At 69.1% G+C, this 57,671-nt stretch carries 50 protein-coding genes and 2 pseudogenes (2 of these 52 cut by a window edge); 18 read left to right on the forward strand and 34 right to left on the reverse strand.

Annotated elements, in window-relative coordinates; translation table 11 throughout:
• Positions 1-794, forward strand: the 3' portion of a protein-coding gene (locus ACOJV9_RS04400) for a sensor histidine kinase (RefSeq protein WP_420183965.1). The gene continues 832 nt to the left of window position 1, outside the view; only the last 794 of its 1,626 coding nucleotides appear in the window; the start codon falls outside the window, past its left edge; its stop codon occupies positions 792-794.
• A complete protein-coding gene (locus ACOJV9_RS04405) occupies positions 791-1,459 on the forward strand; it encodes a response regulator transcription factor (RefSeq protein WP_420183966.1) in 669 nt (222 codons plus the stop codon). The genes ACOJV9_RS04400 and ACOJV9_RS04405 overlap by 4 nt, the downstream gene beginning before the upstream one ends.
• A gap of 26 nt (positions 1,460-1,485) precedes the next feature.
• Here ACOJV9_RS04405 and ACOJV9_RS04410 read toward each other — a convergent pair whose 3' ends face one another.
• The 7 genes from ACOJV9_RS04410 to ACOJV9_RS04440 form a co-directional block, all read right to left on the reverse strand.
• Positions 1,486-2,418 (reverse strand): carbon-nitrogen hydrolase family protein, encoded by a 933-nt coding sequence (locus ACOJV9_RS04410; RefSeq protein ID WP_420183967.1) that lies wholly within the window; start codon positions 2,416-2,418, stop codon positions 1,486-1,488.
• Complete coding sequence (locus tag ACOJV9_RS04415; RefSeq protein ID WP_420183968.1) at positions 2,418-3,077, reverse strand: SRPBCC family protein; 660 nt, start codon at positions 3,075-3,077, stop codon at positions 2,418-2,420. The genes ACOJV9_RS04410 and ACOJV9_RS04415 overlap by 1 nt, the downstream gene beginning before the upstream one ends.
• On the reverse strand, positions 3,074-5,491 hold the full coding sequence (gene cutA, locus ACOJV9_RS04420; protein ID WP_420183969.1) for an aerobic carbon-monoxide dehydrogenase large subunit: 2,418 nt from the start codon (positions 5,489-5,491) through the stop codon (positions 3,074-3,076). Before cutA ends, ACOJV9_RS04415 begins: the two co-directional genes overlap by 4 nt.
• Entirely contained in the window at positions 5,488-6,018 is a 531-nt protein-coding gene (locus ACOJV9_RS04425) for a (2Fe-2S)-binding protein (RefSeq protein WP_420183970.1), read from the reverse strand. Before ACOJV9_RS04425 ends, cutA begins: the two co-directional genes overlap by 4 nt.
• Positions 6,015-6,887: an FAD binding domain-containing protein gene (locus tag ACOJV9_RS04430; RefSeq protein WP_420183971.1), complete on the reverse strand. Its 873-nt coding sequence runs from the start codon at positions 6,885-6,887 to the stop codon at positions 6,015-6,017. The genes ACOJV9_RS04425 and ACOJV9_RS04430 overlap by 4 nt, the downstream gene beginning before the upstream one ends.
• An 81-nt stretch (positions 6,888-6,968) precedes the next feature.
• Entirely contained in the window at positions 6,969-8,492 is a 1,524-nt protein-coding gene (locus ACOJV9_RS04435; protein ID WP_420183972.1) for a uracil-xanthine permease family protein, read from the reverse strand.
• A 159-nt stretch (positions 8,493-8,651) separates the two neighbouring features.
• Positions 8,652-9,803 carry an ROK family protein gene (locus ACOJV9_RS04440; protein WP_420183973.1) on the reverse strand — a complete coding sequence of 384 codons (1,152 nt, stop codon included), beginning with the start codon at positions 9,801-9,803 and terminating at the stop codon, positions 8,652-8,654.
• A gap of 110 nt (positions 9,804-9,913) precedes the next feature.
• On the opposite strand from ACOJV9_RS04440, the gene ACOJV9_RS04445 reads away from it, so the two are divergent.
• From ACOJV9_RS04445 to ACOJV9_RS04450, 3 genes and pseudogenes are all read left to right on the forward strand, one after another.
• Positions 9,914-11,251, forward strand: a complete 1,338-nt coding sequence (locus ACOJV9_RS04445; protein WP_474544196.1) for a YbiU family protein — start codon at positions 9,914-9,916, stop codon at positions 11,249-11,251.
• 15 nt (positions 11,252-11,266) lie between these two features.
• Positions 11,267-11,397 (forward strand): annotated as a pseudogene (locus tag ACOJV9_RS16690) (YbiU family protein); the annotation flags it as partial.
• On the forward strand, positions 11,338-11,589 hold the full coding sequence (locus ACOJV9_RS04450; RefSeq protein ID WP_474544199.1) for a YbiU family protein: 252 nt from the start codon (positions 11,338-11,340) through the stop codon (positions 11,587-11,589). The pseudogene ACOJV9_RS16690 and the gene ACOJV9_RS04450, both read left to right, overlap by 60 nt.
• Here ACOJV9_RS04450 and ACOJV9_RS04455 read toward each other — a convergent pair.
• From ACOJV9_RS04455 to ACOJV9_RS04485, 7 genes are all read right to left on the reverse strand, one after another.
• The gene (locus ACOJV9_RS04455) at positions 11,508-12,683 is read right to left on the reverse strand and encodes a phosphotransferase family protein (protein WP_420183974.1); all 1,176 of its coding nucleotides are present in this window, start codon (positions 12,681-12,683) and stop codon (positions 11,508-11,510) included. The genes ACOJV9_RS04450 and ACOJV9_RS04455 overlap by 82 nt on opposite strands.
• Positions 12,680-13,915: a phosphotransferase gene (locus ACOJV9_RS04460; protein ID WP_420183975.1), complete on the reverse strand. Its 1,236-nt coding sequence runs from the start codon at positions 13,913-13,915 to the stop codon at positions 12,680-12,682. The genes ACOJV9_RS04455 and ACOJV9_RS04460 overlap by 4 nt, the downstream gene beginning before the upstream one ends.
• On the reverse strand, positions 13,912-15,717 hold the full coding sequence (locus ACOJV9_RS04465) for an ABC transporter ATP-binding protein (protein ID WP_420183976.1): 1,806 nt from the start codon (positions 15,715-15,717) through the stop codon (positions 13,912-13,914). The genes ACOJV9_RS04460 and ACOJV9_RS04465 overlap by 4 nt, the downstream gene beginning before the upstream one ends.
• Positions 15,714-16,913, reverse strand: a complete 1,200-nt coding sequence (locus ACOJV9_RS04470) for a glycosyltransferase family 4 protein (RefSeq protein ID WP_420183977.1) — start codon at positions 16,911-16,913, stop codon at positions 15,714-15,716. Before ACOJV9_RS04470 ends, ACOJV9_RS04465 begins: the two co-directional genes overlap by 4 nt.
• A 12-nt stretch (positions 16,914-16,925) precedes the next feature.
• Entirely contained in the window at positions 16,926-18,221 is a 1,296-nt protein-coding gene (locus ACOJV9_RS04475; RefSeq protein WP_420183978.1) for a glycosyltransferase, read from the reverse strand.
• Positions 18,208-19,404, reverse strand: a complete 1,197-nt coding sequence (locus tag ACOJV9_RS04480) for a glycosyltransferase family protein (RefSeq protein ID WP_420183979.1) — start codon at positions 19,402-19,404, stop codon at positions 18,208-18,210. Before ACOJV9_RS04480 ends, ACOJV9_RS04475 begins: the two co-directional genes overlap by 14 nt.
• Positions 19,405-19,560: 156 nt before the next feature.
• Complete coding sequence (locus tag ACOJV9_RS04485; protein ID WP_420183980.1) at positions 19,561-20,889, reverse strand: PucR family transcriptional regulator; 1,329 nt, start codon at positions 20,887-20,889, stop codon at positions 19,561-19,563.
• A gap of 78 nt (positions 20,890-20,967) precedes the next feature.
• Here ACOJV9_RS04485 and ACOJV9_RS04490 point away from each other — a divergent pair, with 78 nt between their 5' ends.
• From ACOJV9_RS04490 to ACOJV9_RS04505, 4 genes are all read left to right on the forward strand, one after another.
• Positions 20,968-21,675 carry an oxamate carbamoyltransferase subunit AllH family protein gene (locus ACOJV9_RS04490; RefSeq protein WP_420183981.1) on the forward strand — a complete coding sequence of 236 codons (708 nt, stop codon included), beginning with the start codon at positions 20,968-20,970 and terminating at the stop codon, positions 21,673-21,675.
• Positions 21,672-23,195 (forward strand): FdrA family protein, encoded by a 1,524-nt coding sequence (locus ACOJV9_RS04495; RefSeq protein ID WP_420183982.1) that lies wholly within the window; start codon positions 21,672-21,674, stop codon positions 23,193-23,195. Before ACOJV9_RS04490 ends, ACOJV9_RS04495 begins: the two co-directional genes overlap by 4 nt.
• Positions 23,192-24,625: a YlbE family protein gene (locus ACOJV9_RS04500; RefSeq protein WP_420183983.1), complete on the forward strand. Its 1,434-nt coding sequence runs from the start codon at positions 23,192-23,194 to the stop codon at positions 24,623-24,625. Before ACOJV9_RS04495 ends, ACOJV9_RS04500 begins: the two co-directional genes overlap by 4 nt.
• 274 nt (positions 24,626-24,899) lie before the next feature.
• Complete coding sequence (locus tag ACOJV9_RS04505) at positions 24,900-25,766, forward strand: bifunctional methylenetetrahydrofolate dehydrogenase/methenyltetrahydrofolate cyclohydrolase (protein ID WP_420183984.1); 867 nt, start codon at positions 24,900-24,902, stop codon at positions 25,764-25,766.
• A gap of 217 nt (positions 25,767-25,983) precedes the next feature.
• Here ACOJV9_RS04505 and ACOJV9_RS04510 read toward each other — a convergent pair whose 3' ends face one another.
• The 5 genes from ACOJV9_RS04510 to ACOJV9_RS04530 form a co-directional block, all read right to left on the reverse strand.
• Positions 25,984-27,456 (reverse strand): S8 family peptidase, encoded by a 1,473-nt coding sequence (locus ACOJV9_RS04510; protein WP_420183985.1) that lies wholly within the window; start codon positions 27,454-27,456, stop codon positions 25,984-25,986.
• 163 nt (positions 27,457-27,619) lie between these two features.
• Positions 27,620-28,663, reverse strand: a complete 1,044-nt coding sequence (locus tag ACOJV9_RS04515) for a glutathione synthetase (protein ID WP_420183986.1) — start codon at positions 28,661-28,663, stop codon at positions 27,620-27,622.
• Positions 28,660-29,829 carry a peptidase MATCAP family protein gene (locus ACOJV9_RS04520; RefSeq protein ID WP_420183987.1) on the reverse strand — a complete coding sequence of 390 codons (1,170 nt, stop codon included), beginning with the start codon at positions 29,827-29,829 and terminating at the stop codon, positions 28,660-28,662. Before ACOJV9_RS04520 ends, ACOJV9_RS04515 begins: the two co-directional genes overlap by 4 nt.
• Positions 29,826-30,635: an N-formylglutamate amidohydrolase gene (locus ACOJV9_RS04525; protein WP_420183988.1), complete on the reverse strand. Its 810-nt coding sequence runs from the start codon at positions 30,633-30,635 to the stop codon at positions 29,826-29,828. The genes ACOJV9_RS04520 and ACOJV9_RS04525 overlap by 4 nt, the downstream gene beginning before the upstream one ends.
• 216 nt (positions 30,636-30,851) lie before the next feature.
• A complete protein-coding gene (locus ACOJV9_RS04530) occupies positions 30,852-31,841 on the reverse strand; it encodes a malate dehydrogenase (RefSeq protein WP_420183989.1) in 990 nt (329 codons plus the stop codon).
• An 84-nt stretch (positions 31,842-31,925) separates the two neighbouring features.
• Between ACOJV9_RS04530 and galE the strand changes: the two genes are divergently transcribed.
• Both galE and ACOJV9_RS04540 read left to right on the forward strand, forming a co-directional pair.
• Positions 31,926-32,939 carry a UDP-glucose 4-epimerase GalE gene (gene galE / locus ACOJV9_RS04535; protein ID WP_420183990.1) on the forward strand — a complete coding sequence of 338 codons (1,014 nt, stop codon included), beginning with the start codon at positions 31,926-31,928 and terminating at the stop codon, positions 32,937-32,939.
• A complete protein-coding gene (locus ACOJV9_RS04540; RefSeq protein ID WP_420183991.1) occupies positions 32,936-33,385 on the forward strand; it encodes a GNAT family N-acetyltransferase in 450 nt (149 codons plus the stop codon). The genes galE and ACOJV9_RS04540 overlap by 4 nt, the downstream gene beginning before the upstream one ends.
• A 149-nt stretch (positions 33,386-33,534) precedes the next feature.
• Here the strand turns inward: ACOJV9_RS04540 and ACOJV9_RS04545 are convergent, their stop codons facing one another.
• Positions 33,535-35,745: an NADP-dependent isocitrate dehydrogenase gene (locus tag ACOJV9_RS04545; protein WP_420183992.1), complete on the reverse strand. Its 2,211-nt coding sequence runs from the start codon at positions 35,743-35,745 to the stop codon at positions 33,535-33,537.
• Positions 35,746-35,802: 57 nt separating this feature from the next.
• Positions 35,803-36,645 (reverse strand): aquaporin Z, encoded by an 843-nt coding sequence (gene aqpZ / locus ACOJV9_RS04550; protein ID WP_420183993.1) that lies wholly within the window; start codon positions 36,643-36,645, stop codon positions 35,803-35,805.
• 87 nt (positions 36,646-36,732) lie between these two features.
• On the opposite strand from aqpZ, the gene ACOJV9_RS04555 reads away from it, so the two are divergent.
• On the forward strand, positions 36,733-37,899 hold the full coding sequence (locus ACOJV9_RS04555) for a nucleotide sugar dehydrogenase (RefSeq protein ID WP_420183994.1): 1,167 nt from the start codon (positions 36,733-36,735) through the stop codon (positions 37,897-37,899).
• 285 nt (positions 37,900-38,184) lie between these two features.
• On the opposite strand, the gene ACOJV9_RS04560 is transcribed toward ACOJV9_RS04555, so the two are convergent.
• From ACOJV9_RS04560 to ACOJV9_RS04600, 9 genes are all read right to left on the reverse strand, one after another.
• Complete coding sequence (locus tag ACOJV9_RS04560) at positions 38,185-39,138, reverse strand: glycosyltransferase (protein WP_420183995.1); 954 nt, start codon at positions 39,136-39,138, stop codon at positions 38,185-38,187.
• Positions 39,139-39,223: 85 nt separating this feature from the next.
• A complete protein-coding gene (locus tag ACOJV9_RS04565; RefSeq protein WP_420183996.1) occupies positions 39,224-40,537 on the reverse strand; it encodes a polysaccharide pyruvyl transferase family protein in 1,314 nt (437 codons plus the stop codon).
• 15 nt (positions 40,538-40,552) lie between these two features.
• Positions 40,553-41,992 (reverse strand): oligosaccharide flippase family protein, encoded by a 1,440-nt coding sequence (locus tag ACOJV9_RS04570; RefSeq protein WP_420183997.1) that lies wholly within the window; start codon positions 41,990-41,992, stop codon positions 40,553-40,555.
• Between the two features lie 109 nt (positions 41,993-42,101).
• A complete protein-coding gene (locus ACOJV9_RS04575; RefSeq protein ID WP_420183998.1) occupies positions 42,102-43,271 on the reverse strand; it encodes a hypothetical protein in 1,170 nt (389 codons plus the stop codon).
• A 115-nt stretch (positions 43,272-43,386) separates the two neighbouring features.
• On the reverse strand, positions 43,387-44,577 hold the full coding sequence (locus ACOJV9_RS04580) for a glycosyltransferase WbsX family protein (RefSeq protein ID WP_420183999.1): 1,191 nt from the start codon (positions 44,575-44,577) through the stop codon (positions 43,387-43,389).
• Positions 44,574-45,542, reverse strand: a complete 969-nt coding sequence (locus ACOJV9_RS04585) for a glycosyltransferase (protein ID WP_420184000.1) — start codon at positions 45,540-45,542, stop codon at positions 44,574-44,576. The genes ACOJV9_RS04580 and ACOJV9_RS04585 overlap by 4 nt, the downstream gene beginning before the upstream one ends.
• A complete protein-coding gene (locus ACOJV9_RS04590; protein ID WP_420184001.1) occupies positions 45,539-46,471 on the reverse strand; it encodes an NAD-dependent epimerase/dehydratase family protein in 933 nt (310 codons plus the stop codon). The genes ACOJV9_RS04585 and ACOJV9_RS04590 overlap by 4 nt, the downstream gene beginning before the upstream one ends.
• Positions 46,435-47,394, reverse strand: a complete 960-nt coding sequence (locus tag ACOJV9_RS04595) for an MraY family glycosyltransferase (RefSeq protein WP_420184002.1) — start codon at positions 47,392-47,394, stop codon at positions 46,435-46,437. Before ACOJV9_RS04595 ends, ACOJV9_RS04590 begins: the two co-directional genes overlap by 37 nt.
• Positions 47,391-49,292, reverse strand: a complete 1,902-nt coding sequence (locus ACOJV9_RS04600; RefSeq protein ID WP_420184003.1) for a polysaccharide biosynthesis protein — start codon at positions 49,290-49,292, stop codon at positions 47,391-47,393. The genes ACOJV9_RS04595 and ACOJV9_RS04600 overlap by 4 nt, the downstream gene beginning before the upstream one ends.
• Before the next feature lie 171 nt (positions 49,293-49,463).
• Between ACOJV9_RS04600 and ACOJV9_RS04605 the strand changes: the two genes are divergently transcribed.
• A complete protein-coding gene (locus ACOJV9_RS04605) occupies positions 49,464-50,894 on the forward strand; it encodes a tyrosine-protein kinase domain-containing protein (protein WP_420184129.1) in 1,431 nt (476 codons plus the stop codon).
• A 31-nt stretch (positions 50,895-50,925) separates the two neighbouring features.
• Here the strand turns inward: ACOJV9_RS04605 and ACOJV9_RS04610 are convergent, their stop codons facing one another.
• Positions 50,926-51,522: an arsenate reductase/protein-tyrosine-phosphatase family protein gene (locus ACOJV9_RS04610; RefSeq protein WP_420184004.1), complete on the reverse strand. Its 597-nt coding sequence runs from the start codon at positions 51,520-51,522 to the stop codon at positions 50,926-50,928.
• A 69-nt stretch (positions 51,523-51,591) separates the two neighbouring features.
• Between ACOJV9_RS04610 and ACOJV9_RS04615 the strand changes: the two are divergent.
• Both ACOJV9_RS04615 and ACOJV9_RS04620 read left to right on the forward strand, forming a co-directional pair.
• Positions 51,592-51,858, forward strand: a pseudogene (locus ACOJV9_RS04615) (endonuclease/exonuclease/phosphatase family protein); the annotation flags it as partial.
• Between the two features lie 62 nt (positions 51,859-51,920).
• On the forward strand, positions 51,921-52,376 hold the full coding sequence (locus ACOJV9_RS04620) for an endonuclease/exonuclease/phosphatase family protein (protein ID WP_420184005.1): 456 nt from the start codon (positions 51,921-51,923) through the stop codon (positions 52,374-52,376).
• Between the two features lie 49 nt (positions 52,377-52,425).
• Here the strand turns inward: ACOJV9_RS04620 and galK are convergent, their stop codons facing one another.
• Positions 52,426-53,580 (reverse strand): galactokinase, encoded by a 1,155-nt coding sequence (gene galK / locus ACOJV9_RS04625; protein ID WP_420184006.1) that lies wholly within the window; start codon positions 53,578-53,580, stop codon positions 52,426-52,428.
• Between the two features lie 31 nt (positions 53,581-53,611).
• Between galK and trpS the strand changes: the two genes are divergently transcribed.
• From trpS to ACOJV9_RS04640, 3 genes are read left to right on the forward strand one after another with little or no spacing between them, the layout of a single operon-like run.
• The gene (gene trpS, locus ACOJV9_RS04630) at positions 53,612-54,646 is read left to right on the forward strand and encodes a tryptophan--tRNA ligase (protein WP_420184007.1); all 1,035 of its coding nucleotides are present in this window, start codon (positions 53,612-53,614) and stop codon (positions 54,644-54,646) included.
• A gap of 10 nt (positions 54,647-54,656) precedes the next feature.
• Positions 54,657-55,169, forward strand: coding sequence for a 2'-5' RNA ligase family protein (locus tag ACOJV9_RS04635; protein WP_420184008.1), 513 nt, complete (start codon positions 54,657-54,659; stop codon positions 55,167-55,169).
• Positions 55,170-55,171: 2 nt separating this feature from the next.
• Positions 55,172-56,302: a YihY/virulence factor BrkB family protein gene (locus tag ACOJV9_RS04640; protein ID WP_420184009.1), complete on the forward strand. Its 1,131-nt coding sequence runs from the start codon at positions 55,172-55,174 to the stop codon at positions 56,300-56,302.
• A 1-nt stretch (position 56,303) separates the two neighbouring features.
• Here the strand turns inward: ACOJV9_RS04640 and rfbD are convergent, their stop codons facing one another.
• Positions 56,304-57,161 carry a dTDP-4-dehydrorhamnose reductase gene (gene rfbD / locus ACOJV9_RS04645; RefSeq protein ID WP_420184010.1) on the reverse strand — a complete coding sequence of 286 codons (858 nt, stop codon included), beginning with the start codon at positions 57,159-57,161 and terminating at the stop codon, positions 56,304-56,306.
• Positions 57,161-57,671: the 3' portion of a dTDP-glucose 4,6-dehydratase gene (rfbB, locus tag ACOJV9_RS04650; protein ID WP_420184011.1), read on the reverse strand. 497 nt of this gene lie beyond the right edge of the window; 511 of the gene's 1,008 nt are visible here — the last part of the coding sequence; the start codon falls outside the window, past its right edge; it ends in the stop codon at positions 57,161-57,163. Before rfbB ends, rfbD begins: the two co-directional genes overlap by 1 nt.

A 57,671-nucleotide genomic window follows, 5' to 3' on the forward strand; every position in this document is an offset into this window, starting at 1 on the left:
GCCACGAGCTGCGCACCCCCATCACGGTGATCCGTGGACACCTCGAGGTGATGGACGCCGAGGACGTCGACGACGTCGAGGCGGTGCGCGCGCTGGCTCTCGACGAGCTCGACCGCATGAGCGGTCTCGTCGAGGACCTCATCGTGCTCGCCAAGACCCGCCTGCCCGAGTTCCTGGCGACCGAGCCCATCGATGTGGGGAACCTCGTCCGGCGCACCCTCGACAAGGCCCAGGCCCTCGGGAACCGCACGTGGGAGGTCGACGCGGCGCCCTCGGTCGTCGCCGTCGTGGACCCGCGGCGGATCACGCAGGCGCTGCTGCAGCTGGCCGCCAACGCGGTCACGGCCACGCGCGTCGGTGACGTGGTCGCCATCGGGTGCGCACCCACTCCGAACGGTGTCCAGATCTGGGTCCGCGACAGCGGGCCGGGCGTCCCGCCGGAGGACCGGCAGCATATCTTCGACAGGTGGCACCGCGGAGATGACCACGTCGACGGGGAGGGCGGCACCGGCCTGGGCCTGGCCATCGTCCGGGCCATCGCGACGGCGCACGGGGGGACGGCGTGGGTGACTGCGGCCGGGCCGTCCGGGGGCGCGCGGTTCGTCATCGAGCTGCCGGAGGGCGACCTCGCCACGGAGGAGGACGACGACGCGGGGGAGGACCGGACCGGCGACGACCGTGGGGCGGAGACGGCAGAGGCCGTCCCGCACGAGGGTCCGCGCGGTCGTGAGGAGCCGGCCTACGTGAGCCTCGAGTCGCTCCTCGACGAACAGTCGCAGGCGTCGACGAGGTGAGCCACATCCTCATCGCCGAGGACGAGGCACGGATCGCCGCGTTCATCGCCAAGGGCCTGGCGGCGAGCGGGATCCACTCCGAGGTCGCGTCGGACGGACCGACCGCCCTCGGACTCGCGATCGCCGGGGGTCACGACCTCATGCTGCTCGACATCGGTCTGCCCGGGCTGGACGGCTTCGAGGTGCTCTCGCGGTTGCGGGCGTCCGGCAGCACCCTTCCCGTCATCATCCTGACTGCGCGGGACTCGGTGACCGACACGATCGCGGGGCTCGAGGGCGGCGCCGACGACTACATGCCCAAGCCGTTCTCGTTCGGGGAGCTGCTCGCCCGGGTCCGGCTGCGGCTGCGCGCCAGCGGGGTGACGGGTGATGCCGGACCCTCCGAGCTTTCGTCCGCGGGGATCCGTCTCGACCTGCGCACCCGTCAGGCGCAGGTCAACGGTCGCGTCACCGACCTCAGCTCGCGCGAGTTCGTCCTGCTCGAGACCTTCCTGCGCCACCCGGGGCACGTCCTGAGCCGCGCTCAGCTGCTCAGCCACGTGTGGGGCTACGACTTCGACCCGGGATCGAACGTCGTCGACGTCTACGTCCGCTACCTGCGTCGCAAGATCGGTGCAGGGGCCATCGAGACGGTCCGCGGCATGGGCTACCGCCTGCGCACCTGACGTCGAGCAGCCCGACTGAGCCCGGGTCAGTCGCCCTCGGGGACGTGGTCGGGGCGGGGGCCGCCGTGGGGGAAGGACGTCTTGGCCGGCGACTCGAGCTCGGCGCGGTGGCCGCGGATGAGGTCGAGGTTGCGGTCGCGCAGGTGGTCGAAGCCCTGATGGATGTTGGAGCCCGGCGTCAGCGACGCCAGCGCCGTCTCGGGGTCGAGCCGCGCCGAGACCCAGCCCTCGTGCGAGGCGGCCTTGGCGACGATCGTCGCGTTCGGCGTGACGATGTGGCTGTTGCCGAAGTAGATGACGCCCGCCGGGTCGATGCCGGTGGCGTTGGCCCCGATGACGAACACGTGGTTGTCGTAGGCCCGGGCTCGCGAGGTCAGCTCCCAGATGTCGGCCGAGCGCAGCAGCGCTGACGGGCGCAGGATGACCTCGGCGCCCTGGACGGCCTGGATCCGCGAGAGCTCGGGGTAGTCGCCGTCGAAGCAGATGATCATGCCGATGCGCCCGAGCGCCGTGTCGCAGACGGTGACCGTGTCCCCCGGGGTGACCCAGCCGCCGCCGGAGACGGCCTCGGTGCAGAACGGGTGCGTCTTGCGGTAGGTGCCGAGCAGCGAGCCGTCGCTGTCGATAAGCACCGACGCGTTGTAGACGACGCCGCGCTGAGGGCCGCGTTCGTAGGTGCCGACGCAGAGGACGATCCCGAGCTCACGGGCCACCGCCTGGAAGGGCTCGGTCATGGCGCCGGGGAGCTCGCTGACGAGGTCCCACAGCATCTCGACGGAGCAGTCCGGCGTGAAGCCAGTCGTCGCCGACTCGGGCAGCACGACGAGCTCGGCACCCGTCTCGGTGACGCAGCGCCGCACGAAGTCGACGCACCGCTCGATGTTGGCCTCGACGACCTGGGGCGTGAGGGAGCCCCGGACCGGCGCCACCTGGATGGCAGCAGCTGTGAATGCACGCATCAGCGTCGTCCTCCGATCGCCCAACCCACCACGACGCCGGCGAGGGTGAGCGCCCCACCGACGAGGACCCCGAAGCCGAAGTCTCGGTTCGATTGTCCCACCCCGGCGGCACCGGACTGGCCGGCATACGTGGCCGGCTGGCCGCCGCCCCCGGGCTGGCCGACCGCGGACCCGGCGGTAGCGGCGCCCACGGCAGCCGGCGCGACCTCGGCCGGGCGCTCGCCGGCGATGTCCCGGTCGAGCGCGGTGAACATCTGGCCGGCCATCTTGCGGGCCACCCCGGCGAGCATGCGCTGGCCGACGCCGCCGATGGGCCCACCGACGATCGCGTCGGCCTCGTAGGTGATCGCCGTGCCGCCGGACTCGCCCGGCGACAGGGCGACCTCGACGGTCGTCGCGATGGTGCCGGGTGCTCCCGCACCCTCTGCCTTCATCGTGAACGCCGTCGGCTCGGTGACGTCGGTGATGGCGACCTCGCCGTCGTAGGACCCCTTGATCGCCGCGACGCCGGCCATCACGGTCATCGCGTAGCGCCCGGGGGACAGCTCACGCAGCGACTGGCACCCCGGGATGCAGCGGGCGAGGACGGCCGGGTCGTGGACCGCGGCCCACACCTGGTCGGGGCTGGCGGCCATCTGGGCGCTGCCGGAGATCTTCATGCGGACTCCTCGGTCGTGGTCGTGCTGACGGTCTCGCGCGTGCGGGCATGCGCGCGGCGCAGGTCCCACAGCTCGTTCGGGCTGATCGGCATGGAGCGGATCGGGAAGCCCTCGGCGTCCTCGATGGCCGAGGCGATGACGGCGGTCACCGGGATGGTCCCGGCCTCGCCGGCGCCCTTGATCCCCAACGGGTTCAGCGGCGACGGGGTCTCGAGGTGGTCGGTCTCGATGTGCGGGACCTCGGAGGCGTAGGGCATGAGGAAGTCCATGAACGAGGCGTTGAGCAGCTGCCCGGTCTCGTCGTAGGCCATCCGCTCGTAGAGCGCCCCACCGACCCCCTGCGCGACCCCGCCGTGGACCTGCCCCTCGACGATCATCGGGTTCACCACGGTGCCGCAGTCGTGGATGACGCAGTAGCGCAGGATCCGGATCTCGGCCGTCACCGGGTCGGTCTCGACGATGGCCGCGTGCATCCCGTTGGCGAAGGTCGCCTGGGTGGGGGAGTAGAAGTCCTTGCCCTCGAGGCCGGGCTCCTCGTCGTCAGCCACCGGCGGCTTGTCGGGGTCGAAGGTGCCGGCGAACTGGGTCGCGGCCTTGGCAGACTCGTCGAAGGCGTAGCGCAGCGGGTTCGACATCACGGCGACGGTGGACAGGGCGATCGAGGCGTGCGGCGCACCCTTGACGCTGATCGTGCCGTCCTCGATCTGCAGGTCCTCCTCGGCGACCTCGAGCGCGTCGGCCGCGATTCGCAGGGCCTTGGCCCGCACGGCGCGGGCGGCCAGCGCCACGGCGTTGCCGCTCATGACGGCACCGCGGGACGCGAACGTCCCCACGGCATACGGCATCCGTCGGGTGTCACCGGTGGTGACGTGGACGTCGTCGATCGAGACGCCGAGCTCGTCGGCGACGATCTGCGCGAGGATCGTCTGGTGCCCTTGGCCCTGGGTGGTGAGGCCCGTGGCGACGTTGACGCGGCCGCTGGTCTCCACGTGGACGTGGCCGCCCTCGTAGGGGCCGACGCCGGTGCCCTCGACGTAGCAGCCGATGCCGAGACCGACCTTGCGTCCCTGCGACTCCGCGTCCTCGCGGTAGGCCGCGAAGTCGTCCCAGCCGACGAGCGCCTTGAGCTTGGCGAGCGAGGCGGGGAAGTCGCCGGAGTCGTACTTCAGCGGGCGGCCGTCCTGGAACATCAGCCCCTGGTCGAAGGGCATCTCCTCGGGCTGGATGAAGTTGCGCGAGCGCACCTCGGCCCGGTCGAGGCCGAGCTCGGCGGCTATCGCATCCATCGTCCGCTCCATGGCGAAGCAGCCCTGGGGGCGGCCGGCGCCGCGGTAGGGCGTGACGATCGCGGTGTTGGTGTAGAGCGACCAGAACTCGACGCGGTAGTTCTGCGGCTTGTAGGGGCCGAGCAGCTGGGTCGCGGTGATGATCGGGACGATGACGCCGTAGGGGAGGTAGGCGCCGTTGTCGTGCCAGAACTTCACGTCGACCGCCCGCAGGCGCCCGTCGTCGTCGAAGCCGACGGTGACCCGCTGGACCTGGCCGCGCTCGTGGGCGCTCGAGGTGAAGTGCTCGCGGCGGTCCTCGGTCCACTTGACGTCGTGGTCGAGGCGGCGCGCGGCCCACGGGACGAGGATCTCCTCGGGCCAGGGGTGCATGATCTTGACGCCGAAGCCGCCGCCCACGTCAGGGGCGATGCACTCGACCTGCGCGAGCGGCAGCTGGAGCTTGGCGGCGACGGCGGCCCGGACTCCGGTGGACGTCTGGGTGGAGGAGTGGAGCCGCAGTCGCTGCTCGTCCGAGTCCCAGTGCGCGAGAACGCCCCTGCCCTCCATGGGGGTGCAGGCACTGCGCTCGATCTCGAGGTCGAGGGTGAGGGTGCGCGGTGCGGAGGCGAGGGCCGACTCGACGTCGCCGACCTCCTGGAGGAGATGGGCCGCGACGTTGCCGGGGGCGTCGTCGTGGACGAGGTTCGCGCCGTCGCGGGCCGTCTCGATGCCGACGACCGGCGGCAGGAACTCGTAGGAGACGACGATGCGCTGCGCGGCGTCCTCGGCGACGTAGCGGTCGCTCGCGACGACCATCGCTATCGGCTCGCCGACGTGGTTGACGTCGTCCTTGGCGAGCGCGTAGCCGGTGCGGCCGGCCTCGATGCTCGGGTGCGGGATGAGCAGCGGCAGCCGGTCGCCCGCGGGCCCTTCGAGGTCCTCGTGGGTGAAGATCGCGACGACGCCATCGACGTCGAGAGCACCCTCGACGTCGATGTCGGTGATCCGTGCGTGGGCGTGCGGGCTGCGCACGAACGCCACCTCGTATGCCGTGTGGCCGAGGTCGTCGAGGTAGCGCCCGTTGCCGGTGACGAGGCGCGGGTCCTCCTTGCGCAGGACCGGCTGGCCGAACTGGCGGGTGGTCACGCGGGGTCGCCCCCCTCGGTCGTCGCTGCCCGCTCGCGGGTGATCTCGGCAGCGCGCACGACCGCCTTGCAGATGTTCTGGTAGCCGGTGCAGCGGCAGAGGTTGCCCGAGATCGCCTCGCGTGCCTCCTCGCTGGTGGGGTCGGGGTTCTCCTCGAGGAAGGCGGTGATCGTCGTGACGAAGCCCGGTGTGCAGAAGCCGCACTGCAGCCCGTGACACTCGACGAACGCCTGCTGGACCGGGCCCATCGCGTCCTGCGTGCCGAGTCCCTCGACGGTCGTGATGGCGAGGTCCTGCGCGGAGACCGCGAACATGAGGCAGGAGCGCATCGGCCTGCCGTCGACGAGGACGGTGCAGGCGCCGCAGACCCCGTGCTCGCAGCCGACGTGGGTACCGGTGAGGCGCAGGTCGTGGCGCAGGAAGTCGGACAGCAGGCGGCGGGGCTCCACCGTGCGGGTGTGCGCGATGCCGTTGACGGTCAGCGTGACGTCGACGGTCGTCGTGGTGCCCTGGTCGGTGTCGCTCATGCGGTCCCTCCGGTCGTGGCCTGGGTCAGGGCGCGGCGGGTCAGCTCGGCGGCGAGCATCCGCCGGTACTCGCTGCTGGCGTGGATGTCGGCCTCCGGCGCGATGCTCGCCTGCACCAGCTCGTCGACGCCGGCCCAGCTCGACGAGCTCGGCTTTCCCGCGACCGCCTCGGTGAGGTCGACCACCACGGGGACGTCCGTGACGGAGACGTATGCCGCCCGCGCGCCGGTGACGACCGGCTTCCCCGAGTCGGTGCTCACGTCCACCGCGACCCCGACTCCGGCGACGGCGTAGTCGCCCGAGCGCCGGGCGGACTCGAGGAACGCCGTGCGGGTGCCATTGGGGAAGCGCGCGAACCGGACCGCCTCGACGAGCTCGTCGGCCTCGAGCACCGTCTGGAGCGGGCCCTCGAAGAACGCTGACGCCGGCACCTCGCGGCGGCCGCGAGGACCGACGACCTCGACGACGCCGTCGGTGAGCACGAGCACGGACGGCATCTCACCCGCGGCGTCGGCGTGCGCAATCGAGCCCACCGTGGTGCCGCGGTTGCGGATCGCGGGGTGCGCCACGCAGAGGAGAGCCTGCCGCAGGAGCGGCAGCACGGCATACGCCTCGTCGTGCTTCTCGAGCTCCGCGTGACGCACGGTCGCACCGACCCGGACGTGGGTGTCCGTGACGGTCACGGTGTCGAGCCCGGCCACCCGGTTGATGTCGACGAGGTGCGCCGGCTGCGCGAGGCGCATGTTGAGGACGGGGATGAGGCTCTGGCCCCCGGCGAGGACCTTGCCGTCGTGCCCCACCTCGGCGAGGGCCGCGACGGCCTCGTCGAGCGTCCTGGGGGAGTGGTGCACGAACGGTGCCGGTTTCACCTGGGGCTCCTGCCTGAGGGTCTGTCTGGGGGAATGCCGCCGCCCCGCCCGAGTCGGCCCCGGGCGGGGCGGCGTGAGGTCTCAGCTGCGGCGGTCGCGGTCGCGGTCCGGGCCGCGGTCGCCCGGGTCGCCCGGGTAGCCGGACTGGTAGAGGTCGTCGATGCCGTCCTCGTCACCGTAGACCCGGTCGCCGGCGGCGATCGCGGTGCCACCGAGACCGCCCGAGCCCGGGCCGTCGGCACGGCGGCGGAGGTCGGCCGGGGCCAGCGTGCGGGCGAGGTGGAAGGCGCCGATGGCGACGATGGTGCCCAGGGCGATGCCGCTGAGGGTGAAGTCCTCGCTGAACTTCAGCTTGACGTCGCCGATGCCGATGACGATGCCCGCGGCGACCGGCACGAGGTTGATCGGGTTCGCGAAGTCGACGCCGTTCTCCTTCCAGATCTTGGCTCCGAGCAGGCCGATCATCCCGTAGAGGACGACCGTGATGCCGCCCAGCACACCGCCGGGGACCGAGGCGACGAGCGCACCGAACTTGGGCGAGAGGCCGAAGAGGATCGCGACGACGGCGGCGACGTAGTAGGCGGCCGTCGAGTAGACGCGCGTGGCGGCCATGACCCCGATGTTCTCGGCGTAGGTCGTCGTGGGCGAGCCACCCACCGCGGACGCGAGCATCGTGCCGACGCCGTCGGCGCCGATGGCGCGACCCATGTCCTTGTCGAGGTTGGCGCCGGTCATCTCGGCGACGGCCTTGACGTGTCCGGTGTTCTCGGCGATGAGGGCGATGACAGCGGGCAGGACGAGGAGGATGGCGGCGGTGGTGAAGCTCGGCGTGTGCCAGCCGGCGACCTCGGACCCGTCGGAGTTGAAGACGGTCTTGGCCGGGAAGCCGATCCAGGCGGCGTCACCGATGCCGTCGGTGTTCCAGCGGAAGTGGTCGGTCGGCTCGGTCGCGCCGCCGAGGACGGAGTTGATCTGGCCGAGGGTGCGGTCGAGGACCCAGGAGAGCAGCGTCCCGAAGATGAGCGCGAGGAAGATCGCGATGCGGCTGATGAAACCCTTGAAGGCCACCGCGCAGACGATGGTGAAGAGCATCGTCAGCAGTGCGACCCACTGGTCCTGCGGCCAGTAGATGTTGGCGACGACAGGCGCGAGGTTGAATCCGATGAGCATGACGACGGCGCCGGTGACGACCGGCGGCAGCACCTTGTGCAGGATCGCCGAGCCGAGGAAGTGGATCGCCAGGCCGACCAGTGCGAGCACGAGTCCCGCGACGAGGATGGCGCCGGTGACCTCGGAGGAGTCGCCGCCCTGGGCGCGGATGGCCGCGACCCCGCCGACGAACGCTGCGGACGTGCCGAGGTAGCTGGGGACGCGACCCTGGACGATGAGCAGGAACGCGATCGTCGCGATACCGCTCATCATGATCGCGAGCTGCGGGTTGAGGCCCATGACGAGCGGGAAGACGAACGTCGCGCCGAACATGGCGACGACGTGCTGGGCGCCGAGGCCGACGGTGCGACCCCAGTCGAGGCGCTCGTGCGGAGCCACGACGTCGTCGGGCCCGAGCGTGCCCTCCTTCACCTTCCAACCAAGTCCAAGCGCCATCTGCCAGCCTTCCTCACACGGACGGCGTGGGGGTCGCACCGTCATCGGATACGAGGACGCTAGTGGCGGCGTCCTCGGGGACATTCGTCAAACAGTGACAGTGGCACGGGGAGGTCGTTGGCACGTCGGCTCGGCCGTGTCACACCGCTGTCGCTCGCGTCATCGTGGCACGTCGGCGGGCCCCGGAGACCAGGTCCGGAGCAACTCGCCGAGCGCGTGGGTGCGGGCCCCCACGAGAGGGGCGTCGTCGGTCACCTCGGCGAGCGCGACCCCGGCCTGGACGCCGCGGGCGTCTGCCAGGGCGGTGGTCACCGCCTCGACGACCTCGGCGTGCCGTCCCCACCGTCCGCTCAGCACGACGAGCTCGGGGTCGAGCAGGTAGGCGTGGGCACGGACGACCTCGCCGACGGCTGTCGCGAGGGTGCGTGCCTGTCCCACGCCGCGGTCGAGGTCGTCGAGCAGGGCCTCGACGTCGATGGCCCTGGTGCCGTCGCGGAGGTAGCCGAGGGCCTCGACGCACTCCATGAGCGTGCCGCTGCTGGAAGGGGCCCGGCGACCGGCGGTCGGCACGGACGTGCGGGAGTAGGCGATCTCGCCGGCCAGGCCGCGAGCCCCGTGCAGCGGGCGGCCGCCGCTGCTCATCGCGGCACCCATCCCCTCGTCGAGGTAGAGGTGGAGCACGTCCTCGACGCCTGCGGCGACGCCGTGCTCACGCTCGGCGAGCAGGGCCCAGCTGACGTCGTTGTCGACGACGGGCCGCACCGGGACGACGTCCTCGAGCAGGGCGACCGGGTCGAGATCGCCGACGAGGAAGGGGCTGGCGGGCAGCTCGACGACCCGACCCGAGCGTCGGTCGACCGGGTCGGCGACGGCGAGGGTGAGCACCCGGACCGGGCCGGGGGAGTCGGCGGCCAGGTCGCGGCACACCTCGACGAGGGCCGTCCCCAGGGCGCCCGTGCTGACGGGGACCTCGACGGGTCGGCGTCGGGTGGCGAGGGTGCGGCCGTCGAGGGCGACGACCTCGCCGACGACCCCGCGAGGGCCGGCCTGCACGGCCACGGCACAGCCGGCGGCGTGGTTGACGGTGAGGTAGGTGCCGGCGCGGCCGCGCCCTCCGGTGGTCCGCTCGGCCTCGACGAGCACGCCCGAGGACAGGAGGCGGCCGACGCTCTGCGACACGGTCGGCTTCGACAGGCCGGTGGCCGTGGCCGCTGCCGCGCGGGTCAGCCGGCCGGCTCGCGACACCGCGGCGAGGACGTGCCGGTCGCTCATCGAGCGCAGCAGGTCGAGCGAGGGAAGGTCGGTGGTCACCGCACACCTTTCGTTAGGACTCCTTGCAAACTAGCAGAGATTTGCACTAGTCTCGGCAGCCACAGGTTCAGTCAGGACTCCTCACAATAGGCCGCTCAGGAAGGCACCCCATGACCGCGCACACCGAGATCCCGCCCCTGCCTCACTGGGAGAGCAAGCCAGAGGACGTCACCGGCGCCGTCGTCGAGGTCAAGCGGGCCCTACGTGCCCGCATCGCCGCGAGCGGCCGCACCGTCGAGGAGGTGTTCGCCGAGCTCGAGGCGTCCATCGCGCTCAAGGTCGAGAAGATCAAGGCCGAGCGCGCCGCCGGCGAGAGCGTGTGGCCGGTTCTCGACTTCGCGGACATCGAGGCCGGCACCGTCCCTGCCGAGCTCGCCGCCAAGGTCAAGGAGCGGGGCTGCGCCGTCGTCCGGGGCACCTTCGAGCACGAGCAGGCGCTCCAGTGGGACCGGGACATCGTCGACTACGTCGAGCGCAACAGGTTCTTCGAGACCTACACCGGCCCGGCCGACGACTTCTTCGCCAGCGTCGAGAGCACGCCCGAGATCTACCCGATCTACTGGTCGGTCCCGCAGATGGAGGCGCGCCAGAGCCCGCGGATGGCCGCCGTGCAGGGCTTCCTCAACAGCCGGTGGACGCACGAGTCCGAGGGCCGCCAGTGGTTCGACCCGAACCGTGACTCGCTCTATCCCGACCGCATCCGCCGCCGCCCGCCGGGCACCGACTCCGCCGGCCTCGGCACCCACGTCGACACCGGCAGCATCGACCTGTTCATGACCGAGGGCTACCAGCAGGTCTTCCGCCACCTGTTCGCCGGTGACGTCGAGAGCTACGACCCGTGGAACGCCGCGCACCGCACCGAGGCCGTGAACTACCCCGCCTCGACGATGTGCTCGGCCTTCCGCACCTTCCAGGGCTGGACCGCCCTGTCCGACATGGGCCACGACCAGGGCGTCCTCCACACGGTGCCGATCCCCGAGGCGATGGCCTACCTCATGCTGCGGCCGCTGCTCGACGACGTGCCCGACGACGAGCTCTGCGGCGTCGCGCACAACCAGACCTTCCCCATCACGTGGAAGTGGCACCCGCTGCTCATGGAGGCCGTGTCCGGCATCCCCGACGTGCAGGCCGGTGACACCGTCTGGTGGCACTGTGACCTCATCCACTCCGTCGCGCAGGTCGAGGACCAGGTCGGCTGGGGCAACGTCATGTACATCCGGCCGCGCCGTGGTGCCCCCGCAACGAGGCGTATGCCGGCAGCGTCCGTGAGGCGTTCCTCACCGGTTCCAGCCCGAGCGACTTCCCGGAGGAGCACTACGAGCGCGAGTGGGAGGGTCGGTTCCGGCCGGAGCAGCTCAACGAGATCGGACGTCGCGGGCTCGGACTTACCGACTGACACCCGTGTTCCCTACCTCCGACGTCGAGATCGGGTGACACGCCGAGGATGAGCCCGGCTCACCGACGTGTCGCCCGATCTCGTCGCCCACGAGGCGGTGTCCGGCATCCCTGACGTGCAGGCCGGTGACACCGTCTGGTGGCACTGCGACCTCATCCACTCCGTCGCGCAGGTCGAGGACCAGGTCGGCTGGGGCAACGTCATGTACATCCGGCCGCGCCGTGGTGCCCCCGCAACGAGGCGTATGCCGGCAGCGTCCGTGAGGCGTTCCTCACCGGCTCCAGCCCGAGCGACTTCCCGGAGGAGCACTACGAGCGCGAGTGGGAGGGTCGGTTCCGGCCCGAGCAGCTCAACGAGATCGGACGTCGCGGGCTCGGGCTCGCCGACTGACGCGGCGCAGGGGCGGTGCCGGCCCAGCCGAGGGCGAGGTCGCGATGGCCCGGTCGGAAGGCATACAGGCAGGCGAGGCGCACCCGCGAGGCCTCGGCGTAGGTCTCGAACCGGCCGAGGTCGACCCCCATCCGCGCGGCGACGGCGAGCACCGTTCGCTGGGCGATGTCGCGGTGCGAGGGTGACCAGTGGCCCTGGTCGGCGCGCAGTCCCGCGTGGACGAAGAGGTTGGCGAGGTCGAGCGCGGGCTCGGCCAGCGCCACCATGTCGAAGTCGAGCAGCCCCAGCCGGTTCGCGTGGGCGAGCACCTGCTTGTCGTGCAGGTCGCGGTGGCTCACGACCGGCTGCTGGGCAGGGTCGACGTCCAGCGCGTCGGCCACCGCGTCGGCGCGCTGGCCGAGCCGGCGGCGCGCGTCCTCGGGCAGGGCGTCGAAGTCGGTGACGTGCTGGACCCAGCGCCGGACGACGGCGGCCTCGTCCGCGGGCGAGTGCCGGGGCAGGCTCGCGGCGCCCGCGTGAACTGCGGCTGGCTGGGCGAGCGCGGGCCAGGCTGCGGCCCAGAGCCCCCACCAGCGCGCCCACTCGCCGGTCGGAACTCGCGCTCCCAGCTCGTGCAGGCTCGGCCCGGGCAGTGCGCCGAAGGTGACCTGCGCATCGCCGACCTCCTCGACGGTCGGGGCGTCGAAGCCTGCTGCCCGGGCGAGTGCGCGCCCGTGCGTGGCCGCCCGGGCCACCACCTCCCCGACGCCGGGTCGGACGAGCTTGACGTAGGTGGTGTCCAGCCGGACGACGGCGCGCCGGCCGTGGCGATGGACGACGAGGGTGCCGGCAGCGGCCGCCTCGGCGAGGCCGGGCAGGCGGGAGTCCTCGCCCGGGGGAGGGACCCGGGACCCGGTCACGGCCCAGCCGGTGCCCGAACGCCGGAGGTCGAGCCGACCGGCGCGCAGCCGCCCAGCGCCGTCCCGGCCCTCGACGAGAAGGACCCTGTCCCCGTCCCGCACTGGTCGGGGCCAGGCCCGGCCCACGACGAGGGTGTCGCCCTCGATGTCGATCACCGACGGCACGGGCCCGGGGCCGGGTCCGGGGTCGCTCACCGCAGCACCTCCTCGACCTGGTCGAGGCGCCGGTGGATGGCGGCGAGCCAGTCGGGGTCGGCGGAGCGGAACGGCTCGGTGGCCCGGGTGAGCAGCGCGCGGGCCACCCAGGTTCGCAGTCCGAACCCGTCCGGTGGGACGGCCACGGCACCCGGACGGGCGGCATACCCCGAGAGCAGGGCAGCGGTGAGCGGCAGGGTCTCGAGATCGGCCGGGTCGGGTGACGTCGAGGCCCGCGAGATCCCGACCAGCTCGTCGGCGACGAAGCTGCCGAGGTCCGAGAGCAGCGCTCCACGACCCGCACGGTCGAAGTCGATGAGCCGCACCGGGTCCTCGCCCCGTCCACCGACCAGGACCTGGTCGGCCGAGAAGTCCCCGTGGACCGAGCCGACGGGCCAGTGCCCGGCGGCGATGCGCGCAGCGGTCCGGCCCGCCAGCTCGCCCATCCGGTGCGCGGCGTCCGGGTCCAGCGCGGTGAGGTCGGTGACGAGCGTAGACAGGGTGAGCGCAGGGTCCGTCAGCGTCGTGCGGAGTGCGCGGGAGCCGTGCAGGCGGGCCAGGGCGGCACCGGCCGCCCCGGCGGCAGCGGTGGCGTCGCCGGGGTCGGTCCTCCTGGCCAGCTGCGCCAGGTCGCCACGTCCGAACCAGGGCGACACGGTGACTCGGCGGGACGTCGGCCCGGACTCCCTGGGCAGCGGTTCGACGACGGGGACACCAGCAGCGCTGAGCGCGGCCAGTGCGCGGCGCAACCCGTGCTGCTTGTGGGCCGTCACCCGGACGGCCTCGCACTCGTCGCCGGGCAGCCGTCGACGCAGCACCAGCCGCCGCCGCGGGTTGTAGCGCAGCACCTCGAGCTCACCGACCGCCAGGGCCCCGGCGACCGACGGGTGACAGGTGCGCAGGACGTCGAGGCCACGCTGCAGCCGGGGGTCGGTGTCGAGGGCGCCGAGCGCCACCGTCAGGCCGTCGACGTGGCGCACCTCCACCCGCTGCCCGCGCTCCACGGCACGCCGGACGGCGTTGACGACCTTGTGCCCGTGCGCGTCATGGCTCACCTGGATCCAGTGCGGCACAGCCGATCCGCCGTCGACGGCGAGGACCGCGGTGGTCGAGAGGAAGGGCTTGAAGCGCAGTCGGCACGCGTGCACCTCGCGCCCGAGCACCTCCGACAGCCGGGCCCGGTCGATGAGGAGGTCGGCGGTGACCCGTTCGCTCGTCAGGACTGGAGTCACGCCCGGACCCCCGCGACAGGGGCGAGCGTCGACGACGCCCCGGTGAGCGCCGCGCCCTCGGGCAGCTGCCCGTCGGGGGGACCGTCCCACCGGATGCCCCCGCCCTCGATCCAGACGATGCGGTCGCACTCGCGTGCGGTCTGCTCGTCGTGTGTGACGACGATGGTGGTGCGGCCCTGCGTCAGCCGGTCGATCGCCTCACGCACGGCACCGGCGTTCTCCGCGTCGAGGCCGGACGTCGCCTCGTCGAGGATGACGACCGACGCGTCACGCAGCAGGGCGCGCGCGATCGCGACCCGCTGCCGCTCACCGCCGGACAGGGTCGCCCCACGCTCGCCGACCTGCGTCTCGTAGCCGCCGGGCAGTGCCCTGATGAACTCGTCGGCACGGGCCTTCCGCGCCGCCCACCGGACCTGCTCGTCGGTCGCCCCCGGCTGCCCGTGGCGGATGTTGTCGGCGACCGAACCGGTGAAGAGCACCGACTCCTGGAGAACCACGGCGACCTGGGACCGCAGGCTCTCGAGGTGGAGCTCGCGCACGTCGAACCCGTCGATCCGGACGCTGCCCGACCGCACGTCGAGCATGCGGGTCAGCAGGTTCGTCAGGGTCGACTTGCCCGCTCCGGACGGCCCGACCACGGCGACCCGCTGTCCGGCGGGCACGTGCAGGGAGAGGTCACGCAGGACCGGGGGGTCGTCGCCATGACCCGCGGTCACCGAGGCGAGCCGCACGTTGCCGTCGAGACGGCTGAGCCTCACCGGATCCGACGGGCTCGTGATGGCGGGCTGCACGTCGAGCACGTCGGCGACTCGCTCCCCGGACGCCGCGGCACGGGCGATCCGCCCGGTGTACTTCGCGAGGTCGCGCAGCGGCTTCATGGCGGTCTTGAGGTAGGTGAGGAAGATGACGAGGTCTCCCGGCGACATCGCCTCCTGAAGTACTCGCTGGCCACCCAGCACGAGCACCGCGGCGGTGGCGACCCCCACGAGGAGGTCGGTGCTGCGCTCGAGGGCGGCAGCGAGCCGGCGCGCACGGACCCCCTCCTTGAGCGAGGAGCTGTTGCGGCCGCTGAACTGCTGCTCGAGAGCCAGCTCCAGGCCGTACGCCTGGACGACGCGCATCCCCCCGATCGTCTCCTGGGCGATGTTGGCGAGGTCGCCCTCGGCCTTGCGCGTCCTGCGCGACGCATGGGTGATCTTCGGGGTGCTCACCCGTGACAGCAGCAGGAAGAGCAGGGCGCAGACCACGACGACGAGGGTGAGCAGCGGGTCCAGCCAGAACATCACGACGGACATCGCGACGAGGGTGAACACGTTGACGAGCAACGGCATCCCGGCCGTGACGGCGACCTCCTGGAGCCGGCCGACGTCACCGACGACGCGCTGCACGAGGTCACCGCTGCGGGTCACCGAGTGGTACTCCTGCGAGAGCCGGTTGACGTGCCGGAAGAGACGCTGCCGCAGCTCGGTGGCGATCCTCGAGCCGGCGAGCGCGAAGGCGATCGTCGCGAGGTAGCTGCACACCGCCCGCAGCCCGACGAGCACCACGGTGGCCAACCCGCAGGCGACGAGCAGCTGCAGGCTGGCACGCGGTCCGGGGCTGGCGAGCTGCGCACCGAGCGAGCGCGTCACCGCGTCGACGACGAACTTCACCGGCCAGGGCTCGAGCACACGGAAGACCACCTCGAACACGAGTGCGAGGGCGCCACCGCCGAGCAGGGTGGCGTGGTCGCGCAGGTGCGGGCGGACGAGGCCGATCGTGCGCCGCAGGGCGGGACCGTCCACTGCCGGCTTCGAGCTCATGCGGCCGCTCCTCTCGTGCGTCCGTGCCCGGCTTCGCCGGCTCGGGGTATGCCGGTCAGGACCCGTGCGAGGACCGCGTCCCACGAGTGCTCGGTCTCGACCATGACCCGGCCCGCCCGGCCCACGGCCCGGGCACGGGCCGGGTCCTTGACGAGGATGTCGACGGCGGCCGCGAGGGACCCGGGGTCCGACGGCCGCACGAGCAGACCGGTGATGCCGTCCTGGACGATGCTCGGGACCTGCCCGACGGCCGAGGCCACGACGGGGAGTGCGGCAGCGGCGTACTCGTAGATCTTGAGCGGGGAGAAGTACTGACCGGAGCCGTCCAGGACCGGGTAGGGCGCGACGGCGACGGTGGCCCCGTCGAGGGCGGCAGGGATGTCGTCGGGGACGACGGCGCCGCGGAAGTCGACCTCGAGTCCCAGACGCTCCGCCTGCGCTGCGAGGGCCGGCCCCTCGGGGCCGTCGCCGACGATGCGCACCCGCCAGGTCTCCCGGGCGAGCACTGCCGCGTCGAGCAGGACCTCGACCCCGTGCCACGGCTTGAGGGTGCCGACGAACAGGACGACCGGGTCACCGTCGTCGGGGGCCACGGTGGGCCTGATGCGGCGGGTGTTGACCCCGTTCGGGACCACGCGGACCTTGGCTCCGGCGTCCGGGCAGTGCGTCCGCACCCACTGCGCGACCGGTTCGGACACGCACGCCACGACGGAGGCGGCGCCGACCTGCGTCCGCAGGGTGCGCAGGGCCGCGTCGCCGTCGACGAGGTGCCGGTGGACGGCCTGCTCGTCGATGAGCGGAGCGTTGACCTCGAGGACCCCGGGGATGCCGAGCGCCACGGTCACCTCGGCGAGGGCGGTGGAGAAGAGTGAGTAGCGCTCGTAGGCCAGCTCCGCGTCCGAGTCGACGACCAGGGTCGCCATCGCCAGCGAGGCCGCGGCCTGGCGCTGCTCGCGCCGCGCGGTGCGCTCCTCGCGGGACCCGGCCGCACCCCCGTGGTCGCCGTCCACCGGGACGTGGACGAGGGGGAGGTCCACGAGGTCGGGAGGGACGTGCTCGCCGGTGCGGGCGGCATACAGCCGGACCGAGTCGCCGCGGGCCCGGAAGGCGCGGAGAACCTCCTGGACGTGGACGGAGGCCCCCTTGGTGCCGAACACGGGGACGCCGGGGTCGGCGCTGAGGTACGCGACGCGCATCGAGGTCTCCTCTCAGCCCACGAGCAGGGCGGCACCCTGCTGGTGGGCGGCCAGGCGCCGGGCCTGGTCCGTCGTGTCGTAGTGGGTCTGGACGAGCTGGCGCGCCGCACGGGCGAGGGCGACCCGGGGCAGACCCGGACCGGCCACGGCCTCGAGCGCCTCCACGAGCTCGCCGACGTCACCCACGCCGAGCCGGGTCGCCGACAGGAGCAGCCCGGTGACGTCGTGCTGCACCGCCTCCGGGATGCCGGTGACGTCGCTGGCGATCACCGGCACGCCCATCGCCATCGCCTCGAGGAGGACGGTGGGCAGCCCGTCGGCGTTGCCGTCCGCCCCGACGACACAGGGCGCGACCATGACGTCGGCCCAGGTGAGCAGGTCACGCACCTCGTCCTGGCTGCGCGGCCCCAGCAGCTCGACGGTGCCGGTGAGCCCGGCGGCGACGACCTGGGCGGCGAGCTCGTCGCGCAGCTCCCCGTCACCGGCGATCCGCACCTCGACGCGGCGCTGCCGGCCGGGGCGGGCGACGAGGACCCGCACCGCCTCGACGAGGTGCGTGAACCCCTTCTTCTCGACGAGACGCCCGACGGCAGCGACCTTGAGGGGGCCCGCGAGAGGGGCCGGGTCGGCATACGGGAAGCGGGTGAGGTCGAGGCCGTTGCGGATGAGGACGACGCGGTCGGCGACGTCGGGGAAGCGGCGCACGAGGTGGGTCGCGTTGAAGTCGCTGATCGCCACCACGTGGTCCGCGTGCCGCAGGACGTCGTGCAGGAGAGCGGGGTCGACGTCCTCGTGGAAGAGGTCCTTGGCGTGCGTCGTCACCGAGAAGGGGATGTCCGCGATGCCGCTCGCGACCCGGGCGACCCGCGCCGCCATCGAGCCGAAGTGGGCGTGCAGGTGGGTGATGCCCTGCTCGGAGGCGCGCAGGGCGAGCTGGACCCCCTGCATGGCTTCGGCCGGGTCGAGCCGCGCGAGGTGGGGGAGCAGTCCGGAGAGGCGGACCCCGACGTCGGGTCGCGTCTCGGTGGCCTCGCGCAGCACGATCCACGCGTCGGTCAGCTTGACCGGCTTCGCCAGGTGCGTGACGGGGGCCTGCACCCGGGCGATCTCGGGGTGGAAGCGGGCGTCGGTCGTGGGACGCAGCGCAAAGATGGCGAGGTCCTCGCCCGCCGCCTCGCGGCTGAGGATCTCGGTGACGACGAACGTCTCCGAGAACCGGGGGTAGACCTTGAGGACGTACCCGATGCGGGGAATTCGTCGGACGGTGGTCGGGACCGTGCTCCTGAGGGCGGTCTCAGACGGCGACACGGGTGGGCTCCTCGTGGGTGGCGGCGATCGTGAGAGCGTCGACGCGTCGGGCGACGCCGGCGAGTCCGGCGAGGTCGACCGCGGTGCGGTCCTGGGTCCGGGAGACGGCCCCCGCGATCCACTCGGTGAGCCGGGCGGGGGTGAGGTCACCGGGGTCGAGCACGTCGACGGCCCGGACTGCGGCCAGGGCCCGGGCGCGGATGAGCTGCTCCAGGCGCGGGGCGTGGCGTGGGACGAGCAGGGCCGGGGTGGTCGTGCTCATCACCTCGCAGACGGTGTTGTAGCCCGCCATCGAGACGATGGCGCTGGCCCGGCGGATCGTCGCCAGCCCGTCCGGGACGGAGGCGATGACGGTGGTGCCGGCTGCGGCGACGGCCCGGATGTCGGCCAGGTCGCGAGCCGGCATCTGGGGGCCGGCGACGACGAGGTGGTGGTGTCCGTGCGGGACCGTGGCCCGGGCGGCGGCGTGCGCCAGGGCGTGTCCGTCGCTCCCGCCGCCGACCATCGTCAGGACGTAGGGCTGCTCCGTCGGCTGGGCCTCGGGGAGCCAGTGTCGGTCGGCGGCGAGGTAGCCCGTGTGGCGCACGAGCCCGTGCAGCTCCGCCGGCAGCTCGCCGGTGGACCGGACGTCGTGGACGGCAGGGTCGCCGTAGACCCAGATCTCGTCGAAGATCTCCGTCACCCGGGTGAGGTCACCGAGGGCGGCCCACTCGAGCGCCGCCGTCTCCGGGCCGTCGAGGACCTCGCGCAGGCCGAGCACGATGGTCGTCCCGGGCCGCGCCCTGCGGGTCTGCAGGAGGGCGTCGCGCAGCTCGCCGTCGACGCCGAAGGGATGGCGGTCGACGACGATGAGGTCCGGGGTGAGGCCGTGCACCACCCCCTGGGCGACGCGCTCCCGGATGCCGATGAGGTCGTCCATCGGGACCCGGACGTGCCGCGGCCGGTAGCCGAGGGTGCCCTTGCAGATGCCCGGCAGCAGGACGACGTCGAAGCCGGCGGGCACGTCCAGCTCGGCCTCGTGACCGACGCCGGTGAGGAGGATTCCCGTCACGGGGCGGCCGCCGAAGGCCTGTGAGTCCGCGACCAGCGCGTGGGCGAGGGCCAAGTTGCGACGGATGTGCCCGAGCCCGACGGAGTCGTGCGAGTACAGCAGGACGCGGAACGGCTGGTCGTCGTGTCGCAACTCCGGCTCCCCTCCCCGCGGGCGCCGCACCGGTTCTGGTGCGTGGGGAGCAGTCCATGCGAGGGACGTGAGGAGTTGGTGAGGCGCGGATGAGAGACCTCTCATCCACGCGGTGCCGGCGCGGAGGCGCGGAGGCGCGGTGGTGGGCTGGCTGGGTCAGACGCCGCGCATCTGGCGGATCCGCAGGGCGAGCGCGAGCGTGAGCCGGAGCTGCGGGTCGGTCGTGAAGGGACCGAGCATCTGCTCGAGCTTGGCGATGCGGTAGCGGAGCGTGTTGTAGTGGAAGAAGAGGATGCGGGCGGTCTCGGCGACGTTGAGGTTGGTGTCGAGCAGCACCTGCAGGGTCTGCCGCAGGTCGGCGTACGAGGGCTGCTCGTCGGTCGCCAGCGCACCGAGGGCCTCGTCGACGAAGGCCCGCAGGTCGGCCGTGTCCGGGATGAGCGACAGCAGCCGATAGATCCCCAACCCGTCGAAGTGCATGACCGCGGACTCGCCCTGCATCTGCCGCCCGACCGCCACGGCCCGCAGCGCCTCGGCGTAGGCCCGAGGGATGTCGGCCACGGAGTCCACCGGACGTGACACCCCTGTCGAGAAGGTGCGGCGCCCGCCGCCGCCGTCACCGCGCACGATCTTGACCATCTCGCCGACCGACCGCATGACGGCGTCGTGGTCGCCCTCGCCACCGCACGGGGCCGGCATGAGGGCGACGACCTCCTGGCTGAAGCCCGCGACGGGCGCCTGGGGTTCGCGCGTGCGGACGGCCTGCACCCACGCACGGACGAACCGGTCCTGCAGCGAGCGGACCTCGTCGCTGGCGCGCGAGGTGTGCGAGTCGTCCTCGTCGGTCTCGGCGACGACGACGACCATGCGGCGGTCGAGGTTCCACCCGAGCGCCGCGGCGTGGGCGATCGCCTCGGTGGGGGAGCCGACCCGACCGACCAGCGTGTCCCGGAGGAACTCGGCGCGGTACTTGCCCTCGACCGCAGCCACCGCCGCGTTCTTGGTGATCGCCAGGGCCGCCACGGCCGCCGCCCTTTCGAGTCCGTGGACGTCGGTGACGGTCAGGACCCGTTGCGGGGTGAAGACCGCCAGGAGCCCGTGGTCGGAGCTGCCGGCGACGATCCGCACCATCGTCCGCTCGGACCTCGTCGCACCCGCCGAGCGCACGCCCACTGGCTCCTCCTCGACGATGAGCCGGCCCGTCCGGTCGAAGCACTCGAGGGCCATGACCTCGGCGAGCGACTCCTCCGACCCGGCCCGGGCCACGATCCGGCCGTCGGTCGTCGTCACGAGGGCCACGCCGGGGAAGAGGGTGACCAGGGACTCGCACAGGTCGTCGAGGGAGCCACCGGCGAGGACGGTCTGGACGAGGATGCGGTTGACCTCGTCCTCGCGACGCAGCAGCTCGGCCTGGTGGTCGACGACCCGTCGAAGCGCGGCGACGGTGGCCGTGGGGTCGTCCGCGCCGGAGTCTGTGGATGGCAAGTGCTGAGCCAGAGGGGACAGATCGTTGGCAACATTTACCATCCGGCCACCCTAGCGGCGCTGGCTAGCGTTGCAAGGGTGCTCCCCACCATCCCTGCCGCGGTGTCGCCGCTCGTCCGGGGACTGGTCTCGGGCCGGGTGAGGCGCGCCGTCGTGCTCGCCGCCTTCCCCACGGCGCTCTATCTCGCGCTCGCCGACCGGGACGCCGACCACGCCGACGTGGTCGCGGTCGTCACCAGCGACGCCCTCGTCCTGCCGACCGCCGTCCGCCTCGCCACCCCCTCACCCCACCCGTGGGGCCTCGAGGCGGGAGACGTGGTCCGCGTCGGCGGTGACGTCGTCGCACTGCCGACGCACGGCATACGGGTCGTGCGGTCGTGGCGACCCCGGCGGGTCGCGAGCGCGGCACCAGCCGCACACGTCGTCGACTGGGAGCCGCTCCTGGCGGAGGTCGGTCGCGGTCACGGGCTCACCCCGCGCGCGGACGACGTCCTGTGCGGCGCCCTCCTCGGGGCGCGCGCCCTCGGCGTCCCGCTGCCCGCGAGCCTCCCTCTGGAGCGCACCACCAGCCTGTCGGCGTCCCTGCTCCTGGCCGCTCAGGACGGGTATGCCGTGTCCTGCGTCGTCGACCACGTCACCGCCGTCGTGGCCGGGTTCCCGGACGCCGAACGCTCCCGTGAGCAGGTGCTCGCCATCGGTCACACCTCCGGCGCCGGGCTGCTCGAGGGCATCGACCTCGTTCGCCACGCCGCCACCAGTCCCCAGCCGGAAGGAATCCTGTCGTGAGCCTCACCCACGTCGACGTACGCCGAGGCGCGTACCACGACTCCGTCACCCTGCTCCAGGTCTCGCGCACCGTGGCCCAGGTCGAGGGGGTGGAGGCGGCGCAGGTGGCCATGGCCACCGAGCTCAACGTCGAGGTCCTCACCGGCATGGGGTTCGACATCCCGGACGGCGCCGGGCCCAACGACCTCGTCCTCGCCGTACGGGGCGCCGACGACGCGGGGGTCGCCGCCGGCCTGGCCGCCGCCGAGGGCGCGCTCGCCGCCCGGTCGACCCCCTCGAGCGGCGGGTTCGGTGACGCGCCGTCCCCCCGGACGGTCGGCGGCGCCCTGCGCGCCGGGGCAGCCGACCTCGCCCTCATCTCGGTTCCCGGGCGGTTCGCCACGGCCGAGGCCCTCGACGCCATCGCCGCCGGCGCCTCGGTGATGCTGTTCTCGGACAACGTCCCGGTCGAGGACGAGATCCTCCTCAAGGACGCCGCTGCCGACGCCGACGTGCTCGTCATGGGTCCCGACTGCGGCACCGCCGTCATCGGTGGCGTCGCCCTCGGCTTCGCCAACGTCGTCGAGGCCGGGCCGATCGGCATGGTCGCCGCCTCCGGGACGGGAGCGCAGCAGCTCATGTGCCTCCTCGACGCCGCCGGGGTCGGGATCTCGCACTGCCTCGGAGTCGGTGGGCGCGACCTGACCTCCGCCGTCGGCGGCCGCTCCACCCGCCAGGCCCTCGCCGCGCTCGCCGCCGACCCCGCCACGACCTCGGTCGTCGTCGTGTCGAAGCCGCCGGACGAGGAGGTGCTGGCCGAGCTCGAGACGTATGCCGCTGGGCTCGGACTTCCGGTCCGCTGGGCCACGCTCGGCGCGGGTCGTCCCGACCTCACCTCCGCGCTCGAGGCGGTGCTCGAGGCCGAGGGCCGTGACGTGCCGGTGTGGCCCTCGTGGGTGGCCTCGGACGACCCCGAGCCCGCCTCGGTCAGCGGGTCCCTGCGGGGACTCTTCTGCGGCGGCACGCTCGCCGACGACGCGATGCTCCTCGCAGCGGAGTCGCTGGGCGACATCCGCTCCAACATCCCGCTGCGTGACGACCTCGCGCTCGGCTCGGACCTGCGCGACGACGGTCACCTCGTCATCGACTTCGGCGACGACGGCCTCACCCAGGGCCGGGCACACCCGATGATCGACCCGAGCCTGCGGATGGAGCGGATCGCGGCCGAGGCCGCCGACCCGACCTGTGGTGTCCTGCTGCTCGACCTCGTCCTCGGCCACGGCGCCCACGCGGACCCCGCCGGCGAGCTGTCCGACGCCATCCGCGCCGCGAAGGCCGTCGCCGGATCCGAGCAACAATCGACCAACGGGTCGGGAACCGCGCGGAAGCTGCCCGTCGTCGTCTCGGTCACCGGCACCGAGGGAGACCCCCAGGGTTTCACCGCGACCTGCGAGACCCTGGCCGCGGCCGGTGCCTCCGTCTTCCTGTCCAACCGCGATGCCACCCGGCACGCACTGTCCTTCCTCGGGAGCACGCGATGACCACGACCCCCACCTCGGCGACCGCACCCCTGCGCGGACTGCTCGCCGTCGAGTCTCCCGCCGTGGCCACCGCCGGGGTCTCGCTCTTCGCGGACGCCCTGCGCGGGCAGGCCGTCACCGTCACCGAGGCCGACTGGCAGCCGCCCATGGAGGGCACCGAGGCCGACCTGGCCCGGGTTCTGGCCGACGTGCGCCGCGCGGAGGCCAACGCGACGGCATACGCCCGCATGACGGCGTCCACCGCGAAGCTGTGCGACGTCAAGCAGGCCAAGGACGCGCTGGGTCTCGAGCGCGGCACCTTCCTGCACGCCGGTCCGCCGATCGACTGGGAGCGTGCCTCCGGTCCGCTGCGAGGGGCGTTCATCGGCGCGGTGCTCTTCGAGGGCCTTGCCGACACGGCCGAGGAGGCCGAGAAAGCCCTCGCCGCAGGCCGGTTCACCTTCGAGCCCTGTCACCACCGTGACGCGGTCGGTCCGATGGCCGGGGTCGTGTCGCCGTCGATGTGGATGTACGGCCTGCGCGACGAGGTCCACGACGCGTGGTCCTGGTGCTCCCTCAACGAGGGGCTGGGCAAGGTGCTGCGCTACGGCGCCTACGGGCCCGAGGTCGTCGACCGGCTGCACTGGATGACCGACGTCCTCGGCCCGATCCTCCAGCAGTCGGTGCGGTCGACCGGGCCGTTCGACATCACGTCGATCCTCGCGCAGATGCTGCAGATGGGCGACGAGGGTCACAACCGCAACCGCGCCGGCTCGCTCATGCTGCTGCGCGAACTCCTCCCGGGGATGATCACCGCCGACGCGAGCTCGACCGACATCGCCGAGGCGGTGCGCTTCTCGGGCGCCAACGAGCACTTCTTCCTCAACCTCGGTATGCCGGCCTGCAAGCTCGCCACGATGGCGGCGCACGGCATACCGGGCTCGTCCCTCGTGACGACCATGGCGCGCAACGGCACCGACTTCGGGATCCGGGTGTCGGGGACCGGCGACGAGTGGTTCACCGGGCCGGCGAACACGCCCGAGGGGCTGTTCCTCGGGGACTACGGCCCCGACGACGCGAACCCCGACATCGGCGACTCGGCGATCACCGAGACCGGCGGCATCGGCGGGTTCGCCATGGCGGCGGCCCCGGCGATCGTCAAGTTCGTCGGCGGCGACGTCGCGTTCGCGCTCCGGGCGACGCAGACGATGTACGAGATCACGCACGGCGAGCACCCGATGTTCCAGGTGCCGATCCTCGACTTCCGGGGCACGCCGACCGGCATCGACGTCGTGTCGGTCGCGCGGACCGGCATCCTGCCGCAGATCAACACCGGCATGGCCGGTCGCGTCGCCGGCACGGGTCAGGTCGGTGCAGGGCTCGTGACGCCGCCGGCCGAGTGCTTCCCGGCCGCGCTGGCCGCGCTGGCCCGGGCGGTCCCGCGCGCATAGACCCCGCCCCGAGACGTGTCTTTGCCCCACCTGCTGGCGCAAAGACACCCCCATTCGCGTCAGCTGATGACGCGCAGGCCCGTTGCGTCGGCACCGGGAGCGCAGGGGGGTGTCTTTGCGTCGTCAGGTAAGGCGAAGACACGTCGTGGCGGAGGGGGGTGCCGCGTCGGGGCCGCCGGATCGCCGACGGGGTTCGCGGTGTGCGCGACCGGGGTCGCGGCGACGTGCGGACCGCGCTCCGGGTGTCGAGGGGCTCTCTGGGAGGATGGCCCACGTGACGGCTCAGACTCTTGACGGCAAGGCGATCCTCGCGACGATCAAGGAGGAGCTGCGCGGCCGGGTCGCCACCCTCGCTCAGCGCGGCATCACCCCCGGCCTGGGCACGGTGCTCGTCGGCAACGACCCGGGCAGCACGTGGTACGTCGGCGCCAAGCACAAGGACTGCGCCGACATCGGGCTCTCCAGCATCCGGCGCGACCTGCCCGCCGACTCCCGCCTCGACGACGTCCTCGACGTCGTGCGCGAGCTCAACGCCGACCCGGCGTGCACCGGCTTCCTCGTGCAGCAGCCGACCGGGCTCGACGAGAACCGGATCCTCGCCCAGGTCGACCCCGAGAAGGACGTCGACGGCCTGCACCCGACCAACCTCGGCTGGCTCGTCCTGGGCCAGCAGGCGCCGCTGCCGTGCACCCCGGTCGGCGTGGTCGAGCTGCTCCGCCGCTACGAGGTCCCGATCGCCGGGGCGCGCGTCGTCGTCGTCGGGCGTGGGATCACCGTCGGACGGCCGCTGTCGCTCATCCTCACCCGCCGCTCCGAGAACGCCACCGTGGTCCAGTGCCACACGGGCACCGTCGACCTCGCGGCCGAGGTCCGTCGCGCCGACATCGTCGTCGCGGCCGCCGGCGTGCCCGGGCTCATCACGGCCGACATGGTCAAGCCCGGCGCGGCCGTGCTCGACGTGGGCGTGAGCCGGGTCGTCGAGGACGACGGACGCTCCGTCATCGCCGGCGATGTGGCGTCCGACGTGGCCGAGGTCGCCGGGTGGGTCAGCCCCAACCCCGGAGGTGTCGGGCCGATGACCCGGGCGATGCTCCTCACCAACGTCGTCGAGATCGCCGAGAAGCACGCCGCCGCCCTCTGACGCACGACCTCCTCCGCTGCCTACTGCACAGGAAGCGGCGTGATCCCCCCTCCTACGGTGCGGTAGCCGCCGAGGTAGCAGGTCGAGGCACCGGCCCGAGGTCCCGGCACGGCACGGCACGGCACGAGGCCCGTACCCCCGGAGCGGGAACACGGGCCTCGTGGTGCAGCGGTGCAGCGGTGCTGCGTCAGCCGTGCTGTTCAGCCGGGGACGAGCGTCACGGGGTGACGGCGTCCAGGGCGTCGACGAGACCGGCACCGTAGTAGCCGAACCCGTTGGCGCCGCCCTCGCAGGTGGCGTCGTCGACGCCGTCACGGTTGGCGTCGTAGAACTCGGGGCAGGCCAGGGTGTCGGCCTCGCGCTCGAGGGACTTCATGGCCTGCTTGGCGTTCATGGCCGTGTCGGTGCCGCGGATCAGCGCGACGACACCGGCAGCGTGCGGGGAGGCCATCGAGGTGCCCTGCTTGTAGCCGTAGCCACCGTTCCAGATGGTCGAGAGGACGCGACCGTTCTTGGAGGGGGTGTCGGCGCCGACACGCGAGTCACCACCGGGAGCGGCGACGTCGACGACGTTGCGGCCCCAGTTGGAGAAGTACGACTTGGTGGCGGTCGAGCCGACCGAAGAGACGGTCACGGTGTTGCCGACCTCGGTGGGCATGTCGTAGCAGCGCTGGTCGGTATCACGCGGCGTCGGCTCGGGCGTGTTGTTGGGGCTGCCCGTGTCGGTGATCGGCTTGGAGAGGTCCCAGGCCGAGTTGCCGGCGGCCGCGACGTTGACGACGTCCTTCTTCTCGCTGTACTTCAGGGCGCGCTCGACGGCGAGGATCGCGGCCTTCTCGTCGAGGTTGGACTTGCACCACAGGGCGTAGGGGTCGATGTAGTAGGAGTTGTTGGTGACCTCCATGCCCTTGTCCGCGGCCCAGATGAAGCCGCAGATGGCGTACTCCGGGTAGATGTAGCCCTCGTCCTCGACGACCTTGACGGAGGCGAGCTTGACGTTCGGGGCGACACCGATGACGCCCTCCTTGTTGCGGGCGGCGCCGATCGTCCCGGCGACGTGGGTGCCGTGGTCGGACGTGGTGGGCTGCCACGCCTTGGGGTCCTGGTTGGGGACACCGCGGTCGGTGCAGTCGACGGACTGGGAGGCGTCCACGTTGGGTGCGAGGTCGGGGTGGTCCGCCTCGATGCCGGAGTCGAGCACGCCGACGGTGATGTCGCGGTTGCCGTCGGTCTTGAGGTGGGCCTTGTCGGCACCGATCTGGCGCATGTGCCACTGGTTGGCGAACAGCGGCTCCTCGGTGTCGTCGCCACCGGAGGTGCCGGGACCGAGGCCCTGGACCGTGCCGTCCACCGGAACGGTAGATGCGGGCTCGTAGGCCTGCATCGCGCGCGAGGGGCCCGCGGCGACGATGCCGGGGGACTGGCGTGCCTTGTCGTCGAAGGTGTCGTCGCTCGCGCTGGCGATGACGACGCCGATCTGCGGCCACTCCTGGACGACGGTGCCACCGGCGGCCGTGACGGCGGCGACGGCCTTGTCGGTGCCGGTGCCACCCTGGGCCACCACGAACGACGTCGCCTGGGCGAGCGGGGCAGCTCCGGCGGGTGCGGTGGTGGTCATGGCGGCTGCAGCCACAGCGCATCCCGCGGTGGCGGTGATGGCGGCGGCCTTGCGCATGAAGGTCGAGTTCACGTGTTCCTCCTGGTCGTGGGCCGCATCCTCGCGACCCCACCGTGCACCCTGCCCACTGCCTCCCCGCAAAGCAATGGTTTGTCACAAAGTTTTGTGCAATCCATACCTTCGCCCCCATGACGACCTCGTATGCCGTCCGTGCACCGTGCGGTGCCCGCCCGGCTCAGAGCGTGGCGAGGCGCAGGTTGGTCAGCTCGTCGGGGTAGTGGCGCGTGATGCCGACCTTGCGCTCGAGGTCCGCGATGATGGCCGGGGCGTAGTCGTGGCCGTAGAGCTGCTGGCAGGACCCGAGCCCTCCGGGGCTGAAGACGTTGACCTCCATGAGCTTGTCGCCGACGATGTCGAGCCCGACGAGGAACATCCCGTCGGCGACGAGCTTGGGCCGGACCGCCTCCACGAGCTCGAGCATGTCGTCCGTGACGGCGACCTTCGTGGCCTTGCCGCCCGCCGACATGTTGCTGCGCAGGTCGTCGCTGCTGCTCTTGCGGCGGAACGCGGCGATCCGGCCGTCCACCTCGAGCGGCCGGCCGTTCATGACGAACATCCGGACGTCGCCGTCGCTGGCCGCGGGCAGGTACTCCTGGGCGACGACGTACCCGTCCCGCGCGATCGCCTCGATGATCTGGCTGAGGTTGGGGGACTCCTCGCTGTTGACGAGGAACACCCCGCTGCCGCCTGATCCCTGGAGCGGCTTGAGGACGGCGCGGCCGCCGAGGTCGGAGATGAAGCCGGCGATCCGGTCCTCGTCGCGCGAGATCAGCGTCTGGGGCCGGACGGCCTCCGGGAAGTGCTGGAAGTAGGCCTTGGACAGCGCCTGGGCGAGGTTCGTCGGGTCGTTGACGACGAGGACCCCCGAGCCGGCGAAGAGCTCGCCGAACGCGACGGCGGCGGTGCTGGCCCACGGCCGGTCCTCGGCGTCCTCGGCCGGGTCGTTGCGGAGCATGACGACGTCGAACTCACCGAGCGGCAGGCGCTCCTCCACATCCGGCTTCTGCACGTCGTCGAGGTAGCGCTCGAGGGAGCGGTAGCTCTTGGCCTTGCCGCCGCGAGCCCGGGCCGTCAGGGACCCGTCCGGCTCGTAGGCGAAGTCACCGATGCCCATGAGGAACGCCTCGTGCCCCATCTGGGTGGCCGCCATCGCCAGCCGGGTGGTGGTGTAGACGGGGGACTCCTTGGAGACGTCGTTGACGACGAAGCCGATCTTCATGCTGCTCCTTTGATGAGCTGCGCGACGTCGTCGGCCTGGTCGGCCGCGGCGACGAGCCGCTCGGTCGATGCGGGGTCCTCGAGGTACCGAGGAAGAAGTCGTGGGGGGTGGAGCACGCCGCGCTCGTCGAGCTCGCGGATGAGGGGCAGGTCCTCGAGCGAGAACTTGCCGAGCCAGAGCAGGTCCAGGTCGCCGCCACCGCGCAGGTGGACGAGCAGGGCGACGAGCCCTCGCAGGTAGATCGCGTCCTTGCTCAGGCCGCCGGAGCGGTAGGCGCGCATGGTCGTCGTGAAGGCGCTGCTCTCGGGGAAGCCGTCGTCGACCAGCGCCCGCCAGGCCTCGACGAAGTCGGCGCCGCCGTGCATCCGGTGGACCGTCAGCACCCGCGCGGCCAGCTGCCGCAGCCGGAAGGGTGTGAGCTGCCCGCACCCGATCTCGGCGAGCACGGCCAGCCCCTCCTGCGTCTCGTCGTATCCCGCCAGCCCGGCGCCGAGGACCCGGACGGGCTGGGCCGCGCCGTTGACCTGGGTGACGAGGTGGGTGCCGACCTCGTGCTGGATGAGGGCGTTGGCGCGGGCCTGCTGAACGACGGCGTCGTTGTCGATGAGGAGGGTGTTGCCGCTGACCATGACGCCGTTGACGTCGTCACGCATCTCGGCGTGGATGTCGATCTCGGGGTCGACCTCCCGGTAGTGGTCGATCTCGAGCTGTGCCAGCTCGAGGAACTGGGGCGCGGACAGGCTCTCACCGGCGCTCTCGGTGCGGTGCACCCGCGCGAGGATGCTCTCCGCCTGCTTGCGCAGCTCGGGCGAGGCCGCTCCGTAGAGCTCGATGCTCAGCGCACTGAAGTCGTCGGTGTCCCGGGCGCGCAGCATCTCGATCTGCAGGCCGAGCTCACGGTGCTTGGCGCGCAGGAGGTGCCCGAGCGTCGTGTCCTCGACGCCGGCCACGTCGATGTTCTCGAGGGCCTTGGCGAGCACGTCCGGGGACACCTCGAGCGGGCGGTAGGTGAACTGCGGCTCGCTGACGTCCCCCTCGACGAAGGCGCGCCTGACCTCGTCGGCGTTGACCGGCGTGACGTCGAGGAGGAACTGCATGCCACCGGCGGTCTGGGCGAGCGCATGGTCGATCGCGAGGTCCGCGATGGAGAAGGGCCCCGGGCTCATCGGCCGCGCCCGAGGGCCGCGACCGCGCGCAGCACCGGGTCGACGGTCCCTGCCAGCCCCCGGGAGAGCACGTCGATGCGGGCCGCGTCGGGCCGACCGGTCCACTCGTCCATGTAGGTCTTCTTGAACTCGAGCGCGAGCGCCACACCGTGGTCCGGGTAGCGCTCGTGGACCCAGCCGGAGAGGTGGGCGCCCTTGAAGCGCACGTTCTCGCGCACGTCGATCTCACCGCCGGGAGTCCCCGCACCGGCCAGGGACGCGATGAACGCGTCCACCACGCCACCCCACCGGTCGCGGTCGAGGGACCCGGTGCCGACGTTGACCTCGGGGTTGTCCTCCGGCTCGGCCATCGGCTGGTCGGCGCCGTCGCGTCGGTGGTTGTAGGAGTGCACGTCGTAGAGGACGAACGGCCCCCGCTCGGCGACCACGTCGAGCCGCTCGCCGAGCCGGGCGTAGAAGTCGTCGTGGAGGGCGAGGCTGCGCTCGGTCACGTCCTCCGGCAGGGGAGAGTCGCGCCAGACCTCGAGTCCCCAGCAGTCCTCGGGCCGCCGGTAGACCGCGGCGTCACGGTCACGGTTGAGGTCCACCTCGAATCGTGACCGGTGCACGACGAGCCGGGCCGGGCACCGAGCGGCGATCTCGTCGGTGAACGGGTCCTCCTCCCGCAGGCGGGTCTCCTCGTCGAGCACGACGAGCCCCGCCGTCTCCTCACGCAGGTCGTGACCTGCATGGATGGCGGTGGCGACGAGCTGGCCGGACCAGTCGCCGGCGAAGGTGAAGGCGTCGGCGTGGGGAGAAGAAGGCATGCCTCCTGTCTACCCGACCAGCGACGCCGGACCGTGCATACCCGCGAGCCATTTGGGTACGCCCTCGGGGTCGTGGTGCGCCCGGCGTCGATGTGGGGACGACGACCGGTGGGCGGGGCGCGACGTCGTGGCCGAGCGGCCCCGGGAACGCCAGCACGCGGCATACGACGGAAAGGCAGTCGTATGCCGCGCGCTGGCGTCACGTCAGAGGCGGGCTCAGATCAGGCCGAGTCCCTTGACCGCGTCGCGCTCCTCGGCGAGCTCGGCGACGGAGGCGTCGATCTTGCCGCGCGAGAACTCGTCGATGTCGAGGCCCTGGACGATGGACCACTGGCCGCTGGAGACCGTGACGGGGAAGGAGGAGATGAGGCCCTCCTCGACGCCGTAGGAGCCGTCGGAGCGCACGGCCATCGAGACCCAGTCACCCTCGGCGGTGCCCTCCACCCAGGTGCGGGCGTGGTCGATGGTCGCGCTCGCCGCGGAGGCGGCCGAGGACGCGCCACGGGCCTCGATGATCGCCGCGCCGCGCTTGGCGACGGTGGGGATGAACGTGTTCGCGAGCCACTCCTGGTCCCCGACGGCCTCGGCGGCGTTGCGCCCGCCGACCTCGGCGTGGAACAGGTCGGGGTACTGGGTGGCCGAGTGGTTGCCCCAGATCGTTATCTTTCGAATCTCGGTGACCGGGACACCGAGCTTCGCGGCGAGCTGGCTGATGGCGCGGTTGTGGTCGAGCCGGGTCAGCGCCGAGAACTGCGAGGTGGGGATGTCGGGGGCGTTGCTCATCGCGATGAGGGCGTTGGTGTTGGCCGGGTTGCCGGTGACGGTGATCCGCACGTCGTCGGCCGCGACCTTGTTGAGGGCCTTGCCCTGGGGGGCGAAGATGCCGCCGTTGGCCTCGAGCAGGTCACCGCGCTCCATGCCTGGGCCGCGGGGGCGGGCGCCGACGAGCAGGGCGTGGTTCACGCCGTCGAAGACCTTCTCGGCGTCGTCGCCGATCTCGACCTTGGCGAGCGTCGGGAAGGCGCAGTCGTCGAGCTCCATGACGACACCCTCGAGCGACTTGAGGGCCGGGGTGATCTCGAGCAGCCGCAGCTCGACGGGGGTGTCGGGACCCAGCAGGGCGCCGGACGCGATGCGGAAGAGCAGGCTGTAGCCGATCTGACCGGCAGCGCCGGTGACGGCCACCTTGACGGGTGTCGAGCTCACGATGTGTACCTCTTCGTACGGGGGCGTGGTGGTCGTCTTCGACGCTATCAGCGTGGGCGGAGGGGGCACCCGTAGGGTGGAAGCATGCGCGTTCTCGTCTCTGGGGGTGCCGGCTACATCGGCTCGCACACCGTCGTCCAGCTCGTCGCCGCCGGCCACGACGTCACCGTCGTCGACTCCTTCGCCAACGCCAAGCCGTCGGTCGTCGGGCGGCTCGAGGCACTGACCGGTGCGCCGCTGGACGTGCGGTCCTTCGACCTCACCGACCACGACAAGACCGAGCAGCTGTTCGCCGACGAGCGGTTCGACGCGGTGATCCACTTCGCCGGCTTCAAGGCCGTGGGGGAGAGCGTCGAGAAGCCGCTGGAGTACTACGAGAACAACCTCGTCTCGACCTTCTCGCTCGTGCGGGCGATGCGGCGCCACGGCGTACGCAAGCTCGTCTTCTCCAGCTCGGCGACGGTCTACGGCGCCGACGCCGAGGTGCCGATGCGCGAGGACGCGCCCACCTCGGCCACGAACCCCTACGGCTGGACCAAGGTCATGATCGAGCAGGTGCTGCGTGACGTCGCCGCGGCCGAGCCGAGCTGGCGCATCGCCCTGCTGCGCTACTTCAACCCGGTGGGCGCGCACCCGAGCGGCACGATCGGCGAGGACCCGAGTGACATCCCCAACAACCTCATGCCCTACATCGCGCAGGTCGCCGTCGGCCGTCGCGCCAAGCTGTCGATCTTCGGGGGCGACTACCCGACGCCGGATGGCACGGGCGTGCGCGACTACATCCACGTCGAGGACCTCGCGGCGGGACACATCGCGGCGCTCAACCGTCTCGGCGCCGTCGACGACGCGGTGAGCACGTGGAACCTGGGGACCGGGCACGGCACGTCCGTCCTCGAGATGGTCAAGGCGTTCGAGCGGGCCGTCGGCCACGAGCTTCCCTACGAGATCGTCGCCCGCCGCTCGGGCGATGTCGCCGCGTCGTATGCCGACCCGTCCCGGGCCGAGGCCGAGCTCGGCTGGAAGGCCACCCGCACCGTCGACGACATGTGCGCCGACACCTGGCGGTGGCAGAGCGCCAACCCCGACGGCTACCCGTGACCCCACGCATCCGGCGCGCGACGCGTGACGACGTCGCCGCCATCGTCGGACTGCTGGCCGACGACCCGCTGGGAGCGGCGCGGGAGGACACCGGCGACCTCACGGCATACCTCTCGGCGTTCGACCGGATCGATGCGGACCCGGCGCACGCGCTCGTCGTGCTCGACGACGGGGTCGTGGTGGGGACGCTCCAGCTCACCCTGCTCCCGGGACTGTCCCGGCAGGGCGCGACGCGCGCGCAGGTCGAGGCCGTGCGCGTGACGAGCACCCACCGGGGTCAGAAGCTCGGCGAGCTGCTGGTGCAGTGGGCCGTCGACGAGGCACGACGCCGTGGTGCCGACGTCGTGCAGCTGACGACCGACGCCAGCCGGACCGACGCGCACCGCTTCTACGAGCGGCTGGGCTTCGTGGCCTCGCACGTCGGCATGAAGCTCTCGCTGGTCTGACCGTCGCACCATCCCGTCAGGTGTCGGGGATGAGGGGCCACGAGCCGTCGGTGTGACCCGAAACCCCGACACCATGTCCCGCACCCCATCGCGTATGCCGTGTGCGCACCTCTCGGTGAGCACACGGCATACGCGGTGGTTTGGCTGCCTCAGCGCAGGGCGGCGAGGGCCTCGTTGAAGGTGCTGGACGGGCGCATGACCGCGGTCACCTTGTCCTCGTCGGGGCGGTAGTAGCCGCCGATGTCGGCGGGCTGGCCCTGGACGGCGAGCAGCTCGTCGTTGATCTGCTGCTCCTGCGAGGTGAGCGTCTCGGAGACACCGTTGAACGCAGCCGCGAGGTCGGCGTCCTCGGTCTGCTTCGCCAGCTCCTGCGCCCAGTAGAGCGCGAGGTAGAAGTGGCTGCCGCGGTTGTCGATCTGGCCGACCTTGCGAGCGGGGCCCTTGTTCTCCTGGAGCAGGGTCTCGGTCGCCCGGTCGAGGGTCTCGGCGAGCACGCGCGCCTTGGCGTTGTCGGTCGAGTCCGCGAGGTGGCGGAACGACTCGGCCAGCGCCATGAACTCCCCGAGGCTGTCCCAGCGCAGGTAGTTCTCCTGCACGAGCTGCTGCACGTGCTTGGGGGCCGAGCCGCCGGCGCCGGTCTCGAAGAGGCCGCCACCGTTCATCAGCGGGACGACGGAGAGCATCTTGGCGCTGGTGCCGAGCTCGAGGATCGGGAAGAGGTCGGTGTTGTAGTCGCGCAGGACGTTCCCGGTGACCGAGATCGTGTCCTCGCCGCGGCGGATGCGCTCGATGGACACCTTGGTCGCGTCGACGGGGGACATCACCTGGATGTCGAGACCGTCGGTGTCCTCCTCCGCGAGGTAGGCGCGGACCTTCTCGATGAGCTTGGCGTCGTGCGCGCGCTTCTCGTCGAGCCAGAAGATGGCCGGCGTCTGCGAGGCCCGGGCGCGGGTCACGGCGAGCTTGACCCAGTCGCGGATCGGGGCGTCCTTGGTCTGGCAGGCGCGCCAGATGTCACCGGCCTCGACGTCGTGCGACAGGAGCACATCGCCGGCCGCGTTGACGACCTCGACCCGCCCGGCCTGCGAGATCTCGAAGGTCTTGTCGTGCGAGCCGTACTCCTCGGCCTTCTGCGCCATGAGGCCGACGTTGGGGACCGAGCCCATCGTCGTGGGGTCGAAGGCGCCGTTGGCCCGGCAGTCGTCCAGGACGACCTGGTAGATGCCGGCATACGAGCTGTCCGGGACGACGGCGAGGGTGTCGTGCTCCTCGCCGTCCGGGCCCCACATGTGGCCGGAGGTGCGGATCATCGCCGGCATCGACGCGTCGATGATGACGTCGCTGGGGACGTGGAGGTTGGTGATGCCCTTGTCGGAGTTGACCATCGCGAGCTCGGGGCCGGCGGCGAGGCCGGCCTCGATGTCCTGGCGGATCTCGTCACCGTTGTCCACGGCCGAGAGCCCGTCGAGGATGGCGCCGAGCCCGTTGTTGGGGGAGAGGCCGGCGGCATCGAGGGCGGCGCCGTGCTTCTCGAAGACCTCGGGCAGGAAGGCCCGGACGACGTGGCCGAAGATGATCGGGTCCGAGACCTTCATCATCGTCGCCTTGAGGTGCACGGAGAAGAGGACGCCCTCGGTCCTGGCGCGCTGGATCTGCTCGGCCAGGAAGGCGTCGAGGGCGGCGGCGCGCATGACCGTGGCGTCGACGACCTCACCCTCGAGGACCTTCAGGCCGTCCTTGAGGACGGTCGTGCCCGAGTCGCCGACGAGCCGGATCGTCAGGGTGTCGGCGGCGTCGAGGACGACGGACTGCTCGTTGCTCGCGAAGTCGTCGTGGCCCATGGTCGCGACGTTGGTCTTGCTGTCCGCGCTCCACGCGCCCATCGAGTGCGGGTGGGCCTTGGCGTAGTTCTTGACGGCGGAGGGGGCGCGACGGTCGGAGTTGCCCTCGCGCAGGACCGGGTTGACGGCGCTGCCCTTGACCTTGTCGTAGCGGGCGTTGGCGTCCTTCTCCGCGTCCGTGCTCGGCTCGTCGGAGTAGGCCGGAAGGTCGAAGCCCTTGTCGCGCAGCTCCTTGATGGCCGCCTTGAGCTGCGGCACGGAGGCGCTGATGTTGGGCAGCTTGATGATGTTGGCCTCGGGCGTCGTCGCGAGGTGCCCGAGCTCGGCGAGCGCGTCGGCCGTCTTCTGGTCGTCGGGGAGCTGGTCCGCGAAGACCGCGAGGATGCGCCCGGCCAGCGAGATGTCGCGGGTCTCGACGTCGACGCCCGCGGTGGAGGCGAAGGCCTCGATCACCGGGAGGAAGGAGTAGGTCGCGAGGAGGGGAGCCTCGTCGGTGAGGGTGTAGATGATCTTCGCCATGCGGCGAATCTATCGAATGCCGTCCTGCTCGGCGTATGCCGCCCGCGCCGGGTCCGCTCAGAGGCCGCGGGTCACGCGCGGGGCGTCGGGGTCGACACCCTCCGGGACGACCACGTCCTGGGCCACGACGGCGCCGGTGATGTCGCGGTCCCGCCGGTCGACGCCGGTGATGAGGTGGAAGGTCGCGCCGGCGATGGCGGCGCCCAGGAGCGGGGCGAGCCAGAACAGCCACAGCTGGCCCGGCGCCCCGTCACCGTTGAAGAAGGCGACCGCGGTGGAGCGGGCCGGGTTGACCGACGTGTTCGAGATCGGGATGGAGATGAGGTGGATGAGCGTGAGGCACAGGCCGATGGCGAGGGGCGCGAAGCCGGTCGGCGCGCTCTCGTGGGTGACACCGAGGATGACGTAGACGAAGAACATCGTCAGGAGGATCTCGGCGCAGAGGACCGCCATGAGCGAGTAGCCGCCGGGGGAGTTCTCGGCGTAGCCGTTGGCGGCCATGTTGCCGGTCGCGTCGAAGCCGTCGCGCCCTCGCGAGATCGCCCAGAGGGCACCACCGGCGGCGAGGCCACCGACGACCTGGGCGCCGACGTAGCCGGGCACGTCCTTCCACGCGAAGCGCTTGGCGATGGTGACACCCAGCGTCACGGCCGGGTTGAAGTGCGCACCGGACACGTGCCCCACGGCATACGCCATCGTCAGGACGGCGAGCCCGAAGGCGAGTGCGACGCCGGTGAAGCCGATGCCCAGGTGCACCGGCGCGCCGGCACCGAGCGTCGGGGTGGACAGGTAGCCCGCGGCGAACATCGCCGAGCCGCAGCCCCCGAAGACGAGCCAGAACGTACCGACGAACTCCGCCAGGAGGCGCTTGGACATCTCGGGGATCACCATGGCGTTCATTGTGGCCTACGGTCGCGGCGCGGTGGGCGAGGCGCCGAGGGCACCGGACCCGTGTCGGGGCAGGCGGTGCCCGGTAGGTTGGCGGCCGTGAAGATCTCCGTGGTGGGGCTGGGCTACGTCGGCCTGTCGAACGCCGTCGTCCTGGCCCAGCGTCACGAGGTCGTCGCGGTCGACCTGTCCGCCGAGCGCGTCGCCCAGGTCAACCGGGGCGAGTCGCCGCTGGTCGACCCCGAGCTCGAGGAGTACCTCGCGCGCGGCGGGCTGTCACTGACGGCGACCACCGACGCGGCGGAGGCGCTGCCGGGGTCGGACTTCGTCATCGTGGCCACTCCCACCGACTACGACCCGGTCGCCAACTTCTTCGACACCTCCTCGGTCGAGTCCGTCATCGCGTCGGTGGCCTCGCTCGCCCCCGAGGCCACCGTGGTCGTGAAATCCACCGTGCCTGTGGGCTTCACCGAACGGCTGCGCGGGGTGCACCCTGGTCTCGACATCGTCTTCTCGCCCGAGTTTCTGCGGGAGGGACGGGCGCTCCACGACAACCTGCACCCGAGCCGGGTGGTCGTCGGCGGCTCGAGCGAGGCGGCTGCGCGCTTCGCCGAGCTTCTTGTCGAGGGCGCGCTGGACGAGGACGTGCCGGTGCTCATCACCGAGCCCACCGAGGCCGAGGCGATCAAGCTCTTCGCGAACACCTACCTCGCGATGCGCGTCGCCTACTTCAACGAGCTGGACACGTATGCCGTGTCGCACGGTCTCGACAGTCGCTCGATCATCGACGGGGTCGGGCTGGACCCGCGCATCGGCTCGCACTACAACAACCCGTCCTTCGGCTACGGCGGCTACTGCCTGCCCAAGGACACCAAGCAGCTGCTCGCCAACTACAGCGACGTGCCGCAGAACCTCATCCGCGCCATCGTGGATTCCAACACGACCCGCAAGGACTTCATCGCCACCGACATCCTGCGCTCGAGGCCGCGCGTCGTCGGGATGTACAGGCTGATCATGAAGGCCGGCTCGGACAACTTCCGGGTGTCGAGCATCCAGGGGATCATGAAGCGCATCAAGGCCAAGGGGGTTGAGGTCGTGCTCTACGAGCCGGGGCTCGAGGAGGACCGCTTCTACAACTCCGAGGTGGTCCGCGACCTCGACGAGTTAAAGAAGCGCTCGGACGTCATCGTGGCGAACCGGCTGAGCGAGGACCTCGACGACGTGGCCGCTAAGGTCTACACGCGAGATCTTTTCGGGACAGACTGAACCTTACATCCGCGACTCATGGGCGGCGGCGCAGAGCGGCTAACGATAAGTGACCGTAACCTCCAACGTCCTTGGACGACGCCCTTACGCAGGAGCAAGACTAGCAATTGCCAATAGACGCACGCTGAACATGTTGGGGTCCGTCATGTCATCCACAAAATAGATCCTACTGTCCGGCATATTATCCACGAGGAATATCAGGGAGGTTTAGGAGTCGGGTTACAAGTATCAAAGAGGCTGAATACACCCGCTAGTGCCTACGCGCAAGCAGAACATCAAGCGACGTTAGCGCTCAGGCGTCACCCGATTCGGGCGCCGCTTTAGTATTACCAGACGGGACAGAGACGTCAGGAAGGCGGCACACCCCAGTGAAAGAGCCCTGCTCGGAGGTAGATCGTCCCGTTGCACCGCTATAATTAGGGCTCGGCATACAGCAGGAGTGAACGACCCGTGCGCGATGTCGTTCACTGCCTTTGGCAGTGACGTCGAGGGCAGGCGCTGTTGAATTTCAATAGCCATACGTCGTCGCCATCCCCATCGCTCGTGGATTAGACGTTCTATAGCGGCTGATGGACCTCCCCTGAAGAGATTCGCTGCCCGCGAACGTAGACGTGGACCCAACTCCTCGCCCAGGACGTTGTCACCGTGTTGAATGTAATTCTGATACTGCTCGTCAACTAAGGCGTAACCTCCCAGAGCCTGAGCAACCATACCCAGCCAATGGTCATGGTAAGACGCCGCCGTTGGCTCCGGGAACGGCAGGGCAACCTTCGCAACGAGCGGCCGAAAAGCCGCCAAACTCCCTGTGATCTGATTATTCAATAGGAGTGAGGTCATCCCCACACGCTGGCGGCCAGTTGTACCGATCACAGCGCCCGCCGCGTTCACAATGCGAGCTTGGCAAAGTGCTAGTGGGACTCCCTGAAGTCGCAGGGCCTCAGTCAGAACCTTGAGCTTATCTCGATCCCATTCATCGTCCTGATCAGCAAGTGCAATCCATGCAGTTTCCGGACTCACCATGGCAAGAAGGCGCTCGAAGTTGCGATAGAAACCAACGTTGGACTCGAACTCGTGCACGGTGAAGCGCGGATCGGCGCCGGTTAGGCGAATAGCCTTGTCTCGAGTCAGCGGATCGGCGCCATCAATGCCGATTATGCAGACCCAGTCCGAGATTGTCTGCTCTTGAAGTGTGCGCACCTGTCGAAGGAAACGTTCCTCCGATGGACGGAATACGGCCATCACGACCGTTCCTCCGCTGTACCGAGAAGGGCCAGGAGTCACGATTCACCTCGCAATCCTGAACTGCGTGGATAAGAAAACGCGCTCACGCGAGAGGCCGTAAGGCAGATCGCGCCATCCTAAGCGCAAGACTTTTTGGCGACCTGACCACTCGCTGGAAAGCCACGTCGTTGCTCGAACGACGTTCTTGGCGCAACGCAACCTCGCGTGCCGCTGAGCCAACTTCCACAACATCGATTGCCCGTTCAATACTGCGATGAGCCGCCTCTGCCCAGCTATTAGCGAGGCCGCTGTTCGAAACTTCGCACTCGAGCGACAGAGCGTGTGATACGGCCTCATTCAGGTCGAGAAGCGAGACATTCGTTGGCATGGGATCCGCCCAAGCCGTCGCGTAACGGGTAACCTTCTCTAGGAGCAATCCGACATGGGGAACATCAAAAGTCATGGATACGATCATCGCATGCAGTGACGTTCCAATCACGAGTGATGCACGTGCGATTTCCTCAACTTTTTCGATAGCAGTGACCGAGTCTGACATCGAGATGTCGAAGCGCGCCCTAGACCGTTTGACGATTCCCATCACATCGCAGTAGGCGCTCAACGAATCGTGACCTGGCGCCAATCCTGCAACGAATAGTCGAACGTCCTTACCGCTTAGGGCCGGACAATCAACCAGAGCCTTTGCCAAGCGGCCGACGCCCTGCGTTGCCAGTGCCGCTGCGCTCATTTGCACGAGCACGCTTCCGGCCGTACGCGCGTCAGTTCGGACGTCATCCGTGGCAAGATCGGGGCGATCAATGCGCAACGTGTGGACCAAATCTGGCGCAAGCTGGTGAGCGACCCCAACGGAACTGAGAAACGCAGCAGACTGACGTTCTCGCACAGAAATGTAGTCAGCATCCCTTATGGCAGCCTCGGCTTTCGCCCGAACCTCACCCTTGAGGTTCGCCACACCCGATAGTCCAACCGAGTTCAATATCGAAGGTGTCCCCCACGAGTTTGGGAACGCCGACAATCGGGGCAGATAGGCCAAGTCGGTAAGCGCGAGCCCGGACGCTTCACGGATCATTCTGCGCCGCACAGTGCGACGTGAAACGGAAAAATTCTCCGCCTGAACATCTGGATCCAGCATTCGATAAGCGGCATACAACGGGACCGCACCTACCTCGCCGCCTACGGTCCACAAGGCAGAAATCGAACCGTCGCGCAATGCGTCAGCACTCCGAGACGTATGGCCGCCCTCGAGCAATTCGCGAGAATCCTTAAAAGGAGCGAGCGCGACGCTCGGAAGTGAATGTGCCGCCAGGTAGGCGTTTGTTCTTTCCAAGAATAGAATGTCGCCAAAATTGTCCCGCTCATATGCCCCGACGAGACCTATTGGGTGGCGGCGAGTGTTCACTGCATCTCCTAATGGTTACTTGATCAAAGTCAGACGTAGCACCATTGTGACCCTACGCAAATCTCGCCGAAACGGCGCAAAAGCTAAAGCGCATCCATAAGCGCCTGTGACGCCGACAAGAGCCATGCCGAGGCGAGCTGCATGTCCGCCATCAGGCAGGATTTGCTGTGCGCCCCAGCCGAAGCCCGCAGCAGAAATCCCGAGAGTCAAGAAGCGAAACCCTTGCTGCAGTAGAGGCATCGCGGGAAGGCTGGTCGCGCGTGCAGCCACTATCAGCGCTACGGGCCAAGCAATCGCTACGGCCGCTGTGTACCCTATCCCAACGCCAATTATCCCATACGGAACACCAACCAGAACGCCAAGACCCTTGAGAATGGTTGATATCGACATGTAGTTGCGGAGGGCTTTGGCTCGACCTGAAGTGATCATTTGCCACGCCGCAACCGTGGCAAGTTGTTGTAGGGCTGCAGCAAGCGCGAGAACCGAAATGACTTCCCCGACACTGCGCCATTCGGTCCCCAGTAGCATGGTGGCTAGATCGGTGCCGCTGGTCGATAGAAGCGCGGCCAGGGGCAAAGTGGCGTAACTAATAAGCATTTGTCCGGTGAGTAGTTGCTGCAATAGAACGTTGGGCTGCGACCGAGCCGAAGCTAGGGACGGCAGGATCACCGTAGTGGCTGGAGCTTTCACTTGATCCAAAGTACCGATTGACAGTTGGTAGGCCCGGCTATAGATGCCTGCTGAGCCCGCACTCGTGAAGAAGCCGAGCGCTAACGTATGCAGATTGTTCCCGACGTAACCAATGAGCTGCGAGAGGGCGTAATTGACCCCGAAGCCATAGAGATGCCTCATGTCGGCACCTCTGCGTGGCCGTCCTGGGAGCCAATCGCTCGAGGCAATAACTATGGCATTTGATAGAAACGCGGCGACGAGAAACTGAACCACCAAGCTCCAATAACCCCAGCCAGAGAAAGCTGCAAGCATGGCTAGCACGAGTCCGACGAGAGGAGATATCGAATCCGCGAGCGCCAGTGGACGGAAGAACTGAGCCCTAGTCAATCCCGCCCTGAATTGCGTACCGATCCCATTCAAGAGGAATGTCACCGCGAGGCTGCATAGCACTGCGCGCAGTTCTATCAGACCGAACACTTGGGCCAGCGGCGCCGCCAGCGCAAGTAGAAGGAGCCCCAGGATCGAACCCAAAGCAGTATTTGTCCAGAAGAGAGCATTTCGCTGATCGGCATCCAAATGGGTCTCACGAATAGCCGCGACAGAAAGGCCAAAGTCGCGAAAGTACTCTGCAAAACCCACGATGGCAAACGCCACTGCCGCGATACCAACAGCGGTCGGACCGAGAGCTCGTGATAACACAACCAGACCAGCGAACTGCACCAAGAACTTGACCGCTTGGGCAAGTCCAAGGTCGCGCGCGCCGTGCGCGCTGCGTTTGAGCATGATGTCAGAAATGGCTTCTCTACTATCCGGGCCGAACGAGGGCCCTCGTGAGTTGCATTTGTCCAGAAGGCGTGCCTTCGTGAAGTCTAAGGATCACCGCCCGCGTTCCTCAGCGCCATACGAGTCCTCTTCTCGATACCCGGGGCTTTGGCGCCATCTTGTGCCTATGCGCCAAACCGACGCAAAACGCGAGTTGGAGGCTCAAAGGCGTGTAACTGATCATGTTCTCGAAAAAGCAAAAGAAAAGGAATGTACCCAGAAGCGCAAGGCCGGATGCCTGTAAATCTGAGCCCACAAGGATTGATAGTGAAATGCCCGCGATCAAGAGCAAGGCGGCCAGAATGGAAACAGCTCCAAGCAGTCCAGCGTAGCCAACCGCACTTCCGAACGTGGTTGATGCGGTGAGGTCTGGCTGGATTAGGAAGGTCGACTTGTCAATTTGCGGGACGTCGAGGAAGCTGGCGAGCCGTGATCCAATCACATCTGGTAGAAGCGTATGAAACACTAGGCCGGGGATGTTGCAGTCGCGGCCGCATACGGACCCATCCGAGTATTCGAATGCGCTGAACAGGTTGGCGACGGGGGACGCGACATATAGATAAGCCCACATAAGGGTGGCTGGAAGGCCAGTCGCTAGAAAGGCGGCGCTGGCCTTCGAGTAGGCAAGGATTGCACCTGCGGCCGCCGGCCGCCCGGTCTCCTGCGCAATCTGGAAATCTAGACGACGGTCGCCAAACAAGCCGAATCCAAACAGGAAAGCAATGCCGGTCCCACCGAGTCCGACAAAGCGCTTTGGGGTTAGTGACACCCGCGAGGCAAGAAGAAGAAGACTGGCAAAAACGAGGAACGAGACAGCACCTCTGCTGGCGATTACCGCCAGCCAGACCATCAGCACTACGTACGTGACAAGAGCCGCTTTTTGGCGGGACTCCAAAAAGTCGGCCAGAGCACGGACGCCGGAGTAACCAGTAAACGCCAACATGAGGACGTGCACGTAGGGAAGCCCGAAACCATAGACGTCGTACGGCCTGCCCAGCAGAATCAGCAGAGCAGGAGGTCCGCCAGCTAAGGCGCATGCAATGAGGTAGTACAAGCTTAAGAGCCAGGGGGTAGCAGTGGAGGTCTTCCGTTCAGGTGTGGACGCCTGCGTGATGGGTCTCGCCGAGGCAGACAGCGAAAATGCCAGCCCGACCAGCAAGAGAAAGAGGAGTCCGTCCAACGGGACCTTGGGGAACAAGTCAGACCACCGCAACAAAAACATGCTGAGTGACAGAACCACCCATACTGTGACCAAGTGGAGCGGGTTCAAGACGCGTCGGCAGTCCGGCCGGCGCCTTGGCGTGGCCGATCCGTCGAGTGCCTGACTAGTCACGCCTCGAGGAGAAAGTCCCGGGCTAATTTGACCCAATGGAGCCCCGTCTACGATTTCGAAATGATCTGATCCGGGCAAGAACTGAGCCGCTCGCCAATTTGCCAAGACTCTGGGTGTGAGACCACGAGAATCCGGCCGTCATGGGTTGAGCGGTCGTATGAGCGTCGGGTTGAATCCCAGTCTTGGCTCTATGCGTCGCCTGCAAGAAGGCGTCACCATGGGTTTCATCAGGCTCCAGATAAGCGCCTTCCGCCCACTCGTTCCAGGCATTGACGAAGACGAATCCCTGCGATCCACGCTTGACTTCTTCCCGACGTAACGCCTCCCGTAGCCAAGCCTCGTACAACGTAGGTGAGTGCCCGACGTATATGGTGGCGTTCAGTCCTCTACGCGCAGTGTTATCCCATCCTGGCATAACCCCCGGATGACGAATGAAGTCAGGAACGGGTCTATTGAGGTAGTGGCGGACGATTCGTTGATACGAGAGAAGGCGCCCACGAAACTGTGAGTCCAACCCAATTGGCCGGCGCATTTGAGCATTTCCTAATCGATTCGCACTGACAGGGGGGAACTCTGCCACTGCGTCGAACGCGTAGGCCCCGGGATGTGTGTCCGCCAACGTCTCACTGGCTATCAAGTAGATACCAGGCAGGCCAGCTTCGTGAGCCAACAAGCGCATGTCTCGGCTGAAAGCAAGCGGATCGGGGATGAGGTCTGCGCGATGGACTACCAAGACTGGGTTTTCAAGAACCTTTACATAGTGCCCAGCTTGAAAATGAGGCAACAGTTCGTGGAAGAGTTGGCGGGTGTAATCCCTTGGATAGGTCTGCGGCATCAGGACATCGCGGTTTCGCCCGTCCCACCGTCTGGTCCAGGCCTCATTCGCCCAAGATAGGCAATATGGCAGAAGGGTCGCATCCTCGCGCCAAGCATCGACCGGTCGTTCAAGCAGCCTCCTCCCGTCGAACCAATAGAAGTACATGCAGAACGCATCGATACCGTGCTTTTGAGCCAGTTGCGATTGTGCCCTTAACGAGTGGCTATTGGTCAGATCGTATTCGCCGAGTGTTGTGGGAGTCCGTGGGTGATCATGCTCCAGGTATGCAGGTGACGCCTTGCGCACGTTGACCCATTCCGTGAACCCCTGTCCCCACCATTCATCGTTCTCTGGGATGGTGTGGAACTGCGGAAGGTAAAAAGCGACTACTCTCACGTGGGTCCTTCGCTCATGGACGTCTCAATCGCTTCCGCACCCGTAAGGCTGCAGATGGGCGAAATCAAGGAAGTTAGGGCGATTCCGAATTGATCTTTTCGTGACCGACGCAGTTGCGACGCATGAACTGCAAGTCGCATTCGGTTCACCAGCGATGGATTCGCTAGAGCGTGGGCAGGGAGACCGTAATTGACGCGGAGGACCGTTATGATCATTTGGGCCTGCTGCAGGTACCAGCCGTCACGCATGCTCACAAGTCTTTTCGCCGCTGCCGCCAGGCCCCTATTGGCGCCAAGCTGGTTCGCTGCGTGTTGCCGATAGGCAAGGGTGGATTGGGAATCGATGTACCATTCATATCTGTTTGTGCGCGCCCAGGCGTAGATTAGCCAATCGTGATATTCAATATCTTGAATTTCGTCGAACCGAGATTGTATCCACTTTTGAAGGGCGAAGAATGTTTCTCGCTTGAGGACATAAGTGCACCCTGGCCCCGCCGAACTAAAGAGATGATCCCAGCGTCGTTGTGGTTGAGACTTAACGATTCTGACTCGTGAGTCGGACTTTTCATTCCAGGCATCCACGTCGCTCGAGTAGGCGGCCACGCCATGTTGCTCTATCTTGGCCACGGCGCCCTCCAGCTTGTTCGGGTACCAGAAGTCGTCCTGATCAGCGAGGGCCACGTACGCAACGTTCTCAGGCACGTTCGCTTCGGCAATGAGTTTGTAGAAATTCGCTGCAGCACCTCGGGGGCGTTGCTCTGCATTGGACCGCAACTGATGAACGTTCGCGGAGCGACGCTGCAAATCATCGATGACGCGCTGCGAATCATCTGTGCTGGGGTCCAGACGGATGAGCACTTCGACGGTGATGGCCTCTTGATGGAGTATCGAAGCAACCTGTGTACCTATGAACGCCTCACCGTTGTAGGCAGCCAGCAGCACAAGCACGGTCGGGTTTGTCGTCATGGCCTAAGTTCGTTCCAGAGTGGACACGGGACTGTGAGATCAGGAAACTTGTGGTCCAGCCATCCTGAGTCCTGCTTCTGCCCGAACCACAGCATCTCAAGGCGCCGTATTGCCGCTCGTAGCCGGCCGCTGTCTACCAATTTCGCGAGGTGCGATCCAACGGCCAAGGTGGACAAGGCTGTTGATCGGGGGAGCTCGCTTGGATCTCGACCTCCGAGAAGGCGGAGGATTCCCGACGTTGTTAGGCCCTCGCTCGGCTGGAGCGCGATTCGCGGCGGGTCCTCAGCCTCGACCATGTAGCGGACGGCTCTGGCCACGTTGGATACGTGCACTTGGGGGGTAGGGTCTGTGCCCGGTGATGCGACGGTTGACATTGGGCTCCGAGCCAGTCGAGCGAGGGATGCCGTAATTGCGCGCCCATGTCCGTGCACCGACGTGGGCCGCAGGATCGTGGTGAAATGGCTGTCGCTTGATAGTAGTGCCTGCTCCGCTAGGGCCTTGGATTGTGCATACGGCGACTCGGGGAACCAAGACGGACTCTCGTCGAGCATCACTGCCCGACCCTGAACAGCGGCGCTGCTTATGTGGAGCATTCGATCGGCGCCAACTTCAATTGCTGCGCGCTGGAGGACCAACGGTAATAGCGTATTAGCACCGAAAAGCGAATGCGATGAGGCGCTCGACGGGGCTGCCATTCCAGCCGCATTGATAACGACGTCACATCGGGTCGGGAAGCGGAAAGTCACCTGCTCTGCCTCGCGCTTAAGGGAGCTCACTGTTGCTGCTCCGGTAGAGAGACGAGGCGCACCTATTCGGATAACTTCATGGTCTCTCTGGAGCTCGCGCAGAACCGCGCCGCCCACAAAGCCACTGGCCCCCACTAGTGCGATCCTCATTGGGGATGTGACGGCTTTATCCACGCCATCCATCGGGGCGATGCCATATAGGCACCCACCGCAAGAGCAGCGAGCGAAAGCGAGATTCTTGGGCGTTGCGTCCTACACATGACCGCCACTACGCATGAGACCGTCGCATGAGCCATGGCGACGCTTGTGTGCCCAATCTGATGCTCATCCACAAGGCGTTGGTACACGTGGCCACGGTGAGGTTGTCCAATCCCGTGGCCCTGGTGGTGTCGTTTGGCAAGGGCAACCGCCGCATCGACAGCATAGGGGAGAAGGGGTGCGGCGATGAAGGCGGCGCGGCGCAGATCTCGCGTGGCGTGGTACTCCTCAAGCACCCCAGCGGTGATGGCTCCTCCGAGGGCGTAACTTCCCGAGTCGCCCAAAAAGAGGCGAGCTTGCGGTGCGTTCCACGGTAGAAAGCCGATCCCGCTGCCTCCAACAGCAGCCCCCCAGAAAGTTGCGTCGGGGCTCCGGGCTTGAGTGGCGTGGACCCCCCAAACGGCGGAGGTCAGTCCGGTCATGCCATTGATGCCGTCCATGAAGTTGACCACGTTGACTACGCACGGCGCCACTATGGCGCCAAGTGCAGATCCACGCAGTCCGGTCTTCGCACCCATCAACGCGCCCGCCGCAATTTGCGTCGAAAGTCGCGCAGACACCGATACACCGCCGCGGGAGGAACGGACGTCGTCAGCCAATCCTGTCAACCCAAGGATTGCCACGGCCACGGAACTCCGCTCCAACGGAGCTCGCAACATCGCGCGACCAGCCAACATACCTGCCCAAATGGCAACTCCTCCGCCTCGGGGCACAGGATGAGCGTGTGAAGACCTGGCATTGGGCACATCCATGACGTTTGCGCGCTCCATGAGGGGCTTCACTAGGGGTGCGACGCTGAAGGTCACGGCCGCAGCGACAGCCGAGCCGATCCAAGGCTGCTTCGTCATGCGGGTGACCCCCCAGCAGCTTGAAAGTCGGGGTCCAGATGGACCGAAGACTCTACTGTGGCACCTGAGATTTTCTCGTAGCTGTTGTCGCCCTTGGCTTGGGGGGCGCCCGCGTTATAGCGCATCCAGGCGCGAGCAGCTTCCGGATCAGGAACTGCGGCCGACGCGATCAAATGCAATTGGAGTTTGGGCACCTCGACCTTGTTGATCAGGGGATGGCGCGCGGAAACGATGGTCTCGCCTTCAGCGAACAGTTCCTCGGACATCTTCTCACCCGGTCGAAGTCCAGTGATAACGACCTCGATGTTGCCTTTGCCTGACAGGTCAATCAGCGTACGAGCCACGTCGAGGATCTTCACGGGCTCTCCCATGTCGAGCACCATGACGTCGCCGTTTGCGCCTATAGCGGCCGCTTGAAGGACCAGCTGGCTGGCCTCGGGAATGAGCATGAAGAACCGCTCGACGTCGGGGTGGGTGATGGTGACCGGCCCCCCCTGCTCGATCTGCGCCGTGAATGCGGTGATGACGGAGCCACGCGAGCCCAAGACGTTGCCGAAGCGGACGCTGACGTAGGTACCCTCGCCCCGCCCTGCGTACTCGGCCGTCAGCCTCTCGGCGAGGCGCTTGCTGTAACCGAGGACGCAGGTGGGGCTAGCGGCCTTGTCGGTGGAGATGTTGACGAAGGTCTTGACTCCCGCGGAGCGCGCGGCCTCGAGGACGTTCGCGGTGCCGAGCACGTTGGTCTGCCATGCCTCCAAGGGGTACTGCTCAAGGAGGGTCAAGTGCTTGAGCGCGGCAGCGTGGAAGACGACATCCGGCAGCTCGCGCTGGAAGACCCGGTGAAGGGCGTCGGTGTCGCGGATGTCGCACAGCGCCAGGGTGCCGTCGTCGAGAAGGGCCCTACCCGTGAGACTCATCTGAGTACCGTGCAGTGCAGACTCGTCGCGGTCGAGGAGCACCAGCTTTGCCGGGCCGAACTTGGCGATCTGGCGCGCGAGCTCGGAGCCAATGGACCCGCCCGCCCCGGTGACGAGGACCCTTCTGCCCGTGATGGAGGCTGAAATGGTGGCTGCGTCCATGGTGATCTGCTGGCGACCGAGGAGGTCCTCCAGATTGAGCTGGCGGAGGTCCGACCCGCTGGCGGGGCCCAGGAGGCGACCAACCGGGGGGAGCACGAGGAGCTTCAACCCGTGGCGTCGGGCAAGGTCGCGGATCTCGCGAAGGCGGTCGGCGGAGATCGAGGGCATGGCCAATACCAGGGTGGTCGCGGCCGTGCGTTCAACAACCTCAACGAGCCGGTTGATGTCGCCGCTGACCCGAAGCCCTTCGACCGGCATTCGACGCTTGCGCGGGTCGTCGTCGAGCACGGCCATGGGGACGAATCGGCCGTCTGTGGAGGTGTCGCGCGCCAGTGCGCGCAGCAGCTGGCGACCCCCCTCGCCGGCGCCGTAGACGATGACCGGCACGTCGCCGTCCGTCACGGTGGGCCGACCCCACCGGTAGGAGCGGACGATGAAGCGCAGAGCGAACATGCCCACGAGCGCGAAGACCGGCACGACAAGTGGCAGGCTGCGAGGGACAGGTGCCCACTCGGTGAACGTCCGCAGCATGACAAGAAGGACACCGACGATGAGGGCCCCTCGTGCCACCTGAGCGGTCTCCTCGAAGGAGCCGCGCCGGTGATCCAGCCAGACCAAGTCCAGCACCAAGCTGACGACAAGTTGGGCAATCGCGGCTATGGCGGCGAAGGTGATGATGGCGGAGTCGAGCGCCTGAGCGGCCTCGAGGTCGTAACGCAGCCACGCGGCGGCAAGGGCGGCTCCGAAGACGATGAGTGCGTCGACGAGGGCCCAGCCGGCTTGGACGGCGAGCTCACGGCGCTTGGCGACGGACAGCACGAAGATCAGGATCGCTTTCAGATGACGAGTTGCGACAAAGGCGCGCCGAAGAAATGACCCCTCATCCAGCCACCCCCAGCGCGCTCCAGACTAGTGCACCTGCGCCGGGTAGGGTTACCGCGGCCGGAACGCCCCGGTCTCGTCACGTTAGGAACGCCCGTCGTGGACCTCATGGCCTATGTCCAGATCCTGATACGCCGTTGGCGCACTCTCGCCGCGGTGGCTCTTAGCGTCCTGGCCGTGTCTGCCTTCATGACCTTGCTGGCAACCCCGATGTACACGTCCAGCACCCAGTTCTTCGTGTCAACCGCGGACTCCGCCAGCAGCAGCCAGCTGGCCCAAGGAGGAGCCTTCACCCAGCAGCGGGTGAAGTCCTACAGTCAGCTCCTCCGCTCCCCGAGGCTGCTCAACCCGGTGATCTCCAAGGCAGGCATCAAGGACTCAGCCGCAGACCTAGCCGACAGAATTACGGCCGCGACTCCGCCCGACACCGTGCTGATCGACGTGTCCGTCATCGACCCGAGCCCGACCAAAGCACGCGACGTCGCTCAGGCTATCGCTGAGGTGTTCCCGACCGTCGTCGCCGATCTCGAGCGGGTCACCCCGGACGCGCCCAGCCCGGTCAAGGTGTCACTCCTGCGGGAGCCCGTCGTCGCCTCCACCCCGGTGGCCCCCCGGCCCGCCCGCAACCTCGCTCTAGGCCTCGTCCTCGGACTCGTCGCCGGCTTCGGGGCGGCAGTCGCCAAACATCTGCTTGATACTAAGCTCCGTACCAAGCAGGACGTCGAGGCACTGACCGACGCCGTCATCCTCGGCGGCATCCCGTTCGACGACGACGCGTCCAAGCACCCACTGATCATTCAGGCCGACCCGCACGCGGGTCGCGCGGAGGCTTTCCGCAGTCTGCGCACCAACCTGCAGTTCGTCGACGCGACCGAGCATCCTCGAGTCATCGTGGTGACCTCCTCTATCGCAGGCGAGGGCAAGTCGACCACGACGGCGAACCTGGCATTGGCCATGGCGGAGTCCGGAGCGAGCGTGTGTGTCGTCGAGGGGGATCTCCGCCGACCCCGCCTCTTGACCTACCTCGGGCTGGAGGGATCGGTGGGCTTGACCGACGTGCTCATCGGGCGCTACGGACTCGACGACGTCCTCCAGCCGTTCGGTGCCCACTCCCTGACAGTCCTTGGTGCCGGCGCGTCACCACCGAACCCAAGCGAACTCCTCGGCTCCACGGCCATGCGCAACGTGCTCGACGACCTGCGCCGCCGCTTCGACTTCGTCCTTATCGACGGGGCGCCGGTCCTCCCGGTCACCGACTCCACGGTGCTCACGCGACTGACCGACGGCGCCATCATCGTGGCGGGCAGTGGGGTCGTCACCAAGGACCAGTTCGACCACGCGCTCGAAACCTTCGAGACGGTCAAGGGGACCGTCTTGGGTGTGGTCCTCAACCGCGTTCCTAGGCAGACACGTGGCGGGTACTACGACTACCGCTACGAGTACCGGCCGGAGGGCGACGGGAGCAGCCGTCGAGGCAAGGGTGGGCGCCGACGAAACGAGGACACCACCCACCCCCGCAAGGACCTCGTGGGCCGCTGACGCCTTTGGTCTGCTGTGCGGTCAGCGCGTCTCAGGCGACTGCGGGACCGCGCAGGACGGCAGCGACCGTCGGCAGAGACTGCGCGATCTCCTCGGTCATCTGGTCGAAGACGGAAGAGTCCCTCCGGAACGGGTCGATGACGTCGGCGGTGTCGGCGAGGCGCGGGTGGACCACGCCACGCTTGGCGATTGCCGCGGCCGCGACCTTCGCCACTCGGTTGGCGCCGGGGGCCGCTGCGACATCGCGCTCGGAGACCGCCGCGAGCAGGTCGCCGAGGTCGTGCAGGGCGAACGCGTAGCGCAGCGCCCGCGGGTGAAGCGGCACGACAGAAGACAGGTGGTCTCGGGTGGCACTGATGACGAGATCGGCCTCGGCGACGATCTCGCGACTGATCTGGCGCGCCGTGAAGCCTCCTCCGTGGGCCCCGGCTGCGGTGAGCCTGGTGACCGACTCAGGGTCGATCGGAGCGCCCACCAGCGCCCCGGTGCCGGCACTCGAGACGACGATGTCGGTGTCCGCCAGCTCACGCGCGAGGAGGCGCTCGATGTAGGGGGAGCGACAGACGTTGCCGGTGCACACGACGAGGACGTGGCCGGACGGGACAGTGCGGTCGACGTCTGCAGCCATGATCGAACCATAACTGGGGGATCGGTAGGCTCGGGCGCGATGCGACTCATCTCGGCCGACGTCAACGGTATGTGTGCCGCGGCCCGGCGAGGCGGCCTCGACTGGCTGGCCGCCCAGCAGGCCGACGTCATCGCTCTGCAGGAGGTGCGGGCCAGCGAGGAGCAGCTGCGAGAGGTCCTGGACCACAGCGAGCTGGCCGGCTGGCACGTCAACTGTGCACCCGGCCGTGCCAAGGACCACGCAGGGGTGGCGGTGCTCACCCGCCAGCCACCCACCCGCGTCACCAGCGACGTGGGGGCGGCGGAGTTCGCCGGCGCCCGCCGCTGGGTGGAGGTCGATGTGCGAGGCCCGGACCGGCCCATGACCGTGGTCTCCACCTACGTCCACACCGGTGAGGCATGCACGCCGAGGCAGACGAGAAGATGCGGTTCCTCGATGCGATCGGCTCGCGCCTGTCAACCCTCGGACAGGACGACGCGCATGCCGTCCTCGCCGGCGACCTCAACATCTGCCACTCGGCCGACGACCTCAAGAACTGGAAGGGCCGCCTCGGCAAGTCGGGTTTCCTACCCGAGGAGCGGGCGCACCTCGACCGTTGGGGGAGCGAGCACGGCTGGGTCGACGTCCACCGCACCCTCCACGGCCCAGGACCGGGCCCCTACACGTGGTGGTCCTCGCGTGGCACGGCGTTCGACAACGACGCCGCCAGGCGGATCGACTACCAGTTCGCCAGCCGGGCGCTGGACGGGCTTGCAACGCGAGCGGAGGTGGGCCGGGCGGCGGCCTACGCCGAGCGGTGGAGCGACCATGCGCCACTCACGGTCGACTACGACCTCACGCTGCAGGCCGACTGATTGCGAGTTCCGTTCTCTCTCGCTGCCCTCGCGCGACCGGAACTCGCAATCAGTCGCGGGCTGCGGGGCCCGCTGCGGTGACCGCGAACGAGGAGGGCGCGGTGAGGCGCGCGTCGGCGAACGCTGCCTCGATCGCCTCGGACACTCGGTCGACCTCCGCTGTCGGAACGAGGGAGATCGCCGAGCCGCCGAAGCCGCCGCCGGTCATCCGCGACCCGAGGGCGCCATGGGCCAGGGCGGTGTCGACGACGAGGTCGAGCTCGGTGCACGACACCTCGTAGTCGTCGCGCAGGGACTCGTGCGAGGCGACGAAGGTCCGTCCGACGCCCGCCAGGTCGCCCTCGCGCAGCAGCCCGACGACCTCGTCGACGCGCTCGATCTCGGTCACCACGTGACGCGTGCGGCGCCGCAGCACGTCGTCCGGCAGCCGCGCCAGTGTCTCGTCGAGCGGCTGGCCGACGACCTCGCGGAGCGTCTCGACGCCGAGGATCTCGGCTGCCTGCTCGCAGGCGGCCCGGCGTGCGCCGTACTGGCCGTCGGCCAGGGCGTGGCTGGCCCGGGTGTCGGTGACGAGCAGGACGGCGTCGTGGGCGGACAGGTCGAACGGCACCTGCTCATGGGTGCCGTCCCTGCAGTCGAGCCGCAACGCGTGCCGCTCGGTGCAGTGCATCGCGGCGGCCTGGTCCATGCCGCCGGTGGGAGCGCCGGCGATGTCGTTCTCGGCCCGCTGGCACGCCGCTGCGAGGACGTCACGGCCCTCGGGGAAGCCGAGCAGGCCCAGGCCGAACAGGTCCGAGACCGCTGCGGCGACGGAGCACTCGAGCGCGGCCGAGCTGGACAGCCCCGCGCCGAGGGGCACCCGCCCGTCGACGACGACGTCCAGACCGCGCACGGCATACCCGGCCCGACGCAGTGCCCACACGACACCGGCGACGTAGGCCGTCCAGCCGGCAGGGTGCCCGTCCGCCACGTCGTCGATCAGCACCTCGACGGACGAGTCGTCCTGCAGTGAGTGGATGCGGAGCAGGTCGTCGTCGCGCGGTGAGGCCGCGCACCGGGTCCGGTGGGGCAACGCGATCGGGAGCGCGAGACCGCCGTTGTAGTCGGTGTGCTCCCCGATGAGGTTGACCCGTCCGGGGGCGGACCAGACCCCCTCGGGGGAGTGGCCGAGGAGTGTGGCGAACGCGTCCGGGAGGCGAGGCACGCTGCGAGTCTAGGGCGAACCACCTGACACAATGGCGCGCATGTCCGCACCAGACGCACCGTCGGCGGCGCCCCGGATTCTCTCCGGGATGCAGCCCACCAGTGACTCCCTCCACCTCGGCAACTACCTCGGGGCACTGGTCAACTGGGTCAGGCTGCAGGACGAGTTCGACGCCTTCTACTTCGTGGCGGACCTGCACGCCCTGACCGTGCCCACCGACCCGGCCGTGCTGCGGCAGCGCACCCGCGTGACCGCGGCGCAGTTCCTCGCCGGCGGGGTGGACCCGAAGCGGTCGGCGGTCTTCTGCCAGAGCCACGTCACCGAGCACGCCGAGCTGGGCTGGGTGATGAACTGCCTCACCGCCGAGGGTGAGGCCCGGAGGATGACGCAGTTCAAGGACAAGGTGGCCAAGGGGGGCAACGCCAACGTCGGCCTGCTGACCTACCCGATGCTCATGGCGGCGGACATCCTGATGTACGACGCCGCCTACGTCCCCGTCGGTGAGGACCAGCGCCAGCACCTCGAGATCACCCGCGACCTCGCCGAGCGGTTCAACGCCCGCTTCGGTGACGGTGGGCTCGTCGTGCCCGAGCCGTACATCGTCAAGGGCGCGGCCAAGATCCAGGACCTCCAGGACCCCGCGGCCAAGATGAGCAAGACCGGGTCCTCTCCCAAGGGCCTCATCGACCTCATGCAGGACCCGGCCAAGATCGCGAAGAACATCCGCTCGGCCGTCACCGACACCGACGCCGAGGTCCGCTACGACGTCGAGCACAAGCCGGGCGTCTCCAACCTGCTGGTCATCCACTCCGTCCTCTCCGGGTCCTCGATCGAGGAGCTCGAGGCGTCGTTCGCCGGTCGCGGCTACGGCGACCTCAAGAAGGAGGTCGCGGACGTCGTCGTCGAGGCGCTCACCCCCTTCCAGGCCCGCATGCGTGAGCTGCTCGACGACCCCGCCGAGCTCGACCGCATCCTCGCCTCCGGCGCCGAGAGCGCCCGGGCAGTGGCCCGGACGACGATGGAACGCGTGCGCGAGCGGGTCGGGCTCCTCCCGGCCGGCCGCTAGGGTCGAACGCGTGCCCACTCATGGCGTGGCCATCACGGTGCCCGAGCCCCACGCGTCGGTGCTGCAGGACGCCCGCGAGCGCTTCGGCGACCCGCTCGCGCGGTTCATCCCCCCGCACGTCACGCTCTTGCCTCCCACCGACATCGACGAGCCGGCGCTCGAGGCCTTCGAGGACCACCTCGACGACATCGCCCGGGAGCACGCGCCCTTCCGGATGGCGCTCTCGGGGACCGGCACGTTCCGCCCCCTGTCGCCGGTGGTGTTCGTCCAGGTGTCGCTGGGCATCTCGCAGTGCGAGCTCCTCGAGCGAGGCGTGCGCAGCGGACCGGTCGAGCGCCTCCTGGAGTTCAACTACCACCCGCACGTCACCGTGGCGCACCACCTCGGCGAGGCGGCCCTCGACGCGGCGTTCGACGAGCTCGGCGACTTCCGCGCGACGTTCGACGTGTCGTCCATCGAGCTGTTCCACCAGACCGACGACGGTGTGTGGCGCCCCCGCTCCACCTTCGCGCTGAAGGGCTGAGGGTGGACAAGGCCAAGGACCTCTGGGCCCGCTTCCAGGACTCCAGGCTTTGGAAGGCGTGGCAGCGGTACGGCGACGCACGCGGCAACCTGCTCGCCGGCGGGGTCGCCTACTTCGCGTTCTTCTCGATCTTCCCGGTCGTGGCGCTCGCGTTCACGGTCTTCGGTGTCCTGCTGCAGGACAACCCCCAGTGGCTCGGCCAGATCAAGGACTACCTCAACGACACCCTGCCGGGCTTCGTCAAGGACGGTGACAAGGGGCTCATCCCGATCGAGGCACCGGGCGGTGGTGCCCTGACGGTCACCGGGCTCGTCGGTCTCGGTGGCCTGTTGTATGCCGGTCTCGGTTGGCTCAGTGCCCTGCGCGACGGCATCCGCACGGTCTTCCGGGCGGAGGGCGCGCCCGGCAACATCGTCATGGCCAAGCTGCGTGACCTCGGTGTGCTCGTGCTGCTCGGCCTCGCCATCGTCGTCTCGGCGGCGGTCACGGGGGTGGCCAGCGCCCTGACCTCGTTCATCGCGGAGGCCATCGGCCTCGGGGGTCAGCAGTGGCTGCTGCGCGGCATCGCCCTGGTCATCGGGGCGGTCCTCGACGGGTTCGTCGTCCTCGTGATGCTCCGCCTGCTGTCGGGGGTGGAGGTGCCGTGGCGAGGGCTCGTCGGCGGTGCCGTGGTCGGCGGCATCGGCATCACGCTGCTCAAGCTGCTCGGCACGAGCCTCATCGCCGGGACGACGGAGAACCCGCTGTTCGCGTCGATCGCGGTGGTCGTCGGCCTGCTCGCCTGGCTCAACTTCATGTCGCGGATCATCCTGCTGTCGGCCGCGTGGTCCGCGAACTCGCTCGAGGCCGACGCCACCCGCCACCTCAGCGAGGGCGAGAAGGACAAGCTCGTCGAGGGGCCCGCCCTGCCGGTGTCCGCAGCGCTGGACCCGACCGTTCCGGACCCGGTGTGGCTGGGGCGCGAGCCCGCAGCGTCAGGGCCCGGTCGTCACAGCGACACCGTCGTCGCCCCACGTGCCCGGCGCGCCGACGACCGTGTCAACCTCGCCATCGGAGCGGCACTGGGTGCGGCCGCCGCCGCGGGGTTGGGCGGAGTGGGTCGCCTCCTGCGTCGGGTGGGCGGACGGCGCTGAGTCAGACGGAGGTGCCGAGGACCTCGGGTGCGGCGCGCCTCAGGGCGTCCCGCCAGTCGGGGAGCGGGTCCAGTGCCGCCTCGGCCCAACGGTCGTGTCCGAGCACGGAGTAGGCCGGCCGCGGCGCCGGCCGCGGGAAGGCGTCCGTCGTCGTCGGACCGACCCGCTCGGGGTCCAGCCCGAGTTCCTCGAACACCGCTCGGGCGAAGCCGAACCACGTCGTCTCCCCGCCTCCGGTGCCGTGCCACAGGCCTGCGGGCGCCTCGGAGTCCACGAGCCGGATGACGGCGTCGGCGAGGTCCCCGGTCCACGTCGGCTGGCCGTGCTGGTCGTCCACGACCGCGAGCGTGTCCCGCTCGCCCGCCAGCCGCGCCATCGTCGTGACGAAGTTCGGTCCGCCCGCGCCGTACAGCCACGCGGTGCGCACGACGAGCGCTGACGGGGCGTGCGCGAGCACCGCCCACTCGCCGGCTGCCTTGGTGCGGCCGTAGGCCGAGCGGGGAGCGAGAGGCGCGTCGACGGCATACGGGCTCGTCGCGTCGCCGGCGAAGACGTAGTCGGTCGAGATGTGCACGAGCCGGGCACCCGATCGCGTGGACGCCCGCGCGAGGTTGGCGGCGCCGACCGCGTTGACCGCGAAGGCCTCTGCCTCCTGGGTCTCGGCGTCGTCGACAGCGGTCCAGGCGGCGAGGTTCACCACGACGTCGTGGCCGTCGACCGCGTCCGCACACCCGCCGGCGTCGGTGACGTCGAGGTCAGTGCGGCGCATCGCCGTCACCTCATGACCCGCGCGTGCGAGGCGGGGGAGGAGGTCGTGCGCGAGCATGCCACCCGCGCCGGTGACGAGCCAGCGGGCCATCAGCGGGGGACGACGGTCTGGACGGCGGCGTACTTCGCCTCGGTGGCGTCCTTCATCGGCCGCCACCAGTCCTCGTTGTCGCGGTACCAGGCGATGGTCGCCTCGAGCCCCTCGCGGAAGCTGGGGTACTCGGGCGTCCACCCGAGCTCCGAGCGCAGCCGGCTGGAGTCGATCGCGTAGCGGCGGTCGTGACCGGGGCGGTCAGTCACGTGGTCGTAGGCGTCGGCGTCCTCGCCCATCAGCTCGAGGATGTCGCGGATGACGGTCTTGTTGTCGACCTCGCCGTCGGCCCCGATGAGGTAGGTCTCGCCGACCTCGCCGCGGTCGATGATGGTCCAGACGGCGCGGTTGTGGTCGTCGACGTGGATCCAGTCGCGCACGTTGAGGCCGTCGCCGTAGAGCTTGGGGCGCACCCCGTCGACGACGTTGGTGACCTGCCGGGGGATGAACTTCTCGACGTGCTGGCGCGGGCCGTAGTTGTTGGAGCAGTTGGAGATCGTCGCGGCGACG

The organism is Knoellia terrae, assembly GCF_048606435.1.
Taxonomy (GTDB): Bacteria; Actinomycetota; Actinomycetes; order Actinomycetales; family Dermatophilaceae; genus Knoellia; species Knoellia terrae.

Coding starts and splice junctions, on each gene's coding strand:
- ACOJV9_RS04410 (WP_420183967.1), bottom strand. CDS start 2,418: ATGCGTGCATTCACAGCTGCTGCCATCCAGGTGGCGCCGGTCCGGGGC.
- ACOJV9_RS04415 (WP_420183968.1), bottom strand. CDS start 3,077: ATGAAGATCTCCGGCAGCGCCCAGATGGCCGCCAGCCCCGACCAGGTG.
- ACOJV9_RS04425 (WP_420183970.1), bottom strand. CDS start 6,018: ATGAGCGACACCGACCAGGGCACCACGACGACCGTCGACGTCACGCTG.
- ACOJV9_RS04435 (WP_420183972.1), bottom strand. CDS start 8,492: ATGGCGCTTGGACTTGGTTGGAAGGTGAAGGAGGGCACGCTCGGGCCC.
- ACOJV9_RS04445 (WP_474544196.1), top strand. CDS start 9,914: ATGACCGCGCACACCGAGATCCCGCCCCTGCCTCACTGGGAGAGCAAG.
- ACOJV9_RS04465 (WP_420183976.1), bottom strand. CDS start 15,717: ATGAGCTCGAAGCCGGCAGTGGACGGTCCCGCCCTGCGGCGCACGATC.
- ACOJV9_RS04470 (WP_420183977.1), bottom strand. CDS start 16,913: ATGCGCGTCGCGTACCTCAGCGCCGACCCCGGCGTCCCCGTGTTCGGC.
- ACOJV9_RS04500 (WP_420183983.1), top strand. CDS start 23,192: ATGACCACGACCCCCACCTCGGCGACCGCACCCCTGCGCGGACTGCTC.
- ACOJV9_RS04515 (WP_420183986.1), bottom strand. CDS start 28,663: ATGAAGATCGGCTTCGTCGTCAACGACGTCTCCAAGGAGTCCCCCGTC.
- ACOJV9_RS04520 (WP_420183987.1), bottom strand. CDS start 29,829: ATGAGCCCGGGGCCCTTCTCCATCGCGGACCTCGCGATCGACCATGCG.
- ACOJV9_RS04525 (WP_420183988.1), bottom strand. CDS start 30,635: ATGCCTTCTTCTCCCCACGCCGACGCCTTCACCTTCGCCGGCGACTGG.
- galE (WP_420183990.1), top strand. CDS start 31,926: ATGCGCGTTCTCGTCTCTGGGGGTGCCGGCTACATCGGCTCGCACACC.
- ACOJV9_RS04545 (WP_420183992.1), bottom strand. CDS start 35,745: ATGGCGAAGATCATCTACACCCTCACCGACGAGGCTCCCCTCCTCGCG.
- aqpZ (WP_420183993.1), bottom strand. CDS start 36,645: ATGAACGCCATGGTGATCCCCGAGATGTCCAAGCGCCTCCTGGCGGAG.
- ACOJV9_RS04560 (WP_420183995.1), bottom strand. CDS start 39,138: ATGGCCGTATTCCGTCCATCGGAGGAACGTTTCCTTCGACAGGTGCGC.
- ACOJV9_RS04570 (WP_420183997.1), bottom strand. CDS start 41,992: ATGCTCAAACGCAGCGCGCACGGCGCGCGCGACCTTGGACTTGCCCAA.
- ACOJV9_RS04585 (WP_420184000.1), bottom strand. CDS start 45,542: ATGACGACAAACCCGACCGTGCTTGTGCTGCTGGCTGCCTACAACGGT.
- ACOJV9_RS04590 (WP_420184001.1), bottom strand. CDS start 46,471: ATGGATGGCGTGGATAAAGCCGTCACATCCCCAATGAGGATCGCACTA.
- ACOJV9_RS04595 (WP_420184002.1), bottom strand. CDS start 47,394: ATGACGAAGCAGCCTTGGATCGGCTCGGCTGTCGCTGCGGCCGTGACC.
- ACOJV9_RS04605 (WP_420184129.1), top strand. CDS start 49,464: ATGGCCTATGTCCAGATCCTGATACGCCGTTGGCGCACTCTCGCCGCG.
- ACOJV9_RS04610 (WP_420184004.1), bottom strand. CDS start 51,522: ATGGCTGCAGACGTCGACCGCACTGTCCCGTCCGGCCACGTCCTCGTC.
- ACOJV9_RS04620 (WP_420184005.1), top strand. CDS start 51,921: ATGCACGCCGAGGCAGACGAGAAGATGCGGTTCCTCGATGCGATCGGC.
- trpS (WP_420184007.1), top strand. CDS start 53,612: ATGGCGCGCATGTCCGCACCAGACGCACCGTCGGCGGCGCCCCGGATT.
- rfbD (WP_420184010.1), bottom strand. CDS start 57,161: ATGGCCCGCTGGCTCGTCACCGGCGCGGGTGGCATGCTCGCGCACGAC.